Below are 57,334 nucleotides of genomic sequence, written 5' to 3' on the forward strand. Positions count from 1 at the left end.
TCGCGCGCAGTTGTGGCCAGTCCGGGGCGAGCAGCTCCTGCCACGCCTGGTCCATCGACTCGGCGATCCTGGAGACGGCGTCCGGCGAGTCCAGCACCGCGCGTACACGAGGATCACGGGCGGACGGGCCGGTCGCGGTGGCGGCGAATTCGTGGCGGGCGGCTTCCAGCGGTGTGGCCCGGATCGTGGCCAGGTCGTCTGCCCAGGACTGGTTGAGGGCGCGCGGGGGCGGGGCGACGAAGTTCGGTCCGCCTTGCGGGGCCTGCAGGGCGAGGGCGGCGTCCAGTTCGGTCTCGCGGCGAAGCCGTTCAAAGGCCGGCATGAGCCGGGAGGCCCAGGCGCGCGGCAGCGGCCGGTCGTGGCCGGCGAGCGAGCGCAGCAGTAGGCAGAGGTCCAGCGAGGGGGAGAGTGCGAAGCGGCTGCGCAGCAGGTCCTCGACGGAGACTTCGAAACGCAGCACCCTGCCATGCTACCGCGGCCACCCGGCTCCGATTCGTCCAGCGACGAATCATTGGTGAGTGGCGTGGGCGCACGGCGAGGCTGGGCGTCATGACCCCAACCGCCGAAACCGCGCAGGGCAACCAGCGTGCCACCTACGGGGAAGTGCTGGCCGAGCCACGTTTCCGGCTGCTCTTCTCGACCCGCGCCGTCGCGATCACTGCGGGCTCGCTGCGGATCACCACGTACTCGGTGCTGGTCTTCGCAGCCACCGGCTCCGCGCTGCTGAGCGCCCTGGCCTTCGGTATCGGCTTTCTGCCGCAGTTGTTCGGCTCGCTGCTGCTGGGCTCACTGGCCGACCGGCTGCCGCCCCGCGCGCTCATCGCCGGCGGCTACGCCTTGGAGTGCGCCGCCGCCCTGCTGCTCGCCCTGGTGCAGATGCCGGTCGCGGCAAGCCTCGGTGTCATGGCGCTGGTCGCCCTCACCACACCGGTGTTCGGCGGAGCGTCGAGTCGACTGGTCGCGCAGTGGCTCAAGGACGACGCCTATGTACTGGGCCGTTCGCTGAACAACATCGCCTCCTCTGGCGCGCAATTGTTCGGACTGGCGCTGGGAGGTGCGGTCGTCGCGTTACTCGGCCCGCACCGGGCGCTCGCGGTAAGCGCCGCCCTCTACCTAGGCTGCGCGCTCGCCATCCGCCTCCGGCTCCCCCGGCTGGAGCGGGGAGAGCCCGACGGCCCACCCGGCAGCGCTCGGGGCGACGGCGGGGCCGTCCGGGCAAGCCTGTACGGGGCCGGCCTGCTGCTGAAGGTCTGATCGTCGCCTACGCGGGAGGGCACCGCTCCGGGCCCGGCTGGTACGCGGTGCTGATGGGCTGTCTGCCGGTCGGCATGCTTGTCGGCGACCTGCTGGTGGGCCGACTGCTACGGCCGCTCACCCGGGAGCGACTGGTAGTCCCGCTGACTGCGCTGACGGGACTGCCGCTGGTCGGCTTCGCCACCGAGCCCGGAGTGGGCGTCTCCGCCTGCCTGCTGCTGCTCAGCGGCTTCGGATTGGCCTACGGTCTCGGCCTGCAACGGCCGTTCCTGGACGCCCTGCCGCAGGACGGCCAGGGCCAGGCCTTCGGCCTGCTCGGCTCCGGCAGCATGACGCTGCAGGGCGTCGGGCCGGCCTGCTTCGGCTCGGTGGCCGCAGGCATCGGAACCGGCGGCGCAATGGCCCTCGCAGGCGGCGCGGCGGTGCTCACCGCCGGCTGGATCCTCGCCTGGCACGCGCCCGCCTCCCCGCTCCCCGTCCGGAAAGACTCAACGGCACCAGAGAACGGCACCGGACAACATGCGTGCAGTTCTCCTGCACGGTAACCGTCGCAGGCCGGGCCGGCCGCGAGCCGTCCCCCTGGGACAGCATTCATCTCCCGGTAGCTCATCGTGTACGGAGTCCTCAGCCTCGGCTCCGCCAGCCGTTGCGGACCACGTACGGGATCTTGAAACCACGAACAGCCCACGGAAGGTTCAGGCAGCATGATCGACGAATTCGCGAAGGACAACCTGCACGGGAGACTGCGGCGGGACCGCAAGGCGCTGCTGTGGAAACTCGACGGCTTGTCCGAGTACGACGCCCGCCGTCCTCTGACGGCGACCGGCACCAACCTCCTCGGCCTGGTCAAACACGTGGCCACCGTCGAGGCCAGGTACTTCGGCGAGGTCTTCGACCGCCCTTCCCCGGAAGGGCTGCCCCGATGGCAGGACTACGACGGCAGCGATCTGTGGGCGAGCGAGGACGAGACCCGCGACCAGATCATCGGGTTCTACCGGCGCACGTGGGAACACGCGGACGCGACGATCAACGAGCTGCCCCTCGACGCCCCCGGCCATGTGCCCTGGTGGCCGGAGCCCTCTCCCAACACGAACCTGTTCGCCGTCATGGTCCACGTCCTCGGCGAATCCATCCGGCATGCCGGACACGCCGACATCCTGCGCGAGGCCCTCGACGGCCGCACCGGGCTGCGCCCCGAATACGAGCAGCAGATCGACGCGGAAGCCCGTGCGGCCTACTGCGCGAAGATCGAGCAGGCCGCCAGATCGGCCGCAGCAACCAAGCCCTAACCGGTCACACCAGCCAGTCCGAAGCGGCCCCCCTGCGGGCGCATACGACCTCCGAGCACCCGGACACCTGATAGGCCCGCGTCACCCGATGTGGGCGTTCAGTACGCGCCCTTGTCGTTCTCGTCCAGCTTGAGCGCGTCCGGCGTCCGGCGTTCGGCGTCCGGCGTCCGTCAGCGGGGCGGGGCGCCGGTGGCCGGGGTGTCGAGGGGGACACCGCCGCAGAGACCTGCGTTCCTTTGTGCAGGGGAATCGGGGGTGCGATGGGTCGGCGAGCCGGGCAGCATGGCGGGATGACCGACCTGCTGTGGGATGACGTGGAGTGCTTCGTCGACCTGGACGTGATGGGGGCCTTGCCAGACGTACGCGTCCCGGACGCGTCAGTGGAGGAATGGCAGGCGGTTCTCGATCTTGTGGGGGAGAAGGGCTGGAAGCACCAGTACTCCGAAGGAGAGCTGGTGCTTCCAGTGCCGCGGGCGGAGGACGTGCTGTCTCGCCCGCCGGATGCCGAGTGCCCAGCCCTGCGGGTCTGGCCGACGGACGATGTGCTGGCGATCTTCCGCTTTCATACCGATCAGGAAGTCGACTTCGACCTGGATCTGCGGGAGCTGCAAGGCCAGGATCGTCTTGATGTGTTCTGCGGCTTCCTCCGGGAGATCGGGCGGCGGCTGGGCAAGTCGGTGCTGATGGATCCGGAGGGCGACCATGGCCATCCGGTACTCGGCTACGACGCCGAGGCGGATCGAGTCGTTGTCCTCGCGAAGTCGCCGGTCAGGTGACTTCGCGGGCGAGGGCTCGTAGAAGGTTCACGCGCGGTAGACGAATCGGGGCGTCAGCGCGACACCTGGCGAGGCAGGCACGCGGGCGTGGTTCTCCATCGGCAACAAGGGAGCTCTGCAGGTCTCCTGGTCCATGAGCTGGCCCTCTTGCGTTGCATGAGCCTCAACGCCCGCCCTCCGACAAGCGTGGGCTTTCGGCTGCATCCTGCGATGCCCCCGCCAGCCGCGCCGCACCACGGGGCGGCGCGCCGGACCACGCCTGAGCAGGTTAGCTGGGGTGGGTCGGTTCCGGTGCGGGGGCCGGGGGCCGGGTGCCTGGTGATGCGGCGGGCGGGGCTACAGGGGGCAGTTGGGAAGCGGGTTGGTCTCGCTGTAGATGTCGATGTCCCGCATGTAACCCCACTGGCCGTTGTCCGCCTGCGTCCACACCCATCGCCTCGGGTGCGGTCCGCCGATGTAGTCCCCGTTGTCGGACTTGCACTCGAACCAGCTGGTTGTGGTGTACATGTAGCCGACGATCTCGCCGCCGAACTTCGACTGGTACACCGGGGCGCCGTAGACGTTGTTGCAGTACCAGCGGCCGGTGTTCCAACAGTCGGAAGCGAGTTGCCCGGCGGAGGCCGTGGGCGCGGTCAGCGCAAGCGAGGCGCCGGCCACCAGCGCCGCCAGCGCGGTCTTCACCGCCCGTATGCCGTACATGGTCATGTCTCTCCCTCGATAGGTGACGGTTCCGGAGCGGGACGGGCGGCGCACCCGGCAGGCGGCCGCGGGACCCCGCCTGCGGAAGTCTGGCGCGGCATGCGCAGCCCCGACAGCTTTTCGAAAGCCCTCGAAACGAGGGAGGACGGGCGTGAGGCGGTGTACTTGCCTCCTATCGACCCGTGCTTCCGTCCAGGTGGGAGCCGGTAACTTTCCGGAGCCTGGAGCCAACCACGGTCGTCCACCGGGCGTGGACGGTGTCTGGCTACGGTCGCTCGACTCCGGCGCCGCCGGCGCTGGACCGGCGGACGGTGGCGACCAACCTGATACTGCGCCGGCCCGGCAGTTCGTGGGCGCGCCCTGGCGCCAGGGTCAGGCCGCCAATCGCAAGCGCCTCGGCAGCTGCGGAAGCAGACCACCTGCCTTCGACCGTGACGCCTGCACAAAAGCGGCGCAACACGGTCGAGCGCTGTATCAGAGACTCAAGCAGTGGCGCGGCCTGGCCACTCGCTATGACGAGACCGCCACCGTCTACCTGGCGGCACACTCCATCTCGCCGGCATCTTCATCCCGCCTGCGGGCTGACTGGAAGCCGCCTTTGGCACAGAATGATCGCGTGCTTCCTCCTCGACTGCTGTGGTGCGATCCTCGGCCCATCCCCCCGTTCAACCGTCAGGAACCGGTGAAACTGATCGTCCGGGACCCCGGTTTCTACGAGCCGACCGACGAAGACGACTGCACGGTGTTCTCGTACTTCTGCCAGGCGCATGACCGCTTCTACCAGAGCGAGGCCTGCGGGGAGGGACCGCATCTCATGGCTCTGCACTGTGAAGCGCACGGGCCCGAAAACATGTGGCCACAACCACTCACACTCACGTTTCCCGAAGGCTTCGAGCCTCCGCTCAGCGAGGCGCAAATCAGCTGACTGCAGGCAGAGTGGGATGCCGCTTAAGGAGGACCCTTGGGCACGTGCCAACACCCGTGCCTCCCACGGTCCACCGACGGCAGCAGACGATGTCCGTTGAGAAGCGCTCGCAGCCCAGGCAGCGGAACCGCAGCGGGCAGGCGTGGCCGCCCGCCACGACGAGGGAGGGCTCCCGGCACACGCCGTAGCGGGTGGCGACACCTACAGCTACAGCGGTGGTGCCCGCTCGCGCACGCCAGGCTCAGGAGGCTAAAGCCAGCCTCAAGAAGGCAAGAGGCGCAGAGGGCGGGGCTCAAGCGGGCCAGGTGCCCGTGAGGCGGCGCAGCGCGGTGGCCCCGCCGCGGGCGACGGCGGCTTTGACGAGGGCGAAGAGCGCTCCCTGGAGGGCCGCGGCGAGCAGCACCTCGTTCCAACGGCGTTCCTCGTCGGTGGCCTTGGGGGCCTCGTCCTCGTGTCGCAGCAACTGCCACGTCTTCTTGAACGCGGCTCCGGCGAGCAGGCCGCTCGCGGCGCCGAAGGCCAGTGAGGCGGGTCGGTAGGCGAGGGCGGAGACCTTCATCGCTGTCGCTTCCCTCCCGAATCGGGTGCTTCGGAGTCGTGTGCTGCCTTCTCGCGCGTTGTTCCGGGCGGCTGCCGGACCCCGCCCGTGGGCCGGCGTCTGCGGGCGACTCGTTTGCTGCCCCACCAGAACGCACCGAGCAGCACAAGCACCACGACGAGCCCCACCAGGATCATCAGCAGCGACGGCGTCCCGGAGGCGGCGAGCGGCAGGGCCGCGGGAGCGATGGGTGTCATCTCAGGCTTCCTTTCGCTGCGACGATGAGCGGTCGCGTCCCGAGTACCCCGGGCGACGGACCGCATGCGTCTCACTCCCGTGCCCCGCACTCCCGTGCCCCGCACTCCCGTGCCCCGCTCGCCCGATGCGCCCCACGCGCTCACGTGCCCCCTGGTGTCCCGTACGACGAGTCCGCTACGGTACGTGAAGGTCCAGTCACAGGCGTCCTGGCGCACGTGGGCAGATGGTGTCTGATCACGCATGGCCAGCAACATGGCAGGGACGCTCCCGCCGCCGAGCCGCGGTCGGACAACTTCCGAGCTGCCGGCACCTCCGCGAGGCGGGCGACGGCTTCGCCGGCCAGTGACGAACGGTTCCCGGCCTCGCCCTCGCCGCCTTGCCCTCGCGGGAGGAGGCACTCTGCGGCGCCCGCCCGGCGGCCGACCTGACCGGCCGGACCCGAGCGCGCGAGGAACTCCGCGGCGCCCCCCGCCCGCGCGTTTCGCTCAGTACCAGCCGGTGCAGGCCAGATGGTCCTGGGACTCTCCGCACGCCCGCATGTAGTGGCCGTCGTCGTCCCAGGCCGTGGTGTACACGCTGCCGCCGGACCTGATGGAGGTGTAGCCCAGCCAAGGCTGCCACCCGCCGTTCTGTGTTTCTTGCCAGGTCCATGCCCTGTCCACCCAGAGGGTGTCCCCGACACGACCCATCACGATCCGGCCCCAGGCACAGGTCGTGTCCGAGTCGTATCGCAGTTGGCAGACGGAGCCGCTGGGGAACCGCAGCTCCCTCACCGTTGTGCCGGACAGGTTGAACGGACTCTGACCGTCGACGCATGTACCCACCTGCTGTGCCTGGGCGGCCTGCGGCAGCGCAACGGCCAGCCCTGCCAGGCTCGCCGTCAGGGCGAGGAGCACCCTCAGCTTGAAGCGACGCATTCCTGCGATCCCCCTTGTCGTTTCGCTCGTTCACTGTTGAAACGAGATTGGCGCCGACACCACCCGGAGGCGGAGGTTCCATGCGACGATTCGAGGACGTTCGAATCCGTGGCGCATCCGGGGGCGGGGCCATGATGCAACTCACCGTGAACGCAGCGGGGTTGGCGCGATCTCGGTTCGCGGTTTCCCCGCTGCAGCAGGTCACCGGCACCCTCATGCCCTGGGGGCTCAGCCCAAGGGGTGACTTCGGTCCCTGGCTCGCCCAGGCCCGTCGGTCGCTGCGCCGCGCGGGGCTGCCTCTGCTCTCAACATTGGCGCTCGAGGGCGCCGGCTATCTCCCTGACTTCCTCAGCCCGTATCCGACATGTCCCGCTCCGACCATCGAGGATGAGCTGGAACTGGTGGCGGCCACCGATCCCGAACGGGTCATGAGGGAGCTGGAGTTCGCCCGCCGTGGCCGACCTGCGTACGGTCTGCAGGGGATCGAGCCGTCAGAGACGCTACGCCGGGCCATGTCCCGCGGCGGGCGCCATGTCGCGCGCCAGGCCGCCACCGAGTTACGCCGCTACTGGCAACTGGCCTTCGCGCCCCAGTGGAAGACGGCCAAGTCGCTCCTTGACGCCGAGGTGGACCGGCGCGCGAGTACCATCGTCCGCTACGGCGCGGGCGACCTGTTCAACTCCATCCACTCCGGCATCACCTGGAACGACGACACGCTCCGTATCGAGAGCCGCTTCACAGGATGCCTCCAAGCACCCCTGGTGGTACTCATCCCCTCGCTGGTCGCGCAGTTCCCCGCGGTGGCCGTCGATCCTCTGGGACCGATCGGCGACTGGCCGCCGCTCATGGTCTACCCCGTATCGCCCCAGTCGTCGGGCGGGCACACCACGCCCCCCGAACTTGCCCGCCTCGTCGGATCGACCCGGGCCGGCCTGCTCACGGCGCTGGACCGCCCGGCCACCACCGCCGAGCTGGCGACCCGCTACTTCCTCAGCCCCGCGACGGTCTCGTACCACCTGGGAATCCTGCGTCGCTCGGGCCTGGTCAGCCCCACTCGGGACGGGCGGTACGTCCTGTACCGCCGTACCGCGCAGGGAGCCAGGCTCGTCACCGATGAGCAGAACCCCCGCTGAAGGCGCCTGGCCGAGAGACCAGGCCGGACTCCGGCTGATGACGAGGCGACCCTTCAGCGCGGTGCCCGTCTGCACGTCGGGTGCCGCCACCCCACTCGATGAAGGCCGCCACCCCGCGGGGTGGCGGCCCGTTGCCGTCGCTGGGCGTCAAAGAGCGGCGCACTGGCCGCGGCGGCTGCCTGTCACGGTGTTGGGGACACCGCGGTTGGTCGGCGGGGGCACGTTGCCCGCGCAGCTGAGTGATCCGCCGATCGTGTTGTCCACGATGGCGGCCCGGTCGTCGATCGGGAACGGTCCGCTGCCCGTGGTGCCGTTCACCTGGACGGACCCTTGGATGTCGTTGGAGACGAGCTCGGCACCGGCCCTGTTGTCGGTCAGCTGCACGCCTCCGGTGATGCGGTTGGGTGCGCAGCCGTCGTCACCGGGGTCGCCCAGGAGGACGAAGCCGGTGGCCCGCTGGACGGAGACGCTTCCGTCGATGAAGCTGTCGCAGATGGCGAACAGGGTGCCGCGCGACGACAGGACGCTGCCGTCGACGGTCGAGTTGCCGATGAACAGCGCGCCCTGCGAGATGCCGTGGACCGTGCCACCCACGTTCGCGTCGATGATGCAGGTGCTCTCACGGCTGGCGAACACGTCCCGAGGGTAGTCGCCGGTGATGGTGCGGGTGCAGGCCACCGTCTGGGTCAGGCTCGCGGCGTCGCCGGCCAGGTAGTTGCCGTCACCGCTGTACTGGGCCGTGATGGTGTGGCTGCCGGGCAGCAGGTTCGCGTGGGTGAGCTGCGCCCGCGCGCAGTTCGTACCGCCACCGGGGCTGAGTGTTCCGGTGCCCAGCAGGGTGGTGCCGTCCCTGAAGGTGACGGTGCCCGTCGGGGCCGCGGAGGGCGCGGTGCTGGCGCCGCTCGGGCAGACGACCGCAGTGAAGGTCACCGGCCGGCCGAACGAGGACGGATTCGCGCTGGAGGTGAGCGTGGTGACGGTCGGTGCCTTGCTCACTGTCTGGGTGAGGGCGTCGGCCGTGCTGCCCAGGAAGTCCGTGGTACCGCTGTAGGTGGCGTTCACGGTGTGGTCGCCCACGCTCAGCGTGGAGATCGAGGCGGAGGTCGCCCGGCCCGTCGTCGTGTCGACCGGCACCGCACCGCCGAGCGCGCTTCCGTCGACCGTGAAGCTCGCGGTGCCGCCGTCGGGGACGGGCCGGACGGCCGCGGTGAACCTCACCGGCTGCCCGTAGACCGACGGGTTGGCAGAGGACGACAGCGAGGTCTCGGTGACCTGCGGGATGCTGAAGAACATGGCGTGGATCGGCGGCGAGCCGACGGGGTCGCGGCCTCCGGTGTGGCCGGGGAACGCGCCGTAGAAGGTGTTCCCGACGGCCTTCAGCTGCTGGTAGTCGCCGAGGACGCGCTGCCGGGCGCAGGTCAGGTTCGGCGGGTTCGGGTTCGGCGGCTGCGGGCGGGTGTCACAGCCCGTCTGGTCCGTCACGGGGGAGGAGAAGGTCTGCAGCAGGGTGTCGCTGAAGGTGGCGCCCTGGTCGGTGCTGCGGGCCAGGTGGGCGGAGAAGACCGGGAAGCCGGCCGTGTTGGTGCCGTCGAAGGTGTGGTAAAGCACGCCGATGGTGCCGTTGTCGAGGACCGCGACGGACGGCAGTGCCGCGTCGGTCGACGCCGAGATGTTGACGGCCGCGCCGATGTTCAGCCCGCCCGAGCCGTTGTCGGTGAGCCGGCGCATCCGGAGTTGGTTGTTGCCGGTGGCGGTGTCGGCGCCGTACGCGACGTAGACGTCGCCGTTCCTGGGGTCGACGGCCGCGTGGTTGATGCCGCCCAGGAGGGCGTTCACGCCGCCGAACTTGTAGCCCAGGCCCTGGTTGCTGTTCTCCGCGGCGACGACGATGCCGTTGGCGTCGCCGTTGAGGGTCCAGGTCTGGCCGTTGTCCGTCGACCGGTTGAGCCGCCAGTTGACGCTGACGGGCTGGTTGCGCAGCACGCTGTTGGTCTGGTTCGTGCCGGTCGAGGTCTGATACAGCGCGTACATCGTGCCGTTGCGCGGGTCCTTGGCCAGGCGCAGGGCCCCGTTGGTGACCAGCGGACTCATGGCGCCGGCGATGTTGTCCCGGCTGACGCCCGCGGGCTGGGAGGCCGCCGCGCCGTCGTAGACGGCCACCCGGGCGTCCGGGGCGCCGCCGAAGTCCTGCATGCCGATGTAGGCGTTGTCCTGGTTGGCGTTCGCGGTGTCACGGTTGATCAGCAGCCACGGCTGGTCGGTCCCCGTGCGGGCGCCGCTCGTGGCCTGGGTGGGCGGGTTGCCGAACCATCTCCAGTGTGTCGCGTCGGTGGGGTCGTCCGTCGAGCCCGTCACGGTATGGGACGTGGCGCAGAACGCGGCTGTCGCGGTGGCGGAGCTGCAGGTGAGGAACGCGCCGTGGAGGTTGCCGTTGCGGTCGAAGTCGATCGTCTGGTCGTTGGGGCCGTTCGTCGTGTCGGTCAGGCCGTGGAAGGGGATGGTGGCACGGTTCGTCCAGGTGATGCCGCCGTCGTCGGAGTAGAGCAGATCGGCGTTGCCGCCGCCGACCCCCGACCAGCTCCCGTTGAACCGGGTGATCACGATCTCGTTGGTGTTGGCAGGGTTGACCGCGATGGACGGTTCGTTGCCGCCGCCGCTGGAGGCCGACGCCGAGGCGTCGATGACGGCCACCCCGGGGGTGGCCTGCACCGCCTGCTTCAGGGGCAGGCGAGTGCCCTGGGAAAGCGGCCGTTTCGTGAGGTCTGTCGGACTGCTCAGCAGTTCCCGATCGGCCGACGCGGGGACCGGGGGCGACGTGGTGGCCCACGCCTGGAGGGGGGCCGTCAGGCCCAGGGTGAGCGTGGCGGCGAGTGCGCGTCTGAGCACTGATCGTGGCCGTGTGATGCCGGGGCGAGCCGGAGCAGCTTTCACGCGAGGATCTCCTCATCGGGAGGCTACGAGACGATCAGCAGCGTGATCACCGAGCGTGAGGAGCGCCAGAGGTCGATCCGCGCCGACACCCCTTCGCCGGCGAACTGCACCCCTTCGGTCGAGCCCGAGCGGACGGCCCTCACTCACACAGACGGAACGGTCAGCCTCACGGTCACCGTCTCACCCGCCCGTACGCGCACCCGCGCGCTGACGCCGAACATGTCCTCGGTGATCCGGTAGGCGCCAGGCGGCAGCTCGAACCGGAAACCACCATCGGGGGACGCACTGACCGCGCTTGCCACCACCCGGTCGCGCTCGTCCCGCGCCCGCACCGGGTCGCCGTTCACCGGCACCCAAACCGCGTCTCGGCCGTCAGGCCCGCCTGCACCGGAGCGCGGATCCCGGCCCGGCGGCCGTACGACCGTGCCGTGCACGACCCCGGTCGACTGCTCCGCCCCCGGTCCGCAGCCCACGACCGCCGTCGAGGCCACGAGCAGCAGCCCGACCAGCACCAGCATCCCAGCGCCCCCGCCAGCGCGCCTGGCCATCGCGTTCACCTCCGCCATCAGGTATGCCCCGCGCAGGTGGTCCTGTCCAGACGAATGCCTGGCAGCTGCCCCGTCCCTGGGCGCCGGCAAGAACGTGGCGCAGCCGCAACGGAGGGCGGGGCGCTGCCGAGGTGAGCCCACGAACGGCGCCGCCGCCTCGTGATCGAGGGACGGTCGGGTTCAAGCCCACTCGGCCGGCAGCGTGGTCAGTCTTCCCGGCGGGTCATGTGCATGTGCCAGTTGGTGAGCCAGGTCCGCCCCTCGTCCACGGAGAACGCCTGCTCCCAGTGAGCGGTCGTCCCACTGATCTCCGACCAGGTGAAACGGACTTTCACCGGACGGCCGTCATGCTCGTCGTCGCCGTGGAAGACGCCGGTGCCGTCGGGCTGGAATCGCCCGGTGACGGGAGGGAAGAGGATGCCGCTGCGCTTGCTGGCCCAGTACAGCGACCAGGCGTCGGCGGCGGGATCGTACAGCCGGAGCGTCAGCCCGGCGAAGCCCTTGGTCGGGAACTCGATCTCGTCGAAGCTCGCGCGCCCGTCGAAGTGAGCCGACGCGCGGGTGATGCCGGGGAACTCCTCCCATCGGTCTTCTCCCTCGGCGGGGTCGAGGAAGTCCTTGCGCCAGCGGTTGGCAACGTCGTAGGTGCCCATGAAGAACGCGAATGCGGTGCTGTGGTCCATGAACCGCACGCTACGAGTGCTTCACTGACACCTCGTGTCAGTGAAGTCCGACAGGATTCGGCGTAGAGAGCAGTCAGAGTCGTGGGCCGGCTCGCCTCGGCCAGGAGCGGATGACGCCTCGATCGCGCCCAGGGCCGCGGAGGGCCGGCCGAGGACGCGTACCGTCACGCCGAAGGCGTCCTGGCCCCGAAGGCGGCCTGGCCCCGAGGGCGGGACGCTCTGGCGGACAACACCTCGGACGTGCGCTGTCAGTGGTCTGTTCTAGAGTTCCCGGCACTTGATCACTGAAGTGCGGGGAGGCACGTGTGGGGTGGGTGACGGCCGGCGACTACGAGGTCGCGCTGGAGGCCGGGAAAGTGGTCTGCCGCAATGCGGCCGGGCGGAGGCTGAAGTCCGTACCGGCCAAGCTCGCTGACGACGCAGCCGTCACGGGGCTGCGCCAGCTCGCCGAATGGCTGGAGCGCCACGAGCGGCAGTGCCTGACCGACGTGGAACGGTGGATGGTGCGCTCGCTCCCGGTGCCGCTCGCCGTGATCGCCCGCGTGTGGCCCGATCCGGCCTGGCAGAGCGCACTGCGCGATCTCGTGGTCACGGGACCCGACGGCGAGGTCGCCGGCTTCCTCCGGGACGCCGACCTCGACCGCGGGCTCGGTCTCGTCGACCTCGACGGCGACACCGTGCGCATCAGCCCCGACCTCGTCCGCCTCCCGCATCCGGTGCTCCTCGACGAGCTCGAGGACCTGCGGGAGTTCGCCGTCGAACTCGGCGTGGAACAGCGCGCCCAGCAGCTCTTCCGCGAGGTCTGGCACCGCCCCGGCGATCTCGACTCCGAGGCCCGCACGGTCGAGGACTACGCGGGCGGGATGTTCAAGGAACTGCGCTTCCTGCACGGCAGGGCCACACAGCTTGGTTACCGCGTCCGAGGCGGCGACGCCGTCTGCTCCCTGCGGGAGGACGGCCGCACGGTCGAGGCCCGGGTCTGGATCGGCGACTACGAGACCTACATGGAGACCGAGACCGGCCCGCTGACCTTCACGGACGCCTCCGGGCGCGCACTCACACTCGGACAGGTGGGGCCGGTGGCCTGGTCCGAGGGCATGCGCATGGCGGCCGCACTCTACGCCGGGCGCGACATCGAGGACGAGGAGCAGGCCGCATGAGCACGACGTACGACGAGACCACCGCGGCCGCACTGCTGGAGTCGGGCGCCGTCCTGCCGCCGGGCAGCAGCACCCGAGAGGACGCCGACACCCTCACCGTCCGCACCTACACCCACCCCGCCCTCGACGACCGGCGCGTCGTCCGGCTCGTGCCGGGCACCCTCGGCGAGGCCGAGGACCTCGCCCTGGAGTTCCTCGGCCTCGCCCGCGAGCCGGAGGCACCGGAAGTGGGCCAGGTGCGCCGGGAGACCCTCGGCTTTCCCGCCTGGGCCCTGGTCAACGACCCCGGCAACGGCCATCACGCGCTGGCGCTGGTCAAGGACGTCGAAAAGCTCGCCCGGCAGGCCAAGTCCCGCCCCGGCACCGCCAAGGAGGGCTTCGAGGCCCTCGGCGAGCGGCTCGGCCGCGCGGTCCCGCACTTCCTGCCGACCTTCTACGAGCAGGCTGCGCGGATCTTCCTCCAGCACGAGAACACGACGTACGCCTCGGCCTTCTTCGGCAAGGCGCGCGCAGCCGAGCGGGTGCACGCGCTGGCCGTCGACGAGGACCGGCAGCGGGCGGTGTTCCTGGAGTTCGCCTTCGCCGGGGCGCTGACGGTCAAGGCCCTCAAGGAACACGTGAAGGACCTCGCCCGCCGGCTCGACCCGGCCGAGGCGTGGGCGCAGTACCGGCAGCTCACCGTGGAGCGCTGCGCGGCCGGCATGCCGCCGTACGCCTCGCTGCCGCAGGACGCACGCAGCCTGATCAAGGCGGCCGGACTGAACCGGGTCACCGAGGAGTGCTCCCTGGTCCACGACCTCATCGCCTCTCCGGCCGCGGTCCGCGCGCCGGCCTCCTTCTGGAACACCTACCGGGCCACGCTGTCCGTCCTTGCCGAACAGCAGCCGTCCGCGCGGACACGTCTGCTGGAGATCATGCCGAACGGCCTGGGCCGCAGCGTCGAGGACGACGAGTTCTGGCTGGCGCTGCTGGCGGAGACCGGTGCCGACCGCGTGCTGACCGGCGAGGACACCGAGGCGGCCGCGCCGGTCGACGCCGCGGAGTGGCTCGGCCGCTGGGCCGCGCACCGCAAGCACGGCGCCTCGTTCTCCGACCGCTCCCCGGCTACCCTCGCGCTCGTCGAGCGCATGGCTCCGCGCCTGCGCGCGGAAGACCGGGCGGTCGACCTCTTCACCGGCCGCTGGCACGCGGGCGCCGACCTCGACCTGCTCGACCTGTGCGCGGCCCACCGCATCCCGCTGGCCGTCCCCGACGCCCACACGCCCGTCCACCTGCCCCTCGACAACTGGCTGCGCGACAGCGGCCCCGGCCGCCGCGACCTGACGGCCACCGCGGCCGACCCACGGCTGCGGCGCCTGCTGTACGAGGCGATCGGCGCCCTGAGCGGCAACCGCGCCTCGTCCGAGACGCTGGAGAAGCTTGCCGCGCACCCGGTACTGGGCGACGTCCTGCGCGAGTGGATCGCCGACCGGGCCGGCGACTACACCCGGGCGACCGGACTGCCCGGCGCCCGCGCGGCCCTGGACCGACTGCGGCCCTTCCGCCCGGTCGCCACCCGGGTCGACGCCGACGCCGTCGCACGGATCGCCGCCCACGAGACCGCGCCCCTGCTCGGCCGCACCCTGCGCGCCGGCATCATGGACGAGCTGGGCTGGCCCGCCCTCGACGAGGCCCTGCGCAAGCTCGACGCAGAGAGCCGCCCCAAGGCCCCTCACAACGAACTGGCCGTCAGCGAGGCCTGGCCCGCACTCATCGTCTCCCGCGGGCACAAGGCGATCGTCGTCGGCCCGGAGAAGGTGCTGCTCGAACACGACCTGCGGCTGCCCGTGGAGCTGGACCACTGGAGCCGCCCGCAGTTCCGCTACACCGACGGCGAACTGCTGGTGATGTGGCGGCACGGAGGCAAGCAGTACGGCTACTGGTCCAACCGGCCGTCGGAGGTGTTCACCCTCGGCGGCGAACAACTCGGCTACTGGTACGGCGGACACATCGGCCTGCCCTCGATCCCGCTGCCCGGCGGCGGCCGGGCCACCGGCGGCCGCACCCTGCACGCCGGGGACACCGTCCTGCCGCCGAGCCGGGCGATCATCGGCGACGGCACCCATCTGTGGCGCCAGGGCAGGCAGGGCCGACAGCAGGTGTGGCTGGAGTACGACCCGGCGACCGGCCGGCACGGCCGTGCCTCCCTTCCCGCGCTGCTCGCCTCCGGTGTCCGCGAGGACGCCTCGCTGCACCACGCGGTCTGCGAGGTCCTGCCGATGCAACCCGGCCTCGAGCACAGCCCCTTCGGCACCGACGGCATCGTCCTGGGACGCTGGGTGCGCAAGGAGAAGGACGGCGACGAGCAGCGCACCACCACCGGTACTCCCGACGGCCGTACGGTCACCATGACACGCGGCATCCCGCTCGGCACCCTGCGCATGCCCGGCGGTGCCGAGCCGGTCGCCGCACTCCTCGACGGGCACGTGGCCCTGTTCGCAGCCCACGACACCTCCTCCGACGGCCTCCTCGGCCGGGTGACACTCGGCGACCGGGGCAGCGACTTCGCCGCCGGAACCCGGTACATGCCGCACGTCCCCTACTGGCACGCCCTGCGTCCTCGCGACGAGCGCGGCTCGGCCGTGCTGCGAACCCTGGACGACGAGCGGGCGGCCGGACTCCTGCGAGCCGGAGCCGCCGCCCTGGCGGAACGGCAGGCACAGCTCGCCGCGGCGGACGAGACCACGCGCGGCGGCATCGCCACCGCGGACGAGTTCGTCCAGCGGGCCGTGGCCACGGCGTTGCCCGAACTCACCGACGCGCGGCTGCTCGTCGGCGTCTCCTGCCTCGTCCGCACCGCGCTGCGGCTGACCGAGTCGGCCACGGCCCTCGCGGCTCCCCCCGTCCAGCGGGAGGCGCAGGACAAGCGGCGCACCGAGGACATGTTCGCCGACTACAGCCCCGAGCACGGCGACGACCGGACACTGTGCGAGGCCACCGCCGGCATCGTGCATCTGTGGGGCGGGTGGGGCAACCAGGTGTGGACCGTGCTGCGGCAGATCCGGGCGGTCAACCACGTGCTGTCCGGGCAGCCCGCCGAAGGCAAGCCGCTGCCCGTCGGGCACGGGCGTCCCGCCCCGCTCGGCGACGGCTGGAGCAGCGACGAGCTGACGATCCCCGGCATCGGCACGATTTGGCCGCCGCTGCTGGGCGTACTGCGCCCGCTCGCCTACCGTGCGGCCACGCCGACCGTGCCGGAAGCCGAACGAGAGGCGCTCCTGCTGCTGTTCGAGGCCCTGGCCGACGGGCCGCTCACCGCGGCCGGCGACGCGCTGCGCGAGATCGTCCTGGCCGAACCGGCCGAGAAGCAGCAGCGCGTGGGCCAGGTACTGCGCCGGGCCGGCCGTACCGTCGTCATCCTCGGCTGCCAGCGCATCGACACGGCTCGCGGCCAGGTGCACTGGCTCGCCCTGGATCACGACCCCACCGGGACGTTCGGCGCGATCGCGCACTTCACCCTGGAAGAGGAGACCCGGCGCCCGTCGGTCTTCCCCGCCGACGGTCTCGCCACCGTCGCCCGGCTGGTCCGGGACAAGGGGGCCGCGCCGTGGCGGCCCGAGGCGGTCCCCGCGCTGGCCGCCGCGACGCGCGGAGGGCTGGGGCCGCTCCAGGCGACCGTGCTGCTCGGCGCCCAGCCGCACGACCGCCACGCCGACGCGCTCGCCCTGCTGGGCCTGAAGCCGCGGCAGATGGACCGGGCCAACGGCATGCTGGGTTCGCTGTCCGCCGCGGACCGCACGGCGCTGCTCGGCGCCCTGCTGCCCGCCGACCCCGACGACCTGTGGACCACCGGGCCGGACACCGAAGCGGCCGGCCGGGTGTGGACGGAACGGCTGGGTTCCCTCGTGCGCCTGCCCGAGGACGTCACGGCCGACCTCGCCGGTCTGCCCTGCACGGCCGCCGAAGCCGTGCTCAACCCGGGCCGCACGCCCTGGATCAGCCGGACCACGGTCATGCGGCTGGACAAGGACGGCTACCTCTCCGCGGAGGACCCCAAGGCCCTGCCGGCGAGGGGAGACGTGGTGGCGGCCGCCGTGTCCCTGGCTTCTCTCGCCTACGGTCTGCCGTACGGTCACCCCTTGCGCGCTGCTCTGCCGGAGGGCCTCGCCGCTCTGCGCCGCCGGGTCGCCGATCCGCATCTGTTGCTGGACCTGGATGTCGAGTGGACGGAGAAGGGCGGTCCGACCGCTGTCGAGATCCGTAAGGCGTTCGGGCTTCCGGACACCGGGGGCGTGGATGCGGACGGACTGGTCCGGGCCGGCGAGGCGCTGGTGCTGCGCCCGTGGCACCAGCGCGACGGCGAGACCACGCTGGTCCGCCCGGCCGGACTCACCGGTGCGGACGACGCCGTCTTCGGCCTGCTGGACGGGCTGGTCGGTCCTCTGCGCGGCGCCGGACTGCGGGCACTGCGCACCATCCTGTCCGACGACCTGGCCCGGACCCTTGCCGCAGGCACCGACCCCGACGCGCCCGCCGGGTATGCCCAGGACCCCACGGCCAGCGCGCCCGCGCTGGTCACCGAGGTCTCCTCGGCCCACGGACTGAGCGAGGACGCGGCGGCGCTCTACCTGCAGCTGCTCGCCCTGCCCGACCCCACGGACCGCAACTGCGCCCGCTGGACCGGCTGGAGGCCCGCCCGGCTGAAGAAGGCCCGTGCCGAACTGGCCGCGACCGGCCTCGTCGTCGAGGCCAAGCGGGCGCGGGCAGGCCGCACGCTCTTCCTGCCCTGTGGCTGGCGCGACCTCAAGGGCGCCGCGCTGCCGGTGGAGACCTGGAAGGAAGGTCTCTACCCGGTCCACCCGGTCCTGCGCACCGTTCCCGTGCTCCCGGTCCCGGAACTGTTCGCGCGCGCCTGGGAGCGTGTGCGGTCCGGCGACGCGCCCACCTACGAGGAACTCGTCACGCGCGCCACCCGCAAGGGGCGGAGCCGATGACGACCGCCCAGACCCCCTCCACCTCCGACCGACCGGAAGACCCACAGCCGATGACCGCCACTCTCACCCCCGACACGGCCCGTCAGATCGTCCCGCCCGAGGATCTGTACGCCACCGAGCTGGCCTTCCTCGCCGCCTACGACGACGGCCCGCGCCCGCCCGCCTGGCGGCTCACGCCCCGTGCCGTCGTCACGTTCGTCATGGGCAGCGCAGGCCAGGCGCTGCGGCTGCCCGACGCCGCCGACGTACCGGACGGAGTGCCGCGCCGCCTGACCGTATCGGGCAAGTTCGTCGGTGACCGGGCGCTGGTCGAGCGGTGCGTCGTCACCCTCGCCGGTGAGCGCGGGCTGCTGCTCGTCGGCGAGCCCGGCACCGCCAAGTCGATGCTGTCGGAGCTGCTGTCGGCGGCCGTGTGCGGCACCAGCGGACTGGTCGTGCAGGGCACCGCGGGCACCACCGAGGACCAGCTGAAGTACGGCTGGAACTACGCCCTCCTGCTGGCCCAGGGTCCGAGCCGCACGGCCCTCGTGCCCTCACCCGTGCTCACCGCGATGGGCCGGGGCGCCATCGCCCGGGTCGAGGAGGTCACGCGCTGTCTGCCCGAGGTGCAGGACTCCCTGGTCTCGCTGCTGTCGGAGCGGCGCATGGCCGTGCCGGAACTGGCGGGCGGCGGGGACGCGCTGGCGCACGCCGCACCCGGCTTCAACCTCATCGCCACCGCCAACCTGCGCGACAAGGGCGTCTCGGAGATGTCCGCCGCGCTCAAGCGCCGCTTCAACTTCGAGACCGTCGGACCGATCGCCGACCTCGACGCCGAGTGCGCGCTGGTGCGCGGCCAGGCACGGGCATCCGTGGAGCGTGCCGGGGCGCCGTTCCAGGTCGACGACGCCGTCCTGGAAGCCCTGGTGACGGCCTTTCGGGATCTGCGGGAGGGCCGGTCGGCGGAGGGCTGGGAGGTGGAACGACCGTCCACCGTGATGAGCACCGCCGAGGCCGTGTCCGTCGCGGGCGCGCTGGGACTGGCCGCCGCGTACTTCCCCGGCGACCGCGACGTGCTCGGCTTGCTGCCGGGGCATCTGCTCGGTGTGGTCCGCAAGGACGATCCCGCTGACGCGGCCCGGCTGCGCGGCTACTGGGACGGCCCGGTCCGGCGCCGCGCCGAGCAGGGCTCCGCCACCTGGCGCACCCTGTGGGACCTGCGCACGGTTCTGGAGGGCTGAGAACCGTGTCCCTCGACCCCCACGAGGCCGTGGCCGCCCTGACCGACCCGGCGGCGCCCTACCTGATCGGCGTACGGCACCATGCGCCGTCGCTGGCCGCCGCCGTGCCCGCACTGCTGGAGCAGGCGAAGCCGGAAGTGCTGCTCGTCGAGCTCCCCGACGAGATGCAGGAGTGGCTGCCCTGGCTGGGCCACGAGGAAACACGTGCTCCGGTCGCCCTGGCAGCCGCGCCCGCCGCAGGAGGGCCTCCGGCCTTCTATCCCTTCGCCGACTTCTCACCGGAACTCGCCGCCGTGCGCTGGGCCACACGGTGCGGGATACCGGTCGTCGCCTGCGACCTGCCGCTCGCCGACCGGGGGTGGGAGGAAGGGCGCGGTGTGCCGGGGGAGGCTTCCGGCGCACCGGGGCTCTCCCGCGTCCTGCGGGACCGGCTCACCGGCCGTCCGGGGGAGGATCTGTGGGACCGTCTCGTGGAAGCGACCGCCCCGGGTTCCCCGCCCGAGGCGCTGCGCCGGGCGGCGCTGCTCACGGGCTGGGCGCTGCGCGAGGACGCGGCGGCCTCCGGCGGAGTCCCCGAGCTGGACCTGCGCCGCGAGCGGTGGATGCGCGCACGCCTGGCCGAGGCCACCGCGCGAGGCGAGCGGGCCGCCGTGGTCGTCGGGGCCTTCCACGCCCCCGCGCTGCTGTCGCCCGAGACGGCATCCGGTCCGCCCGACGCGCCCGTGGAGGGCGCCGGCTGGGCGACCTCCCTCATCCCGTACACCTACGCGCTGCTGGACGAGCGCTCCGGCTACCCGGCGGGCATCCGGGACCCCGAGTGGCAGCACCTGGTGCTGACCGCTGCCGGAGAGCCGGCCGCACTGGAGGAGGCACTGACAAGGACGGCCGTGCGGGTGTGCGCGGAGCTGCGCTCCCTCGGGCATCCCTCGGGGCCCGCCGACGCCCGGGAGATCAGCCGCCTGGCGGGCGACCTGGCCCGGCTGCGCGGGCTGCCCGCCGCGGGGCGAGGCGAACTGGTGGAGGCGGTGCAGACGGTGCTCGCCCAGGGCGAGCCCTACGGCCGCGGGCGGGCCGTGGCGCGGGCCATGGAGCGGGTGCTCGTCGGTACGCGCGTCGGCCGTCCGGCGCCCGGCGCGCCGCGCAGCGGCCTGGCCCCGGCGGTCGAGTCGGAGGTGGCCGCGCTGGGCCTGCCCGGGCCGGACAGCCGTGGTGCGCGTGATCTGCGGCTGGACCCGCTCCGCTCCGACCTGGACCGCCGCCGCGAGCTGCTCCTGCGCCGGCTGACCGTGTGCGCCGTGCCGTACGCGCAGGCCAAGGAGGTCGTCGGCGCGGGCGGCGCCGAGGCGCTCACCTCGCGCTGGGAGATCCGCTGGACCCCAGCGACGGCGGCCATGCTGACCGCGGCCGGGGTGCGAGGAGTCACGCCCGCGCAGGCGGCCGAAGGGGTACTGCGCGAGCGCCGGCGGGCGGAACAGGACGAGGGCGGGCCGACGGCCGCGCAGGTTCTGCACGGACTGCGGCAGGCCGCGGAGTGCGGCCTGCCGGAGCTCGCGGACGAACGGCTGGGCGAACTCGCCGACACCGCCGCGCAGGCCGGGACGCTGCCCGAACTCCTGGCCGGCCTCGCGCTGGTGGACCAGATGCGCGCCGGGCACATCGCCGGGCTCGACGCCGACGAGGAACGGGCGGGCCGAGCCGCGGCCGTGGCCGAACTGCTGACCGCGGCGGCCGTGCGCCAGGTGGACGGCCTCACCGGTTCCCAGGACCCGGCCGACGCGCACGCGCTGCTCGAACTCGCCCACCGCGCCGACGTCCCGGGCGGTATCCGGCTCACCGACGCGCTCGCCCGGCTGGCCGCCGACGGCTCGCCGCTGATGCGCGGCGCGGCGGGCGCCGTCCGCGTCCTGCTCGGGCACGAGGCGCCCGCGGTGTTCGGCGGCCGGGTCGCGTCCTGGGTGGACTCCGCCACCGGACCTGAGGCACGCTCCGCTCTCACCGACCGGCTCACCGGCGTGCTGACGGCAGCCGGACCGCTCCTGGAGGCGGCACCGTCCGCACTGGAGCCCCTCCTCGACCGCGTCGCGAGCCTGCCCGACCGGGCATTCCTGGACCGGCTGCCGGCACTGCGCGCAGGCTTCAACACCCTCAGCCCGGCCGCCCGCGACCGGCTCCTCACGGTCGTCGAGGAGCGCCTGGGCGCCACGCACCTGGCCGACACCGGAGGCGTCGACCCAGGCGCACTCGCCGCCTGGACCCGAGCGGACCTCGCGGCCCGCGCGACGCTCCAGACCCTCGGGCTGCTGCCCGCGCCGGCCGGTCACACCTCTCCCCAGCCGCACCGGACCCCGGCTGCCGCGCCCCCCGAGGGCAGCCTCCTCGCCCCCGACGACCGCTGGCGACTGGTACTCGGCCGTCGTACGGACCGACTGCCGCCCTCCGCCGCCGGCCTGGCCACCGCGCTGGACGAGCTGTACGGAAGCGGACGCGGCGAGGGCAGCCGAGGCGGACTGCCCGGCGGCGGGACGGGCGGTGGCCGGCAGGCGCCGTACCCGGGCGTGCGGGAGTGGTCGGAGGAACTGGCCGCCCTGTTCGGGCCCGGCATCCGGGAAGAGGTGCTGGCGGCGGCGGCCGCGTCCGGCCGCACCGACGTGTTCGCCGCACTCGACCCGGACAGTGTGCGCCCGTCCGTCGACCTGTTGCGCACGGTGCTGCGGCACGCCGGCGGACTGCCGGAGGCCCGGCTGGCCGCGCTGCGGCCGCTCGTGAGGCGTCTGGTCGACGCGCTGACCCGGGAGCTGGCCACCCGCCTGCGGCCGGCGCTGCACGGCACGGCGCTGCCCCGCCCCAGCCGACGGCCCGGCGGAGCACTGGACCTGCCCCGCACCCTGCGGGCCAACCTGGCGACCGCACGGCGCGCCCCCGACGGCACGGTTCGGGTGATACCCGAACGCCCGGTCTTCCGTACCCGGGCCAAGCGCGCCGCCGACTGGCGGCTGATCCTCGTCACCGACGTGTCGGGCTCGATGGAGGCGTCGACCGTCTGGGCCGCCCTCACGGCCTCGGTCCTGGCCGGGGTGCCCACGCTGTCCACCCACTTCCTGGCCTTCTCCACGGAAGTCATCGACCTCACCGGTCATGTCGAGGACCCGCTGTCCCTGCTGCTGGAGGTCAGTGTCGGCGGCGGTACGCACATCGCGGCGGGGCTGCGGCACGCCCGTGAGCTCGTCACCGTGCCGTCACGCACGCTCGTCGTGGTGGTCAGCGACTTCGAGGAGGGCTATCCGCTCGGCGGGCTGCTCGCCGAGGTCCGCGCCCTGGTCGGGGCCGGCTGCCATGTACTGGGCTGCGCGAGCCTCGACGACGCGGGCCGCCCCCGCTACTCCACCGGCGTCGCGGGGCAGCTGGTCGCCGCGGGCATGCCGGTCGCCGCCCTCAGTCCGCTCGAACTCGCCCGCTGGGTAGGAGAGAAGATCGCATGAACCCGGGTCTCCCCGCGGTCGCCCCGTCCGTGACCGCCGAGCTGGTGGGCGCGCTGTCGCCCCGGCTCCGCAAGCGGCTGGACGCCGGCGTCGCCAAGCTGTCCGGCCGCCCGGTCGCCGTGGACGGCGACACGGTTCGCCTCGCCGTGGACGACGACACCGACCTCCAACTGCACGCACCCGGCGGGGTGGTGACCCGGCCGGACGCGATCCGCTGCGGCTGCCTCCTCGCCCCCGACTGCCTGCACCGCGCGGCCGTGGCTTCGGCGGCGCCGATCGCGGAGACGGGGGAGGGCACACCGGCCGCAGATACCGGGGCCGAGCCGGAGCGTGCATCGGCCGCGGATGCCGGGGCCGCGCCTGATGGCGCATCGGCCGCGGCCGCGACGGTTGGGTCACGCCACGCACCGGCGGCGCAGACAAGGCCGGCCGGGTCGGCACAAGGGAACGCCGGTGACCTCCCGGCCCCCGCTGCCGCCGCGGAGCCCGCATCCGGCTCGGATCCCGGGCCGCAGGCGCAGCCCGACCCGGCCGCCGCAACCACCACCCCGGCCCAGCACACCGCTGCCCATGCCCTGCACACCGCCGCGGCCCACGTGCTCGACGCGGGGACGGACGGCGCCGGGGCCGTGCTTCAGGCGGAGTTGCTGCGGGCCGCGCACACCGCGCGACTGGCCGGGCTGCCCAGGGCCGCCGCCTCGGCGGTGTCCGCGGTGACCGGGCTGCGCGCGGCCCGCGCCGCCGACCCGGCGTACCGGCTCGCCGACCTCGTCGCCACGCTTCGGGAAGTCCTCGGCGCCGCGCACCGCCTCCCGCGTGCCATCGGCCAAGAGCTGACCACGCTGCGCGGCGCCGTGCGCCAGCCCTACCGCCCCGACGGCTCGCTGCGCCTGTACGGCCTCTTCTCCGAGCCGGTCCTCACGACGACCGGCTACGCGGGGGCGGTGACCTGGACCGCCGACGCCCAGGGCCGCCTGTACACGGTCTCCGACGTGGCGCCCGGCGGCGCGAGCCGGGCAGTGGGTGCGGCCGACCGCGCCGTGCGCATCGGCGACACAGCCCTGACCCACCGTGAGCTGTCACGGGCAGGGCTGGCCGTGTCCGGCGCGACCGTCTCCCCGACCGGCCGGCTCGGCGCCGGGGCGGGCGTACGGGCAGTGCGCGCGTCCGGCGTGGCCTGGCACGCCGCGCCCCTGGACCAGCTGTGGGCCGTACCCGCAGCAGACCAGGCCGTACGCGCTCTCGCCGAGGACGCCCACCACGACCTGCTGTTCCTCGACGCAACCCTCGGCGGCACCGTCCGTGAGGCGGCGGGCGACTGTCTGCTCGCGGCATGCGACGGCCTGACCGTCAGGCTCACCGCCGCCCACGACGATCCCTCGCTTCCGCACCGCGACAACCTGCGTCTGCTGGCCGCCGCCAGGGGGAGCCGTTTGCGGATCGTCGCCCGGCTGCTCCCGGCCGCGCACGCCCGCGCCCAGCTCCTCGCCGTCAGCCACCCGACCGACCCCGACGCCCGACTCGACGCCGGCCTCGACCGCCTCCAGCTCGCGGACCTGCCCGCCCCCTCGCAGACCGACCCCGTCGCGGCACCACCCGTGCCCGAAGATCCTCCCCTGCACCTCCTACGCCGCCGCGTCCACCAGGCCGTCTCTGGCGGACGCCGGGTGCTGGCCTTCCCCGGCGACGGAGCCGCCGACAGCGGACGACTGCGGCGCATCGGACTCGGCACGGCGGCAGAACTCCTCGACGAACTGCACGCGGCGGCCGCCGACCGTACCCGTGACGCTTTCGGCCGTCTCCTCCCGGCCGACCTCGACCGCTTCGCCCACGCCTGGCTAGCCGCCGCCCACTACACCGCGGAGGTCGACCGCGCACTGTGCGCCACGGCGTGGGGAGCGGACGCCCATTGAGCCCACGGCGCCGCGGGCCGCGACCAGGCCGCAACCCGGTCCGGGTCGAGGTGTGCTCGACCTGGCCAACACCATGGACCCCAGCTCGTACCGCCGCGTTCGGCATGGCCCCGGGGCCAGGATGATCCATCTGTCCGACCGCATCGATGAGACCCGCTCGGCGGAGTGGGCGGCGGTCAAGAACTGATCTCTGGTCAGAGTCCGTACGGGTAGAGCGCGATCCTCTCGCGCTCGATGAACAGCTCGACCCGTGTGCCGGCAACACCCTCGGGCAGCGGATCAGCGAGGTCCAGCAGAATCTGAGTGCCATCGAGGTCCAGCACGGCGGCGCCGTCCACTGTCAGGTCCAGTCGTCCGCGCAGGACAACGCAGTACCCGCCGGGCCGGACTCCCGGTCCGACGCCGACGGCCGGTTTCGCGTTCCGCCCCCAGACGATGTCCTCGTCGACCGTCCACTCGACGTGATACTTGCCCGGCTTCGCGGCTTGGTCACCGCACCAGCGGACCGCTGTCCCTCCGAACGGGGTCTGGATCTGGGCCAGCCAGGGGCTCCAGGGAAACTGTGAGACCTTCACCAGTTCGACCAGCATCGTTCGATGCAGCATCCGAGTTACTGCCGGATCCAATGAAGTCTCGGCGCTGCCAGGCAAAGGTTCGCCGGAGCATGTGCGTCAAGAAGCCCGCCTGAACAGCGTTAACACAGCCTGACCTGCACGTCACCACAGGTGCAGGAAGCTCCGGACGTCGTCATAGCCGTCGAGGGCCCGACCGTCCACGTCCGTCGAGTCCGCCTCGGCCCGCGCCGCCAGCGATTCCACCAGCGCACTACGCGGACCGCAACCAACCGCTACCTCCCGCCGCCCCGTCTGGCACGTAGGACGGGGCGAACGTTGCGCGACGTGCCATCAGGACCTGTCCGGCGATCACGGCGGCAGTCTGCATAGCCTGAGGTCAGCACCACAGGGGGCGCCCTGCAGGGATTTCGGCCTGGCCTGGCCGCCGCCGTGCGGGATCATGATGCGGTCCGTTGCCGACTTCGAGATCCCGAACGGCGAGGCCAGTTGTCGCATGGTCAGGTTCGTTCGCCAGTACGCTACGCGGTGACCAGCAAGGCCTGGTTTGCCAGCGGAAGGCTCCACGGCTGGCCCTTGCGGGCCGTATCCGCACCCGCGTGACGCAGCACCGTCACCTGCTTCCCGAAGGCACGCGGACTGAGCCCGGAGAACGGCGTTATCAACGACGGCTGTGACGCCGAGATCACACCAGCCACATCGAGATCATTTTCGTCCACGTGACTACTTCTTGGGAGAGCCACCGGGGGCTCTCGTCGGCTGTTCTCACGAAGTGCGACACTCTGCACGTGATCTATCCCGCGACAGACCAGCTGTCCTCCGCCGAACGCGCCTTCATGATCAACGCCACCGAGATCGACATCCTCCCCGGCGTCTGGGGCGACCTCGACGAGCCGCTGGTCTCAGGCCCTGCAGCGGCTCTCGTCCCGATCCTCCTTCCTCTCGTCGACAGAGGATGGATCGAAGTCTGCCGGCTCGTGCCCTGGACGGCTCCGGATGGCGCTCTCGGTGCACAGCCCGGTCCTCCCATCGCGAAGCAGGACCTTCCCGCAGTCCTGGCGAACGCCGAGAACTGGGAGTATCCGCGATCCGGCACGTGGCTGGGCTGTCTCACCCTGACCCTCACCGAAGCAGGACGGAGGATTCCACGCTGACACCCAGTCTCAGCGGCACAAATCCGCTCTCTGCAAGGTCCTCCATGACTGCCGCCTCAAAGACGAAGGCGTTCACCGCAACGTGCTCGGCATGACCCCTTCAACCTCGCCCATGCGGGTAAAGCGCGGCGTTGCTGGTCAAGCGGCACGCCGTAGTTCACATCGAAACAGCTCTGAGAACTCCTAACAGAATGCGGCTCGCCCTCCTCCACCCAGGTGGCAGGGCGGTTGTTTGGCACAGGGTGTGGCTCCCCGCGGTTCCTGTGGGCCTGTCCGGTCAGTGCCGCATGCAAGTGTCCGGATGTGACCTGTGATGTGTGTGGACACCGGATGCGGTGGGTGCCGGTGACGGAGCCCCTGATGGAATGGAGCCTGCCAGTGAAGGAGCGATGGTTCTGTCCCTGGTGCTACGCATGGACCGAGCTGGGATACCGACCCAAGGAGGTCGCACGGCCCCAATACGAGCCCGTGAACCGGCGCTGGGAGCGGGCGGAGTCGCCGGATCTACCCGAGGACGTGGCCCATGGCTACGGATACTTCGGCTCGACCCTGTGCGGCATAGAGCGCGGTAGCCTGTCCGCCTCTCCCTACCGGTGGGTGCCCGAATGGCCCGATGCCTGCCCAGGCTGCAAGAAGGCGGCGGTCGTCATCGACGAGCGCTGGCCGGCGGAGATGCGCGGGGGGAAGCGGATCAATCCCGTTCCTCCACCCGGCTCGGACTGGCCTCCCTTCTAGGTCACTCGACGTGCTGCGGTGAGCTGTCTCCAACAGATCAGTGCGCATCCGAGTCTGAGGAACGCTTCGTGGATGTCATCGCGTATCTCCCAGCGGGTCCGCAGCTGTCGGAACCAGTGCAGATGGGCGAACGCGTGCTCCGCGCCCCAGCGCTGGGTGCCCAGTCCTGAGCCGTGCTGGGTGCCGCGGCGGGCGATCAGATGCTTCACGCCGAGGTCCCAGACCAGGCCGCGGTACTTGTCGTGATCGTAGCCACGGTCGCCCAGCATCACGTCCGGGCGACGCCGGGGCCGGCCGCGCTTGCCCCGCACGGGCGGCACGGCCTGGAGAAGTGGGATCAGCTGGGTGACGTCGTTGCCACGGCCGCCGGTCAAGGTGATGGCGAGCGGGATGCCGGTGGCGTCGGTGATCAGATGATGCTTGCTGCCTGGCCTGGCCCGGTCGACAGGACTTCATCCACTCTTGGATCCCGCTGCAACGCCCGGACGTGGGAGCCGTCGACTGCAGCGAGGGAGAAGCCCAGAGCGTCCGCACCACGGAGTTCGGGAAGCAGCACCGCATGCAGGCGAGGCCAGTTACCGGCCTGGTCCACTCGGTCAGGCGACGCCGGCAGGTCATGCTCGAGACGAAGCCAAGTTCCTACGACAGGTTTTCCCAGACGATCGCGGTATGCAGCGCCAACAGAATTCCCTGAAACCATCTAACGCAGTCGTAGCTTTCGGAGCTGACTGCGTCCAGAGAGTTGACCTCCAGCCGGGCCAGCTGCTACGGAAGGCCACGGGGCGTTCCTCACGAACCTCCCACTGAGAGTCTCTGAAGACAGCGTCCTACTCCGCTGCCCTGACTGTCAGCCGGTGGTGAACTCCGCGCCCCCCTTTCCGAACAGACGCGTCAGCCCTGTCGGGTTCCCGTCAAATTTTCCAGTGAGGAGCTGCAGCAGGAATTTCGTCATGGTGCAGTCGTAAACGGTCCAGCCACCTCCGTGCGTATAGACAGCCACAGGCCACGTGTCAGGTTCGCCGCCGCTTGTGATCCAGCCCAGTACATCCGCTTCGGCTGTCTCACCCCAGACCATGATGTCCGCCGGTCCGTAGCGCTCGGCGTGCAACGGGTCGTTCCACTCGTCGACCTCCGGCAGGTCGAGAACATCCGCCGGGAGCCTTGAGGTGTGACGCGAAGGAAGATGAGGATTGGTGCTCGGAGCGAAGACGGCCAGCATTCCGTCGATTTCACCGCTGCCGTAGACGGACAGGAAGTCCCTGTAATCAGACGGGAATCGGGTTCCGTACGCCGTCGCGATGTCGTCCCAGTCGATGAAGGTCCCCATGCCCGACGGCTGCATGAGGTGTCGAAGTCGCTCAAGGGCGGTCATGGTCTTTCTCATCTTTCGTAGTCCAGCCAGTCTTGCCCTCGTATGGGAACCGGCTCTCCGCCTTCGATGACTCGGCTGAGGTCGTGCCAGTGGCGTGTCCCAGGCCCGTAGGTCAGGTTAGGGACATCATCACACCAGCAGCGAGCGCCCTGCGGACCGGCGGGTTCAACCGCGCACCGACACCATTAGGCGATGACAAAGCCACTCAACGACTCGCGACCACGTCGACGCCGCTTGCCTTAGCGTCACTCAGCTCGCGGCGGCGACGGAAGAGGCGTTCTTCGCACACCCTGATGCGGGCATCATCATGAGCTTTCCGGGGCTGTCTGTATTGTCCGGGGCGCGCGTCCTCGCCGAGATCGGGGACGACCGCGAACGATTCGCAGCCGCCAGAGCCATGAAGGCGTACGCCGGAGCGGCACCTGTGACGCGAGCCTCCGCTCGAAGCCATGTGGTAGCGGGCCCCACCAGTCGGCCGTCAGCCATCGAGATCGGCCCCTCGAAAACAGTCGTGAAAGAAGGATCCGGCCGCAGCCCCTCGTCGAGCGGCTCGGTGAAGAGCCGGACCTTGATGAGTCGAACCTGAGCCTGAACCCGGACCACCACATGGGTGTCGCACCCGACCGCGGCCTCGCCTCCCAGCGCCAACACCGGCAGCCAGTCGGTCGACCCCAACGCCATGACCGGATGATTCACCGGAAACTCGACGCCGGCGACCTGCATATTTGGCCCCCTCCCGTGTCCGCCTCATGACGCGCCGCGATGTTATCGGGTGGCTCCGACAGGCGAAGCACATCACGTCCGACCACTGAGGTCGGACGTGACGCCGCCACCCCCTGATTTGACCTCCAGCGACATGAGATGTCTTGGACTGCTCCGCCACGCTGTGGTCCCGCGTCGGCACCAGGTGCCGTCCACAATCTGCACCGTGTCTCTGAGGAAGCTTCTACGCGGCCGCAGCGCGAGCAAAGGACCGAGCTGGCTCACGATCCGCCCGCTGCCGACTTCGAGATCCCGAAGAGAGGAGCCAGTTGCCGCAAGGTCAGGTTGTTCCGCCAGGACGCGGCAACCAGCAGCACCCTGTCTTCCAGGGGCAGACTCCACGGACGGCCCTGCGCACCAGAGGCGGGCCACCCCGCCGCAGCAGGGTGATCAGCTTCCCGAACTGCTTCGGACTGAGCCGGGAGTACGGCGCTATCCACGACGGCTCCGACGCCGTGATCACAGCCCCCACATGAAGATCATCAGCCGTGGGCAGCCTGGCACCCCCGCAGGCCCGTAAACATACGGCCCCGGCTCTGTCGGGCCGAGGTCAATAGGGCCTGCGGTCCAGGAGCCCGGGCCAGAGAAACCCCTCATAGCCGTTGAAGGCCGCCGGGTCGATCTCCTTCAGCTCCTCGGCCAGCCGGTTCAGCTCGGCGAAAGCCCGCTCTTCCTCCTCTTCGGAGAGGTACTCCTCGGAGCCCTCCGGCTCGCGGAGAAGCTCTGAGGCGGTGACGCGACTACGTAGTGGTGAAGGACGTCGAGCCACACGTCGACACCCGAGTCTGCGAACCATGCCTCCCCGTCCGGCAGGACGAAGCAGACCGTCCCGGTCTCCGGCTCGACGCCGAATGATGACCGCTCGGCCTGATCATAGGGGTCCGCCTGCTCGGTGAGACGGTAGAGCGAGCCGCGGGACGTGAGCAGGACTGGCTCAGCCTCGCTCTGCATCACGACTCGTTCGACGAGGCGCGGAGCTACCGGGATGTGGTGCCCGACCGGAACCGCCCCCTGACCGCGCCGCATGCTCGGCGACCACAAGCAGGCCGTGCCCTGGCCGAGCCGGCCATCGACTTGCTCCTTGGGCAGGGAAGGTAGCCGAGGCGGGGCGGGCGCTGAGTACGCTTGCCAACGCCCCGTACCCTCAGGGCATCCGGACCAGGCCGTACCGGCGGCGCGGCGCGCACGGCTTTGGCCGGGGAAGCGGACGACCAGCAGGGCTGGGGGGCGGCCTTCCTCATCCTCGGCATCGCGCGGCGGGACTCAGGAGGCCAGGAGGAGGCCGCCGGGGTCGGCGTCGAAATCGAAAGCCCTCAGCCGTCCGCCGGCAAGGTCGGAAGCGGTCCTCGCTGGGGCAGGCACTGGAGTCCCGCCCCGGGGCCACGCAGCCTTCGACTCGGGTGGGCGGACAGCCTTCAATGGGGACATGTCTGGCCGGTCATGTGACCACTGCGTGCCTGAGGCACCCCGTGGGGCATGGGGCGGCGTGATTTGAGTGATGCCGAGTGGGAAGCGGCTGCGGCCGTCCCCGCCGGTCAGTAACCGGCGCCGCCGCTGGGTGGCAGGGTTCCCGGCGCGCAGGCGTTCCACGAGCGATCCGGACCGGTCCCCGGCGTGGTCGGGGGGGGGGTGAACCACAGCGGCCAGTCCAGGTATCGGCTTCGCTGACCAGATGAAGATCCGCCGCAGGGCGGGCGCGTGGCCGAAGCGGGGCGGCGTCGGCCGGCCGCGACGACGACGGGCCCGGCCCGGGCGCCCGCAGGCGCTCTGGACCGGGCCCCGGTCTTCGCTCAGAAGCTGAACCGGCCCGTGATCGGGTAGTGGTCCGACTGGCCCGCATCGGTTGTCACCGCGCACGACACGACGGTGCCCGACGGGGGACCGAACAGGTAGTCGATCTTGATGCTGCGGGTCGCCAGCGGCTTCGTCGGCCGGCCGTCACGCGGCCGCGTGCTGGACAGGCCCTCATCGCACTCCTCGTCCGCCGTGTAGGCGGACGTCATGATGTCCTTGGGGGTGTCCGGCGAGGCGGAGTCCGGCGGGACGGAGTTGAAGTCGCCGCCGTAGACGGTCCGGTAGCCGGCCATCGTGTACGAGCGGACCATCCGCTGCATCTCCGCGGCCTGCTCCGCGCGCTTCGTGCCGTCCGCGTCGTCCGTCGGCAGGCCGGCGCTGAAGTGGGCGGTGCAGAACTGCAGGGCCTGCGCCGGGAGGACGGCGCACATGCCGGCCCGCTGCTCCATGCGCACCCACGTGCCGTCGATGGTCTTGTTCTGCGGAGACGGCAGGTCGTACGAGTGGTACCACTCGTTGGCGTCCGGAAGGGCGAGTCCGATGCCGTAGGAGCCGCGGTCCTTCCAGGCGCCCGACGAGCCGGCGTTGTCGCAGGTCCTCGCGGCCTCCAGGGAGGAGCCGTCGACGGTGAACTTGATGGGCGCGAAGCGCACGTCCCACCCGGTGCCCGTCTTTGCCTCGAGGGCGGTCTCGATGGACTTGGCGTGCGACTCGCACATCTCCTGGAGGAAGACGGCGCGGTACGTCCGTGCCTCCGCGTCGGTGCCCATCCGGCTGATGATCTGCGAGGCCAGGGACGGGCCTTCCACGCGATGATTGCCGCAGGCGGAGTTGTGGTTCGCGCAGACGTTCCACGACATCACGCGGAAGTCGGCGGCGGGAGCGGGGGAGGCGGGGGCGGGACGGCCTCCCAGGTCGCTCGCGTTCTCCTCGCCGAGGTAGACGAGCTGGAACTTCTGCCAGGAACCGACGGAGGTGCCGCGGGCGCGCAGCAGCCCCGCGTCCGCGCCGGGATCCTGGACCTCGGCGGTCACGTACCGGTAGCCGTCGTTCGTGGCGGCCTTCAGGGCGTACGTGCCGTCGGACTGCTTCTCCAGCCGGAGCTTCTCCCATTCGCCGGAGGTGGTGCCCCGGGCGCGCAGCAGGTTCTGATAGCTGCCCGTGTAGCTGCGCTCGGTCGTGACGTAGTTCCCGTTCGCCTCCGAACGCAGGGTGGTGGTCACTCCCTTGTCGTCGGTGTGCAGCGTGAACTTCTCCCAGGACCCCAGATCGGCCGGCGAGGCGGCAGAGGTGCGCGCACGCAGCATGGCCTCCCCGCTGCCGGTCTTGGAAATCTCCACCGACACGTAGAGATTCCCGGCGCCCACGGACCTGAGCGCGTACTTGTCGCTCGCCGTGACGGGCACGGACCGGCTCTCCACCGCCTGGGCCTGCGCCGGTGTCATCGCTATCACCGCGAACAGAGCGGAGCACAGCACCGCCAGGCGGCGCACTGTCTGTCTCATTCGTGTACCTCGCTTGGGGCGGAAACGCTCGGAAGATCAAACGAGGCACACTAATGATCCACTGATCCGCCGACAAGGATCATCAGGACAGTCCGTCGAGTCCACTGGTCGCACGGGACGACCCAGCGGCAGCAGTCGTACGGTCCTTCAGGTGAGCCGGAGACGCGGTGCGAACCGTTCGGCATCCGGTAGACCGAGCTTCCGACACGGTTGCCACGGTTCATCGCGGGGGTGATCCGGGCGGGCAGGCGGGCGTCGGCCAGTTCCCGGACCGCCGGCCGCCGCGGCGGTGCGACAAGGCTGGCCTCTGCCGAGCCTGACGGGAGGCAATCCGCAACCCCTATCGCGGCGCCTTCCTTGCCATCCGCGCGGAGCAGCCGCGGGAACAGCAGGAGGAGGACCAGAAGGCACTGAGCTGGGCGGCTGAGCAGACCAGATGACGCACCGCGGCTTCCTCGCCGAATTTGATGGCCGAGTGCGACCGACCGGCCCGGTGCCGTTCGGAAAGACGATCGCCCGCTACGGCCGCCTCGACCTGCTCCGCATCCACGAACCGGGCTGCATGTCACTCGACCGCCGCGGCGCCCGGCGGGCTGCCGGTGAGGGCCTGTCGCCGGAGTGGTGGAAGCGGCAGATGACGCCGGGACCGGGTGCGCGGGACTCACCGGAACGCGGGTCGTAGAAGGCGCGGTCTCCTGGCCACCGGGCAAACTCGGTGGCCAGGGCGACACCCTCGTCGCCTTCCTCGGCACGCCAGCCACGAATGTTCAGCAGCAGGCCATCCAGCGGACCACCTACCGGTTCGGCGTGCGTCGACTGCGGAAGCGGACCGGGGCCGGGGTCTTCATGGTCCCGGGCCGCAGACCCGACTGGTGACAGAGAGGGGGCGACGCGCTCTCGAACTCCTGGCTCGCCACGTGCGCGGCTGCGTAGAGTCTCGGGTCATGGAATCCGCACCCACCCCGATATCTGCCCGCACCCTCTACCGGCCGTGGCAGCGGATAGGGCTCGTCGTGGTGGGGTGCTGGTTCATCCTCATCGGCGTGCTCGTGTCGCTGAACACGCACGACAGCTTCGGCCGGGTGACGAACGCCCTGGTTCTTCTCTGCGGCCTCTTCTTCGTGCTCCGCAGCCGCAACGCCTGGGTGCGCGTCGACGAGAAGGGGGTCACCCACCAGAACCTGGGGCGCGCGCGGACCTACGACTGGTGCTCGATCCGCTCCGTCGTCCCCGCCCACCAGTGGAGCCCCTGGCCGCTTCGACGCGTCGCCATGCCGGAGCTGTCGCTCACCAGCGGCCGCTGGCCGGTGCTGCTCGCCATCGCCACCTACTCGGCCGCCGACGCCCGGGCCGACATGGACATCATCACCACCGCCCACGCCGCCCACCGGGCCTCGTGCCGGACCTGCACCGCCTGACCAGGCCGACGGATGCCCAACATCCCACAGGGGAGCGCGGAAGAGAGCGTCGCTGCGGATCTGGCGCTGAGTCACCCCTGATGCTCTGACCCGCCTGACCCGCCTGATCCGCCTGATCCGCCTGGCCCGACCTCGCCCGCCTGACCCGTCTGACCCGCGTGGGTGCGAATGCGGTGCGCTATCCGACCGCGGCGACTGCCGCCGCCGGGCCTCCGATCCTGGACCAGTCACCGTTGGGTGACCAGCGCCATACCGATGCCCCGTCCGCCGCGATCCGGTACAGCGCGCGGCTGTCCATCGCCAGGGCTGCTCCCGAGTCGCCGATCTCCGCCCAGATGCCGGGCTCTCCTGTGTAGTGCCAGAGCCGTCCCGTCTGCGGGTTGACGGCGAACAGTCCGAGTTCGCCGCCGTAGATCGCCCGCGCGGGCCCGCCGATGACGTCCCACTTGTCGCCGCTGCCCGACCATTGCCAGACCAGGTCGCGGGCGGGGTTCAGTCCGTAGAGGTGGCGGGGGCCGACCACGAAGTGTGCGCCGGGGTTGCCCACGCGGGTCCAGGTCTTCTTGGCGGAGTCGTAGCCGATGAGGTGTCCGTAGGCGGGTTCGGTGGCGAAGAGCCCGGCTCCGCCTGCGTAGATGTGACCGGCGGGCCCGCCGATCGTCGTCCAGCTGCCGGCACGGCCGTTCCAGCGCAGGACTTTGTCGCGCTTCGGGGCGAGGGCGTAGAGGGAGGAGCCGCCGACGGCGAGCTCGGAGGCGGTGCCGATCACGGTCCAGGAGTTCGGGGTGCCGTTGTAGCGGGAGACGCGCCCGGTCTTCTCGTCGAGGGCGAATACGCCGGCCTCGCCGGCGTACGGGGCTCCGACCCCGGCGCCGATGGTGGCCCAGGTGTCGCCGGATCCTGACCAGCGCAGCAGGGTGCGGCCGTCGGACGCGAGGGCGTAAGCGGGCCCGGTGGCCTCGGCGGCGGGGACGGTACGGGGTAGTGCGCCCCGGCCGGGGATGCGGGACGGGCCGGGCGCCGTGCCCGGCGCGGAGGGTGAGGCGGGCGGCTGGCCGGTGGTGCGGGTGGCCGATGGCGAGGGGGTTTCGTCGGGTGCAACCGGGGTGGCGACTCGGGGGCGACGGGCCGCGTCGTGGTCGGCGCTGTGCCGGAGGGCGAGAACGGCGGCTGACGCGAGTACGGCGAGGGCGACGGTGACGGCGACCGCGAATCGGGTGCGGCGGGCCGGGGAAGAGGCTGTAGCGATGGTGAGGTTGGCGGCCCCACCGGGACTGTCCGGGCTGGTCAGGGGATTGTCCGGGGCGGGGGGCGCGGCAGAGCCGCCGGGGCCGTGCCCCGCGCGCGCGGCGGGGCCGTCCGGAGCAGACTCGTCCGGAGCGGACTCGGCAGGACCAGGCTCGGCCGGGCCGGGGGCGGCCGGACCGGGTGCGGCCTGGCCGGGTGCGGCGGACGAGGCCGTGCCTGGTGCTGCCGGGGCGGAGGTGCCCGCGATCGCGGCCCTCTGCGCCGCCTGGTGCAGGCGCCGTGCCTCGTTCAGCATCCCTTGCCGTACGGCGGGGTCCCGCACCTCCCGTTCCACCACCGTCTGGAGTCGTCGCCAGGGGATCACGCGAACCCCTGACCGGTACTCGCCCCACGTCGTCTTGCCGACCTCGCCGTACCTCTGGGCCAGGTCCCGGACGGTCTGCCCGTCCGTCAAGTCGCACAGGAACCGGGCGAGGGCGTTTGCCTGCTCGCTGCGTCCCCTGAGCTCACCCTGCTGACGACCGGCCACGGCCTCGCACCCCCTGACTGTCCGGGTGGACAAAACCTTGTCCACCCGCTTTCACCGCTCTGACCTGCCCGGACGAACGCAACCTGCGGCGTCCAATTCCCCGCCTTGCCATGGTGGTTGGCGTGAAGGCGGCGCCGTTCGCACCACTCCTGGTGCCTCGCCAGATCACACCACGTCTGTGCGTGGCCATGACACCTGGTGTGCATATCGCGCCGCCGCACAGGCACGGGATTCAGCCAGACAGCCAGACAGCCAGACAGGCAGACCGCCGGACGGCCGGACGGCTGGACAGCACACGGCCGGTCAAGCCGGCCCGCCACTTCCAGGAGCTTCCTTGCCCAACACACGCATGCGTAAGACGAGCCTTCGCGTCCTGTACGGGACGCTCGTCGCCGCACTCCTGACCACCGCCGTCCCTTCAGGGCCCGTCCGGGCACAGACCGTCCAGGCCGGCGACCGGAAAGCCACCGAGACCGGGACCATCGGCCGGGGCGCCGCGCCCGGGGGCGAGGTCACCCGCGAACAGATCATCGAGCGCGCCAAGGCATGGGTGGCGCAGGAGGTCCCGTACAGCACGAACGGGCTGACCTCCCCGTACAGCTGGTGGTCCGACGAGGCCACGGGCGGGTACTACCGGCAGGACTGCTCGGGCTTCGTCTCGATGGCCTGGCAGCTGCCGTACAGCCGGTCCACGCACACCCTGCGCGCGGTGTCGAAGAAGATCGGCCTCTCCGAGCTGAAGCCGGGCGACATCCTCAACTCCGACCGGCACGTGCTGATCTTCGGCGGGTGGACGGACCGGGCCGGCCGAGAGTTCACGTACTACCAGCAGAGCAGCCGCAGCCGTCCCACCAACCGGGGCGAGGGCGATCTGGACGACGCCACTCTGTCGGGCCACCCCACGGGCAGCTACGAGGCCCGCCGCTACGACCACGTGGTCGACACCTCCGCGGAGCCGTCGGACGCGGGCCGGCTGCGGGCGACCCCGCCCCCGCCCCCGTCGCCCCGGCCCGCGCCGAAGCCCCAGCCGCTCCCGCCCGCCTCCACCCCGGCTCCTGAGCGTGCGGCGCCCCGGCCGCCCGCCAAGCCCGCCAAGCCCGCCAAGCCCGTCAGGCCCGTCAGTCCAGCCAAGCCCGCCGAGTCCGCGCCTTCGGGGCCCGCCGCCCGCAAGGCCGTCCGGCTGGGTGCGCTGGCGGCGCACAACCGGCGGCTCTACGCCCTCGCGGAGGACCGGAGCGCGGTGTACGAGCGCAGCAGCGGCGTCTGGCGGCGCATCGGGGGCCCGGCGGGACGCCTGTACGCGGGCGGGGCCGGGGTGTTCGCGACGAACCCGAAGGACGGCCGGATCTTCAAGTACAACGGCCGACCGGGCTCCTGGACCTGGATCGGCTCGTCCGGCGCGGAGTTCACGATCGCGGGCAGCACGCTGTACGGGCTCACTCCGAAGCGGGACGCGGTCATGCGGTGGACCGGCAGCGGAAGCCGCTGGACCGCGGTCGGCGGCCCCGCGCGGCACATCTACGGGGGTGGGGCGGGCCTGTTCGCCACCAACCCGGACGACGGTCGCCTCCTGAAGTTCCTGGGCCGCGCGGGCGCGTGGAGGCAGATCGGCGGCATGGGGACGACGTTCGCGGTCGACGGGGGCACGGTCTACGGGATCAGCCCGGACGGCTCGGCCCTGTACCGCTGGACGGGCTACGGCGCGACGTGGGCTCGCGTGGGCGGCCCGGCGGTGCGGCTGTACGCGGGCCGGGCCGGGGTGTTCGCGACCAACCCGAAGAGCGGAGACCTGTACCGGTTCGACGGGAGCGCGGACTCCTGGACGAAGGTGGGCGGCCCCGGAGCCACGTTCGCGGCAGGCGCGGACGGCGAGCTGTACGGGCTCAGCCCCGACGGGCGAACGGTCTTCCGCTGGACGGGTGGCGGTTCGGCCTGGACGCCGGTCGGCGCGCCGACGAGCACCTGAGCCGCCCTCACACCACACCACACCACACCACACCACACCTTCCAACATCCGAGAGGAGACGTGATCAGCCATGTCCAGAATCAACCCCCGCATAGCCGTGCTCATCTCCACGGCAGTGGCGGCGAGCCTGCTGACGGCGGTCCCGGTGAGCGCCGATCATGGAGAGCCGCGCAGGCGGGCAATGGGCAGCTTCCCCGTGGAACAGCCCTTGACCCCGACCGCGACCCCGGCCCCGACCCCGACCCCGGCCCCGGTGGCCGGCTCCGAGTCCGACCCGGAGACCGATCCGGCGACCGACCCCGACCCCGCGCCCAACTCCGACGTGGGCTACGGCGCGGAGCTCGCCGTGACCGGCGAGGGCGCCGTATACGCCCTCGCCGCCGACCACGGCAGTGTGTGGAAGCGGGAGGACGACGGCACCGACTGGACAAGGATCGGTGGCCCTGCCGACTCCATCAGTGCGGGCCGGGCCGGCCTCTTCACGATCAGCCCGCAGACGCGCGAAGTCTTCAAGTACGGAGGGAAGCCCGACTCCTGGACGCGGGTGGGTGACGCGTCGGCGGACGTCGTGGTGCACGGGGACGAGGTCTACCGCGCGGCCGCCGACCACAGCGGAGTCTTCAAGTGGTCGAAGGGGAGCGGCGGTTGGGATCGGATCGGCGGATCGGCGAAACGCCTGTTCCTGGGCGGCGCGGGCCTCTTCGCCACCAGCCCGACGGACGGTGCGATCTACAGGTACGGCGGCGAGCGCGATGAATGGGAGCGCATCGGCGGCCCCGGCTCAACGTTCGCCGTGGACAACCACGACCTGTACGGGGTTTCCCCGGACGGCAGCGCGGTCTTCCGCTGGAAGCAGGACAAGAAGGACCGTACCGCTTGGGAGAAGATCGGCGGCCCGGCCCGTGAGCTCTTCGCGGGCGGCGCCGGCCTCTTCGCCACGAGCCCGACGGACGGCGCGCTCTACAAGTACGACGGCGAGCCCGGGCGGTGGCGCGCTTCGGGATCGGCGGGCGCGATCTTCGCCGTCAACGACAAGCACGCGATCGGCCTCTCGCCTGACCGCAGGGCGTTCTTCCAGAGCGAGAAAAAGGGTGAGGGGCAGGCCTGGAAGTACATCGGCGGCCCCTCGTCCGAGCTCCAGGAGCTGAAGGACGAGCAGACGCTGCTCCAGGAGCGCGGACAGGAGTACCTCGATGAGTTCCGCCGTGCCAGGGACCTGGAGCGGATGTCGCTCAGTGAGTGGCTTCAGAACGAGAGCCTCGGCGTTCTCCTCGACGTCATCGGTGTCAACGATGTCGAGCAGTGCCTCTCCGCGGCCACGTCGTTCGATGTGGACGTGAGCGCCCTCTTCGCGTGCCTGTCCTCCGCGGTGAAGCCGGTTGGCGTGATCCGCGCCGTCACCAAGATGGACAAGTTGGACGGCGCGGTGAAGAACGCCGTCAAGAAGCTGCCCCGCTACTCCAAGAACGCCGCCAAGGCCCGCAAAACCGTCAATGATGCCCGCAAGATCCTGGACAAGGTCAAGGAGAAGCCGGAGGAGCGCGACTACAAGCCGCAGGTTTTCGACTGCCGCAGGGGCGCGGAAGGCTGGCAGGACCTCGGCAGCACCGACCCGACCAACGGTGACCGGCCTACCGGCACGACGGCGTGCCTGGACAAGGCGTACCTGGCGAAGAACCTGGGTTCGCTCACGGACGTCAGGAAGGTGAAGCCCCCGGCGTACGACTGGGCGGCGCGCACCATGGCGTACCACGGCAACAAGGTCAGGTTCTGGCGCAACGCCTGCCATCTGCTGGGCAACCAGCTCAACGGCAGCGGTCTCGATCTCAGGAACCTGTCCACCTGCACCCGGGCGGCCAACGCCTATCCGATCGCCAAGGACGACCCGGGGCTTCCGCAACACATGCTGACCTTCGAGACCCGGGTCAGGAACGCCGTCGATGCCGGCCAGGTGGTGTGGTACCAGGTCATGCCGAAGTACTCGGGAGCGCGCACGGTCCCCGTCGCCTACGAGATGACCGCACGAGGTCTCACCCCGGACGGCCGGACGGGCCTGGTTCTCGACGAGGTGGTCCCCAACTCCGCGTACAGCAACAAGTTCAAGAGCTGGTTCAACCTGGGCCTGGTGACGAACCAGGCGCGCCTGCCCGTCCCGCTGAAGGGTGAACGGTGACCGGCTCCGCACTGAGCCGCCGGTCCGGCCTCGTGGAACCGTCCGAGCAAGCGCCATCGTGGATGGCGTGGGCCTGACGGCGACGCGCGGAGCGAACCGCCAAGATCGGGGGCGGAACCTCGTCCTGGACGACGTCGGCCTCGGGTAACACACGGCGGACCGAGCGCGCACATCGCCTTCATCTGCCGCTCCGGCGATTCGGCAGAACGGCGTTCCTCCGTACCGCCCCGGTCCTTCCCGGCCGGGGCGGTCGCGGTGTTCTCAAGCGGAGGAGGCCCGTCGCATGGCCGAACACCGCGAGGCTGCCGCCCGGACCTGCTGCCCTGGCCGGGGGTGTAGCGCAGGGTGTGGGTGGGGTGTAGTGAGGGCTGGGCTGCATCTGCGGCAGCGTCTTGCACCCTGCCCACCTACTGCCTGCCTGCCGGCCGGTGCCAAGGCCTACGTCCGCACCGGCAGCGGCCGCAACTACCGCGACAGCAGCGCAAACCACCACATCTACCGCGGCTGCAGCCTCTACACCCCCCTGCTGACCACCAGCACCGTGAATGACCCCGACCTGCGCCTGAAGAAGCCGGGCACCCGCGACGACACCGCTGCCACCGGCAGCATCAGCACCTGCAACTGGAACACGGCCGCGGACGGCGTCACCTACGCCTGCTGACCTCGCGCCGCCCGCAGCAGGACCAAGCTCTGGCGCCTTCAGGAAGACCCGCTCGCGGCCTCCGAGCCGTACGGCGAGGACGACGGCATCATCCGCGCCATCGCCGGCGGGCACGTCACCGCCATCATCCTCTGCAGCCGCCAGTCGCGCACTTCATTGAGCACCTCTCGTTCCCAGCGGACGACAGACTGGCCAATTACCTGCACTTTCAGACTCTTGAAAGGGCCGGCTCCCCGCCGCAAGACTCAGGCCCCGGAACCCCTCAGAGGACAACTGCTCTTGCACCTCGCGCAGACAGGGCGCGCTCTGGGCTCGCCTGTGCGCCTGTATCCGTAACTAACCTTCCCACGTAACTAAGGAGTCGTCAGTGAACCTGAAGCGCAAGATGGCGTCGATGGCACTTGCCGGTGGTCTGGCAGTGACAGGGCTGGCGGCGGCCACCACGCCCGCTACGGCAGTGGGAGGGTGTGGCTCCAACCAGCTGTGTCTCTACCGCAGCACCGAGTTCCGAACCATGGCGTTCGAGACCACGAACACCTACAAGTGCTGGAAGCTCATCGACTACGGCCTCACGGATCCCTGGAACGGCATCAGCTCCTACGTGAACAACCTGCCGGTCCAGGCGACACTCTGGGAGTACACAGGATCGCTTTACCTCAGTGCGGCGACGATCAGCCCGGGTCACTATTCCAGCAATTCGACCTCCCACTACGCCTTTCTCCACTCGGAGTTCATCTGCACCGGTGGCGCTGACCCCCGCGACTTCTTCTAGAAGTTCACACGGCTGGTGGGGCGGATGTCCGCCCACCAGCAGCAGTGCGTTGGCGGACCGCGATGCCGCCCGAGTCCACGGCGGCTGTGTGGCGACGGACTTGGGCCGGTGGGGACGCCTCAGATGCGAGGTCGCGGGAGGACCCCAGGAATCTGGAGTTGGCCAGCCGAGGGCCACGCATGGCTCGTCGAGCACAGCGGTACCGTTCACGGGTCGGTGAACCGCTACCAGTGCAAGGGCGGCATTTGCTCCTCCGCCTGGGAAGCGCCCCGGTTGGCGCCCTGTCCGGCGATCACCGCAAGACTTGTCCAAGCGGGTGATCCGGTTCACTGGGGAACGTCCCGCTGTGACACGCTGCGCGCGAGTCATTACGCGACAGACCAGCTGTCCTCTGCCGAACATGCCTTCATGGCGACGTTGGCTGTGACGCGAATGCGCTCGCCGCGATGGCCAGCCTGGTCGAAGCCGCGCAGCAGCGGCGTCAGCTCCTGGGCACAGCCCACAGCGTGCACCGCCGCGTCCCCGGTTCTGCTTGAGCCGGCTGGAGCAGCGTTCGATGATGTCGCGTCGTCGGCGAATACCGTTTCCATCTGCTCGGGGTCCGCACTGCGGGGCGGTGCAGACCCCGAGCTCTGGTCATCCTGCGCCGGTCCGGTCACTTCCGATATTGCTGCGCCACTGCCGCGAAGGCGGCCTTGGGTTCCCATTCCATGTCGGGGTAGGTCTGCCCCTGGCGCCCTTCGAGGAGTTTGACGATGCCCAGGCCGGCCCGGTCCAGGTCGTCCCGGGGGTCACCGTCCGGGCGGTGCGGGTAGCCGGGCAAGGCGAACAGGAACACGAACGCGCTGTCCACGCCCTCGGTCTCGAAGATCTCCAGCAGTTCGCTCAGGTATGCGGCCTGGCCGGCCTCATCACGCTCGTATATGCCTTTCAGCCGAACAGGGGCCTTGGTCTTCGGGTCGTGCTCGACCACTTCCAGCACCCGTCCACCGCGGTCGCCTGCGCCGCGGTAGGCCGCGGTGCCGAACCCGGTGATGGCGAGCGGCTTCGGGCCTTGAGCCAGGGCGCGCACCGCTTCCCGGAACCGGTCGGCGACCTCGGCGGAGCGGATCAGCTCGAACGTCACCATGTCGAAGGGAGTCCAGTCGACCTGCTCGAACTGGATGGATGCGTAGGTGAGTCGGCCCTGGAAGCGCTCGCGGACCGTGGCCGCGGCGTCGCGGAGGAACGCGTTGATGCGCACACCGAGCTCGCGCATCGTTTCGGCCCGCCGCTCGGGCCGGCCCATCAGCTGCTTGACCCGCTCCTCAGGGCTCTCGCCGTGCAGGAACCCGCGGTTCATCACGCTCAGCTCGACTCCTGCGACGAACACGACCGTGGCCCCGTGCTGCCGGAGCCGTTCCGCTCGCTCGGCACAGTCGCGGAAGAGCGTGAGGATCTGCTCCGGATCCAGCTCCAGCGGATAGGGAGAGAACCAGACCTCCAGGCCGAGCTCGGCGGCGGCACCGGCGGCCAGCTCCAGGCGGTCCGCGTCACCGCCGATGATCTGGACGGCGTTGCAGTGCAGGTCGTCGCGGATGATGGCGAGCTCACGCCGGACCACCGCGGGGTCGAAGTGCTCGCGGGATATCCGGCCGTTCACGACGAATCCGGTGTCGTAGGTCATTCCTCTTGCCCGCACGGTGACATCCCCTCTGTCGGTCTCGGTAGGGTCGAGGCTGACAGGAAAAGTGCGCGCACGCAAGTTTGCGGATACGCAACTTTGCGTGCACGCAGCCCTGTGTGGAACGCTGAGACCGTGACGACACCACCAGGGCTACGCGAGCGGAAGAAGCAGGCCACACACAAGGCGCTACGCGAGGCGGCCCTGCGCCTGGCCCTGGAGCGCGGACCTGACCAGGTACGCGTCGAGGACATCGCCGAAGCGGCCGGGGTCTCGCCGCGCACCTACAACAACTACTTCGCCAGCCGCGAGCAGGCGATCGTCTCCGCCGTCACCGCAGACCGGGAGGCGCGCATCGCGGCGGCGGTCACGGCCCGCCCCGCAGGAGCACGCCTGGCCGACGCCATCACCCAAGCAGTGGTCGAGCAGTACACGAACACCGGCGAGCGCGAACAGCGGGCGCTGCTGCTCATCACCACCCGGCCCGCGCTACGCGACGCGTTCCTCGACACCACCGCCGACATCGAGCCCCCGCTCACGGCGGTGATCGCCGAACGCCTCGGTGACACAGGAGCGCACACAGCCCGCGTTCTCGCGGCAAGCGTGGCCGCGGCAGTTCGCATCGCGCTGGAAAGCTGGCTCCGGCCGGCAGGGAACGCAGAGGCCGCCGAGAGTGTCACCGCCGCAGGACTCGTCGTCCCCTCCGGCTCACTGCCCGACCAGCTCCGCGCAGCACTGGCCCCGCTCGCGCCCGCGTTCGACGCCGCCGAGCGAAGCACCCAGCCGTGACGTGAACCAACGCGGACATCCGCCGGACAAACAGCAGATCCGGAACATGCCTGCACCTGCCCATCACCATCCGAATCGGCCGGTTCAGCGTAGATGGCGCCGCGTCAGGTCACGATCTACGACCGGAGCACCAGACCACACCGACGCGCATGAAGAGGGCACCGATCCGGACGGGGAGGCTCCCCGAGCAGACGGGGAGGCTCCCCGAGCAACCGCGCTGGGAAGCTTGCCCTCAGGCTGGTGCGGATCGGCAGTGGAAGAAGGAGGTCTGGCCACGGGTAAGAGCTGTGCGGCGGCGTGTAACGGTTGGGTTGTCTTCGAGGATGAGGCCGGCCAGTCGATGACGCCGCCGCGCTCTCGAACCTGGGGACGGATCGGCCGAACCCCGGTCGTCCGGGTTCGCGGCCGCGGCTCCGGACGGTTGTCGATGGCGGGTACGACCCGCTACAAGTCGGGCGAGCGGGCCCGGCTGATCTACGCCATCCGCGAGTACCGCGGGCGCAAGGGCGAGCCGAAGGGCTTCGGCTGGCGGGACCTCCGCGACCTCTTGGTGCGTGCACGCATCCCGCTCGGCGGACCGATCGTGCTGGTCTGGCACAACGTCCGCCTTCACCTGACCTCCGGGATCCGGGAGTTCATCGCCGCGAATGCCGCCTGGCTCACAGTGCTCCAACTCCCCGCCGACGAGACCTGAGCCCGCGGGAGGGCATCTGGTCGCTGGTCACACGCGACATCGGCAACCTCGCCGCAGCCGACCTGCGCCAGATCACCAGGGCCGTGAAGCGCAGGCTCAAGCAGATCCAGTACGGCCCGGTTACGTCGACAGCTGCTTTGCGGGCACCGGCCTCATCACGGACGACTGACCGGCGTTGCAAATTCGTCAGTCGCCGTAGTACCGGTCGTAGTCGGCGGAGCGCTCCTCCACTGAGAAGCCCTCGAATTCACCGCCTGCCTCGAGCTCGCGCAGTCGATCGAGTGCCGCGGTCGCAGCAGGTGCACGGTGGGCCGAGAGGTGGGCCTTCGTCGCGTCGAGCCCGTGCCCAAGCAGGAATTCGATGTCGATCGAGCACGCTGCGTCGAAGCTGGCTTGCTTCGCACTCCAGATCAGGAGCACGTCGTCGAGGTCGCCGCTGTTGAACAGCTGGAAGCAGCAGAGCCTCATCAGCTCAGTGTCGCCCGCGCCCTGGACGCGTCGCTCACGCGCTGTGTGCTCTCTGAGGAGTGCACGAATCTCGTCGAGGTCCGCGCCGACGGGGCGAAGCCCGTAGCGACGCCAGCATTCCTTGACATCCATCGCTGGTCTCCTTGATCGTCCGGCCCGGCCCGTGGCCTATCAGCCCCACCCATCGCCGTTTGGTCGGACGACGGTCCCTCTGCCGGTCACAGTATGCACACCGACGGCCAGCCCATGTGGGTCGGCGGTCACCGGCGCAGGTGACCGATGGCCCACGCCACCCGACATCACCCAATCAAGTTGAGTAGTTGGGCTTTCACGGCGCTTCGTGGCGTTTCACCTGCAGCGATGCCCCTCCTGGCGGTTTCCGTATCGCGTCCTCGCCACCGTCGGCCGACGCCCCTACGCTCCACGCACGCCCCGATTCCCGGGGTGCCTCCTCCATCGTCACGCCCTCTGGGAAGGGAACTTCGTCATGCCCGCATGGCCGCGTATCACCGGCCCTGTCTGCCACCGCTCCGTCGTCGTGGACCCAGATACCTGGCGGTTCGTCGATCACAAGCATCCGCGGCCCTGCGAGCGCGCACTCGACCTGGTTCTCTGTCATGGGTACGAGTGGGGGAGGCCGAGCCGAGCGGGGTGGTGTTCCTGCCTTTCGAGGAGCCGAAGCCGGTGGAGGAAGAGCTGCTGTTCTGATTCTGCGCGTGGCCGCTTCTCATCCTCTACGAGTTGTCCTCGTGCCGCAGTACACGACGTGCCGGACTTCCGTCCTCGATGACGACGACCGGTTGCTGCTCGTCCCGGAGCCGGTTCCTCGCCGAGGAGCAGCGCGAGCGCCTGGCGGCGGCCGGCGGGGACGTGGCGCCCCAACGGGGCCCGGCAGCCACCCGGCCCGGGCTCGACTTCTTCGCCTGTGGTCCTCAACTGGCCGCGGTGGCCGGGGTGACGACGTCGTTGCAGTGCGGGTGGGAGCGGGGCGGATTCTGGTGGGCGATGGCGTCCTTCCAGTGGGTGCGGACCGTGTCGAGCCGGTCGCCGTCGGCCTGGGTGGAGAGCCATACGTCCGGGGTCGGGCCGGGATGCTGGTAGATCCCGATCACGTACCGGTGGCCGGGCAGCAGGGGCTGCCTGTAGTCGGCGGCCGCGACGAGCGCGCCGGCGCTGCTGCGGTCGACGGTCTGCGTCACCTCCAGGGCGGCGGGCAGCGTGCCCTTCAGGTTCTCGATGAGGCGGATCCGGGACAGGGACTCGTGGTAGCCGTCGCGGGCGGCGACGTTGAGGGTCTGATCGACGGTGACGACCGCGAGGTGGGCGGCGAGGCCGGCGCGGTCGCGGTCGTTCTCCTCCACGGGTACGCAGACGGCGGAGACGTTGACGGTGTCGTCCTGGAGGGCCGTGTAGGCGGCGGTCGCCGATCCGCAGAGCACGGCGGCCCCGGCGAGCACCAGGAGGAGGGTGCGGTTCATCATCCCCACAGCTTCTTGTAGTTACCGTGGTCGACGGCGGTGGGGACGTGCTTGGTGCTGACGTCCTTACGCAGGGCGCTGTCCACGGTGTCGGCCTTGTGGCACAGCCCGAGCGCGTGCCCGAGCTCGTGGACGACGATGTTCTGCCGCATCCGCGGTTCGTCCTTGTAGTGGCCGTCGTGCAGGTACGTGTTCAGGTAGATGTAGTCGGTGGCGGCCGTGGCGCCGTGTGGCTCGCAGTAGCTGCCGCGCCCGTCGTTGGCGCTGTAGTGGCGGAACTCAAGGTCGTTGATCGTGATTGCGGTGTCGGCCGCGATGTTGATGGTGCGGAACCGCTTCCACTCAGTGATGGAGTGCTTGCGCAGGCCGTCGTACTTCGTGGCCTGCGTCCACCGGATTTCGCCCTCGTCGACCGCCGAGTTCCCTAGGGTCTCGCTCTCGCCACGGACGCACGGCGCTGCCGCGGCCGCGACCGTCGCGTACGGCGAGTTCACCACCGCGGTCGCCAGCTCCACCGCTCCAGGGAAAGCCACTGCCACCTGCGGAAACGACACGCGTGCCCCTCCTCTCCCCGAAGGGAGAGCCGACCATAGCGGCCGCCTGCGGCCGCCCGCTGGGCATTACCCGGTAGATCACCCGGACGGGCGGGCGCGCCCCCGCGCCGGAGGATGCCCGGCGCGCGCCCGCGCCGAGCAGGGGGCTTCGGGCGGCGGCGCCCGGCGGAAGGTTGGCTCGCAATGGGTTCTTCACGCGTGATGACCGGCGCGACAAAGATCTGGGCGACACGATCTCGTTGGTCATCTTCGGGATGGTCACCGTGGTCGTCGTCGGCTGGACCCTCCGCTACCTGTACCGGCTTGCCCGCCTCCTGTATCGGCTCGCCAGAGCCAGAGGAACCGAAGGTGGCCCGGTCGCCTGACCTGGTCGGTGCGGCCGCGTCGTTCGATTCCTGCGCCGCCCGCGCGGTCCGGGGCCATATACGGACATCGAGTGCGTCAGGAGCCGGTGGTCTACAGGCCGCCCGTCTTTGCTGGGAGGCTCAGGAGACGCGCGACTAGGATGTCCGGCTTGCCTGTGATCGCGGCCGGGTTCGGCCCGTGGTGCCGCCCCCCGCCTCCTGCCAGCAGCTCCTCGCGGACGCGAACCTCACCCCGCTCTACGAGCCGCCGGCTGTCCTGGATCGCTGGGCGGCCGCTGCGGAGTCGCTCCAGGGCGCGGCCGGCATGATACAGACCGCCCGGGCGAACGCGAAGAACCTCGGTCCGCTCCTGGACGGCGAGGCTCCGGCCGCCGGTACTGCGTGACGCCGAGCCCGCCCGCCCGCAGGACTGCGTCGTGCACGGCAAGGAGCTGGTGGCCGACGTCAGCTGGATCCACGACGCCCTGGCAGCCTCGGCTCCGAACCGGAGCGCCGCATCGCCCTCGACGACAACGTCGACAACGACCCCGACGGTGAGGCGCGGCTGATGGTCGCGATCGACCGGGCCGACGACGCCCTGCCCTGCACCTCGCCCGCTACTGAGTGACCGTCCGGCAGGAGGACGACCCGCAGCGCGGCGGGTTTCGTCGAATCCCGCGACACCGTGCACTTCCCCGGCCCCTTGATGATCCTGGCCACGGGCAACGACCCCAAGCAGACCGTGTTGCAGGACACGCTCGGCGCGCTCCGCGACGAGCTGGACGCCGCCGTCTACGTCAGCACCTACACCGACGGAGAGATCACCATCAGGTAATCCGCATTCAGCACCACCGCGCCCCCCGTCGACGAATGGGCGCGGGCTTCCGCGACACCGCCCACGCCAGTGCCGTGGGCAAGAGCCTGCTGGCTCAGCTCGACTTCAGCGGCCGTATGAACCACCTCGCCCGCTACCCCTCCGTCGCGCTGACTGAGCGGACGATCACCAGCCGCCGCGGCCCTGATCGAGACGCTCGACGCCCCCGGCCCGCACTCGGCCCAGTTCGACCTCCTGGAGTACTCCGAGTCCGCGCTGTGCGTGGCCTACGCCCTCGGACTGCCCGGCCGAGCCTCCAGCATCGCGCTGTCCCGGCCGGCCGCTGAGCACCAGCGCCTTGTCGACGCCGCGCGCACCCTCGGCCACCGCGCCACCGGCATCCTCCTCGCACACCTGCTCGCCGAGGACACGCAGCCTGCTGCTCGTCGCCAGGCTGCTTCCGAGTCCCAGCCGAGCTCACCTCCCGCCACGCCCGCAGCAAGGCCCGCAGTATCCACCCACGAGGCCCCACGCCGTCCGCAGCCGTACCCGGCGCCGTTCGCCCACCAGCGAAGGACAGGAGTGCGACGCTGCCGGAGCTCAGCAGGAGGGCGGGGTGACGCGGCACGCGGCGGCTGTCAGTCCCATGTTCAGACCCTGGGAGCGGACACGCTGGCGTGCAGCTCGCGGACGCCAGGGGTACGCGGGTGCCGCTCGGCGAGTTCGGTGATGATGCTCCGGATGGCGGGGCGGTCGCGGACCTCTCCGGGGCTGGCCCGGTGCGCGTCGAGCAGGGCGCGGGCGGTCTGCTCGGGCCGTCCCCAGGCCCACCAGGCGCGTGCCATGTCGGTCCCGAGGCGCGCCTTGCGCTCGGCTGTGGCGAAGTGCTCCGGCCGCAGGTTTCGGCCCGCTTCGAGGGCCGCGCCGGCGTCGCCGAGGGCCCAGTGGACCCCGACGGAGTAGAGATCGACGGCGGCCGGGCGGCGCGGTGGGAGGCAGTCGGCGCGCGGCCCGGCGGGCTTCTTCCGTCATGGCCATGGCATCGCCCCGCCGTCCTGCTCGGGCGGCGGTGTAGGCCAGGGTGCACAGCATCTGCGCGTACGCGGCCGCGTCGGTGCGCAGCCCGGTCGCCTCCACGCGCGCCGCTGCCGCCTCCATGAGCCGCTGGGCTTCGTCGCCGCGGTCCTGCCTCCCACGCTGCACGACCGGGCGGCCCCACGGTACGAGCGCCAGACATCACGTGTCGAGCCCGCTTGCACACCATGCAAACGCTTGGCAGAACACGGCAGTTGATAACTACAGGCCAGTGTCGCGCGGTGTCCACGGTACATCGCCCCGCACGTCGCGGGGCACCGTCCACCGGAGGCACCTTTGGCAACCGCAGCCGTTATCCCTCCGGCCGCCGACCCGGCGACCGGCCCGGCCCGCTCCGCCCGCGACCTCGTGCCGGCCGACCTGTGGAACAAGCAGGTCGGACTCCTGATGCGGGACTACCCCTACGACTCGATCATGGCCACGCGCGTTCTCGGTCAGGGCTACGCCTACCTGATCACCGCCATGACCCACCGCGGCGAGGCTTTGGGCCTGGCCCCGAGCAAGCTCGTCGACATCGGCGTCCACACGATCATCCTCGACACCGTCGCCTACGCCGAGCTGTGCGACCGGTACAACGCCGGGCAGTTCCTGCACCACGTGCCCCTCGTCGAGATGAAGAACGACGGGTCGGTCATGAAGACGGCCCAGATCATCGCCCGCGACGGCTGGGAGGTCGACCTTCCGCTGTGGCAGGACGCCGCCGACTGCGGCCCCTGCCACCCCGGCAACGACTCGCACTGAACCACCACCCTCAGGGGCCCGGACACTGGTCCGGGCCCCTGAGTCGCGTCCGGGTGACGTTGCCCGGAACGGCCGCACCGCCGGGCCGGGTTCAGCCAGGATGGGCAGGTGACGACAGCCCCCGACCTCTGGCACCACTTCGGCCGCGCCCGCGCCGCCACCGACCGGACCGTCCCCGACGCCTTCCACTGGATCTGGGGCCAGGACACCGGCCCCGGCGCAGAACTCCTCGGCGACATCACCGACAAGACGGTCGCCGACCTCGGCGCCGGAGCCGCCCGCCACGCCGCACACCTGGCCAGCCAGCACGCCCCGGCCAGGATCGACGCGGTCGACTCCTCGGCCGCCCAGCACGCCATGGCCACCGACCTCTACAGCCCGCTCGCCCCACGGCTGCGCCTGGTCCACCGCGATGTCGTCTCCCACCTGCGCGCCGAGCAAGGCACGTATGACGTGGTCTACAGCGTGTTCGGCGCGGTCGACTTCACCGACCCGCGCGAACTGCTGCCGGCCGCAGCGAGCGCGCTGCGGCCCGGCGGGCTCCTGGTCTTCTCGACCCTGGCGCACTACCTCTCCGGAGCGCCCGCGCAGCCGGACGTCACGGCGGCCGACATCCCGGCGAAGACGGCGGACGGTGAGGCGACGACCATGCGCCGGTGGGTGCTGCAAGAGCGGGTGTGGACCAAGGTGCTGGACGAGGCCGGGTTCACCCGGGTCACCGCCGAGGAGCTGCCTGCCGGTGCCGGCCCCCGGGCGGTCGCCACCCTGCTTGTGACCGCCGTCCTGCCCGCTACAACGCCGCGAGCGTGCGCCGGGCACCGCTGATAGCAGGAGGGGTGTGTTAGTTACCCGAAGGACCGCATCCGCAGTGGTGGAATTCCGGTTGGGCGGGTTCGACCATCAGCGGCAGGAGTTTCCGACTGGCGGGTTTCCGGTCGGGGTCGAGGCCCAATGGCATGCCGGGGAACCATTTCTTTCTCCATGGGCATGCGGGATAGTGTTCCTCTGATGTCATGAATGCTTTGACGAAACATCCGCGGCAGTAGTGATAGTAGTCGCAGCCTTGGCATTCGGCTCCGCCGGGTGAGGGAGCGTTACGGAAGAGGAAGTTTGCTTCCTGGTTGAACACCGTATCGTAGGAGTCGTTGAGCAGGTTTCCGAATTTCTTGGAGTCTCTGGAAAAGTTGCAGGCGCGGACGTTTCCATCGTAGTCGATGGCGTAGGACCGTGATCCGGCTCCGCAGTTCAGCGTCGGGGTCTTTGTGGCGAGGGTGGGCGCTGGGGGGCTTTTGGTCAGCAACGGGTCCTGGGCGAAGGCGGCGAGCTGTTCGTTGATCTCCCGAACGAGGTCTTCCGAGCCCATCCCTGGGTCTGACACGTTGCATCCGCGTCCCAGTGCAGCGACAGGAGAGAAGGCGGCTGCTGCAACTCCAAGGCTCCGTACGAGTTCGAACAGGGGCTTGATCTCGTGCAGGTTATTCTCGGTGATTGTGCTGGCGACGCGGACGGGGACGCCAAGCAAGGCCAACTCTCGGGCCGCGGTTGTGGCGGCGGCGAAGGATCCTTTGTGTCGTCGCCACGTGTCGTGGTGCTTCTCCAGCCCGTCGATGCTGATCTGGACGGCGACGTTGTCGAAACTGGCGACGTGCTCGCGCAGTGATGGACGAGTGCCCAGGAGGTAGCCGTTGCTGATGACAGCCACGAGAACGAACCGGTCGGCAGCCCGGGCCAGGATCTCTCGAAAGTCCGGGTGAATGGTGCACTCGCCGCCGGTTAGCTCGATGACGCGCACCCCGCGCTCCGCCATGAGATCCATCAGCTCGGTGGCCTGCTGAAGGTCGAGCCTCCCCTTCTTGAGGGGAGAGGACGAGTAGTAGCAGTGTTCGCAGGTGAAGTTGCAGGTCTCGATGATCTCCAAGGTGGCGTGCATGGGGTGGTAGCCGTCCCGCGACCCTGTGAGCCGGCCGATCCCGGCCCCCTCGGGCAGTGGACGGTCCACGATCGTGCACAGACCTGCCTCTACCGCGGTGTTGAGCGCCTTCAGCGCGAAGGTCGGGCCGAAAAGGGGGCCGAGCTCCTCTGTGAAGGTCTCGGCGATTGTGGCGCTGGGCCTGGTTCCGTCGGCCAGCTCCAGGAACCTCAGGAAGAACTCTTCCACCTCGAACTGTCGGTGTGCACCGACGAGCAGGTATCCGCCGTCCGCGGTCCTGTGGATCTCCATCCCCGCATTAACCAAGGGGAAGCCGGTCACAGTGCTCACGCCCGTCATCGCTCCCCCGGCGCAGTCTTGGGCATCGCCTGCTGCTGCGCGGGGGAGCTGGATGACGGGTGGGCACCGCCCGACTTGCCACGCTGCAGCTCGACGCCAGCTGCTTCGTCGGCGATCTTCAGCAAGGGTGCGAGCGCTTCTTCTAGTTCGGCCGCTCGGGTCAACAGGGGTTTGCGCCCGTCTTGGGGTGGCGCGCCGGGCGCGGGGCGGTCACGATTCTCGGAGTACGTCTTGCGCGCGGCAACCAACTCCTCGGCCACGGACGTCAGAGCAGTCAGTGCGACGGCGGAGACGCCGGCAACCGCGTAATTGATCTCGGCGCAAATGATGCATGTGCCGCACACCCCGCAAGCCCCGCACGCCGGGCCCTTCGATGACTCTGCCATGTGCAACTGGACACCCGTTGCGTCCATGTTAAGGACGGCGAGGCTCGGATTGGGCCGGACAACTCCCGCGAGAGACTGCGCTCCAACCGAGAAGTACACGGTTTGACTGCCGACTGTTCTGCGGTACAGCGTCCCGGCTGCCCGAAAAACAGGCTCCTCGACGGCTAGGTTCAGCCAACCACTGGTCTCGTGATCAGTCACCTCGACCTCTCCGAGCGTGGGGGACTCGGCGACGCTGGTGAGGAACGGAACGTCCCGCACGAGGGCTTCGCCGGCCGCCCGCGCCTCGTCCAGGCTCAGGGTAGGAAATCCTCGCCCGATGAGGAGCGTCAGATCGTCCTCACTGGGAGTTGTTTGCTGATCTCCCGCTTCCGGGAAGAAGATATCCCGCAGCAACAGGATGGCGCCTTGAGTCAGTGCCGTGGCCGGGAAGGTCCCGTCAGTGACACCTCCTGCGGTGAAATGCCGGTCGCTGAAAAACAAAATGTCCCTGTCAACGCCGACATGATGTGGCATTTCATCCTCCTGGTTAGAGACATCGCGGCACACCCTAGAGAGTCGCGCTCAACGTAAAGCATGCCCCCAGAGCGGGGTCTCGGACACTCCGCGTCGTCTCGTGCTTCCACCCCCGTGCCGCATTCTCGGGATCATCTGATCTCCGCTCGATCGACGCCTCCAGCAGGCTGATCTCTGCTCGCATTACGCCCCGGGTGCACGAGCCGGGGGTGCTTGTGGCGATCGGCCAGAACGTAACGACTGGGGAGGCGCGTACTGCCGACCGTGTGCAGGAGTGAAGGCCAGCTGACGATCGGGAGGTACTGCCCGGAGCCGCCCATACGGTCGGTGGCTTCCACGTTTGTGGGGCGCTGGCCTCGCTTCGAGGACCCGGAACCGCGCGAGCCCCAGAGAATGGAGGATCCCGCATTCTGCGGATCAGCCCGAATCGGTATTACCGGCACGTTCGCGGGCCTCGACCGTGACAGGGTGGTCATCGCCAAGGAGTGGAGCGCTGAGTTCGGCGACGTACGCCCACTCGTCGGCGATGGTGCGCTGTGAGATCACCCGGCCGCCCATGTGCTCCGCTCTCTGGTACTGATCGGCGAGCCGAAGGTAGGCATTGGCCGTCTGTCGTAGCTCTTGGACACGGCGGCTGGGCGGCGGACTGTCCTCGGCCCTCGCAGCCGCCTTCCATAGGTTGCTGAACTCAGTGATGGTCAAGTCCAGGTCCATCGAGCCCGTGGGCTCGAACTCCACCAGCACGGCGACAAGCCGCTGCATCTTACGGAAGTTCGGCAGCCGCGGCGTCGACATCACATAGCTGATCGTGCTCCTGCCCAGGTAGCCGTCGCCATCCGTCGGCTTCCCCGACTTCTCTGAGATCTCGGAGACGCTGGGGCGCCCCACGTTCAGGTGCAGGCGGTGAAGGCTCTCGAGGAGGTTCTTCACCGGCCCCGCGTCCATCTGGGGCTTCGTCAGAACGCCGCGCCGACCCATCACTCACTCCCATCCGCCGTCCAAAACTGTCCAGGACTGTACAGAATCAGTGGGCTGGTGTCCGGGGTTGGGCGGCTGCTGTCCGAGTATTGGCAGCGATCACGCAGCGCCGACTTGAGCCCCCAAAGTCGGGTGGAGGGTCGTCTCGAAGCACCCGCCGGGTGCCCGAGTAGGGGAGGTCCTTGTGTAGGACCTGCTGGTTGACGTTGTCCACGGACTTGTGACGGAGCTGCCCGCGAACCTTGCTGCGGCCGCCGTGATCGAGGCAGCCGGGGCCGCTGTACGGGCATGGCGCCGGCGCGCGTCCAAGCCGAAGTGAGCACGATGTGCGGCCCGGCGAGCGGAACCGCCGCTCGCCTGGAGCTCACCGGTGTAGCAAGCCTGCGCTGCGGGGCGCTCGACAGTGGAGGCCCCGTCGGCGCCTACCTGAAGGCCAGCTGACGAACGGGCAGCACTGACCGCCGCTGGCTGTACGGATCGACCCTCGACGGGCGTAGGTGACGGGGCCGTGCCCCTGCGCCCACGCGGTCGTTGGACCGGCCGGTGACAGCGCATTGTCACCGCGCAGGCGACCCGTTCCCCCGTCCGGGCCGTCTTTGCCCCGCCGGCGCCCAACAAGCTCGCCCGGGTGGCCAGCCCTCCAGAACACTCGCTGATTCGGCAGGGAGCGTCAGGTGGGTTCCCAGTCGCGCAACGCGAGGTCGGTATCGCGGACGGCATCGAGCTGCGCAGTGACCCAGAAACGGGAACCGGGGTGCATCGAGATGCCCGTGGCTGCGGTGAGGTCCCGGGTCGCGACCGACGCCAGGATCTGCCCGCGGTACCAGCCGGACAGTGCGACCAGCGTCGTCCGTGGGCCGATGCGTACGACCGTCGCCACGGTTCTGCGGCCTTCACCCATTCCACCGCCCCCTTCCATACATACTCCGTGGGGAGTGGGAGGCGATCATGGCTCACCGCTCCCGCTCCTGGCCAGAGTCGATGCAGCCAGGAGGGGGCAGCTGGCCCCCGCAGTGGCAGCTGCCCTGTCGCACTGAAGGTTGGCGCTGTGGAATAACGAGAAAACCCATGACGCTGCAGCAGATCAGGTCGGGAAGAGCTGTCAGTCCTTTCCCGCGAGGGCCTGCATCTCCCTCACGCACAGTCGCGCGAAATCGGCGGACAGTTCAACCGGGACTTCTCGTTCCTCGGCGACGGTGCACAGATGGTCGAGCACCGCGTCCAGTTCGCTGAAGTCGCCGACCGGGCGCAGCAGCCACAGCCGGCTCGCTCGACGCGGCGGGATCCCGGCGGCGGCCGGGTCCGCAGCGACGTCCCGATCCTGGTCGTCTTTTCCGCCGCCGCCGCCGCCGGGACGGGACGGCACTCGACGCCCAGCAGCTGCCGGCCGCGTCGAAGGTGGTGTCGATCTCCCAGCGGGTTGATCCTCGGGCACCCACGTCCGGGCTTTCCGCGGCCACATGAGGGCAGGAACACCCACATCGGCGTCGCCTCAGGAGCGAGAAACCAACCCCGCTCCGCCAGCTCCCTACCTTCGGGAACCGGTCCAGTTCCAGCTCACTCAGCCCCGAGCCAGGTCGACTACCTGACCGGGCAGGAGCTGCCCCGCGGACGCGGTGGGCTCCGCCCGTGCCGCTGCCCGTCGGCGGCCGTGCTGTTCTATGTGGCCCGCGGGCTGGGCATGGGTGGGCATAGGTGGTGCCCCCGGACCCGCTCGCCGGTGGGGGAGCGGTGGACCGTCGCCTCGCTGGTATTCGTCCCGTCACGTCGGTGTTCGGGGCGAACATCTGGCTTTTCGGTCCGGTCATGGCGGACGATTCATCGGGCAGTTTCGGACCGCGGGGGAGCGGTTCCTATCCAGGCCCCCCAGGAAGGACCGTCCGATGCTGGCCTGGTTCGTCCAGGCTGGCTGCCCCGATTGGTCGTCGATTGCGACCATGCGGTGGCGGAGATCGGTGATCGGGCTTGGCCAATGGGAGGCGGGATGCGAGGGCGCACGATCGGGCTGGGAGCTGCTTGTGGCATGACGGTACTGGAGGTGACCTGTCTGAGTGATCACCGCCGCTTCACCGCGCCGCGCCCCGGCCCGGTGTACGCGCTGTGGTTGCAGCGCGTCGGGGGCTTCCTCCACCGGGTCGAGGGGCGGGAATTCTACGTCGATCGGATGGGCGGGGTGGTGTTGCGCGAGGGCCAAGACCGGCAGGTGGCCCATCCGACGGGCGATATGGACCTGGGGACCGAGCTGCGGCTGCCGGAGGAACTGGCGGTTCGCTTACCGGTAGGCCACTTTATGATGACGAGGGAGTTCGATCGGGTGCATCGGGACGTGCTGGTGGCCTGTCGCCGCGGCATCGACGACTTCGAACTGGCCGACCGGCTATACGCCTTAATCAGGCTCGTCCCAGCCTCGCCCGGCAGCCGGCGCGGTGTGGCCGTCGATAGACAGCGTCGACGTGCTGTCTCTGATGCGGCCCAGGCTCTGGCCGCCGAAAGCCTTACTCTCGGACTCGACGCCCTGGCTGAACGGGTGGACTATTCCCCCCATCACCTCAGCCGTGTGTTCCGATCCGTCACCGGCATGACTCTCACCGCGTACCGCAACGAGCTTCGCGTCCGCGCCGTCCTGGAGGACCTGCACGCGGGCGAGACATCCCTGCTCGTCCTCGCGGCCCGCTACGGGTTCGCCGACCAGGCCCATCTCACCCGGGTGATGCGCCGCCACCGCGATGCCACCCCTGCTGAGATGCGCCGCTTGTCCCGCCCCTGAACACGCCTGAGTCCAGGCACCCGTGCTCGCTACCCATCAACATCACATGCCCTGGCGGGCCAGATCATCGCCGAGCTCGGCGAAACCGCGGGTTGCGGCTTCCACGTCCCACACGCGCGTCACCCTCTGATGACCCACCACCTCCGGATGAGGCCCCGCCCGGCTTCGCGTGCCAACGACGGGCCCCGCAGGGCTATCGGGACACCTGCCCAGGACGGTTCGCCGTTACCTCGACGAGACGGATGGTGTCCCACCGAGTGGTGTAGCAGCGATCTGAAGAGAGCCGAACCTTCGCATGAATGTCCAAGGCGAACCGATGCGTCGGGTTCGAGGATGGTTGGGCAGCCCCCGGTAGGCAGGTCATGGCATCGGCGAGAGGGTGAACGTGTCTGTTCAGCGGCACCCGCCCTGCGGGCAGCGC

The 57,334-nt window shown here is 70.5% G+C and carries 47 protein-coding genes and 7 pseudogenes (1 of these 54 only partly in view); 26 read left to right on the plus strand and 28 right to left on the minus strand.

Annotated elements, in window-relative coordinates:
* Positions 1-460 carry the 5' end (the start) of an ArsR/SmtB family transcription factor gene (locus ACFVGS_RS06270; protein WP_385690887.1) on the minus strand. Its footprint begins 518 nt before the window's first position, so the window shows 460 of its 978 coding nt (coding positions 1-460); its start codon is at positions 458-460; its stop codon lies beyond the left edge, outside the window.
* Between the two features lie 89 nt (positions 461-549).
* Between ACFVGS_RS06270 and ACFVGS_RS06275 the strand changes: the two are divergent.
* The 3 genes and pseudogenes from ACFVGS_RS06275 to ACFVGS_RS06285 all read left to right on the plus strand — a co-directional run bounded on the left by ACFVGS_RS06275 (position 550) and on the right by ACFVGS_RS06285 (position 3,319).
* A pseudogene (locus ACFVGS_RS06275) lies at positions 550-1,799 on the plus strand (MFS transporter).
* A gap of 159 nt (positions 1,800-1,958) precedes the next feature.
* Entirely contained in the window at positions 1,959-2,543 is a 585-nt protein-coding gene (locus tag ACFVGS_RS06280; protein WP_385690890.1) for a DinB family protein, read from the plus strand.
* 290 nt (positions 2,544-2,833) lie between these two features.
* A complete protein-coding gene (locus tag ACFVGS_RS06285) occupies positions 2,834-3,319 on the plus strand; it encodes a hypothetical protein (protein WP_385690893.1) in 486 nt (161 codons plus the stop codon).
* A 336-nt stretch (positions 3,320-3,655) separates the two neighbouring features.
* Here the strand turns inward: ACFVGS_RS06285 and ACFVGS_RS06290 are convergent, their stop codons facing one another.
* Positions 3,656-4,024, minus strand: a complete 369-nt coding sequence (locus ACFVGS_RS06290) for a hypothetical protein (RefSeq protein ID WP_385690896.1) — start codon at positions 4,022-4,024, stop codon at positions 3,656-3,658.
* Positions 4,025-4,268: 244 nt separating this feature from the next.
* Here ACFVGS_RS06290 and ACFVGS_RS06295 point away from each other — a divergent pair, with 244 nt between their 5' ends.
* A complete protein-coding gene (locus tag ACFVGS_RS06295; protein WP_385690899.1) occupies positions 4,269-4,943 on the plus strand; it encodes a hypothetical protein in 675 nt (224 codons plus the stop codon).
* 292 nt (positions 4,944-5,235) lie between these two features.
* Here the strand turns inward: ACFVGS_RS06295 and ACFVGS_RS06300 are convergent, their stop codons facing one another.
* The 3 genes from ACFVGS_RS06300 to ACFVGS_RS06310 all read right to left on the minus strand — a co-directional run bounded on the left by ACFVGS_RS06300 (position 5,236) and on the right by ACFVGS_RS06310 (position 6,656).
* A complete protein-coding gene (locus ACFVGS_RS06300) occupies positions 5,236-5,502 on the minus strand; it encodes a DUF4235 domain-containing protein (protein WP_385690902.1) in 267 nt (88 codons plus the stop codon).
* Positions 5,499-5,738 carry a DUF6479 family protein gene (locus ACFVGS_RS06305; protein WP_385690905.1) on the minus strand — a complete coding sequence of 80 codons (240 nt, stop codon included), beginning with the start codon at positions 5,736-5,738 and terminating at the stop codon, positions 5,499-5,501. The genes ACFVGS_RS06300 and ACFVGS_RS06305 overlap by 4 nt, the downstream gene beginning before the upstream one ends.
* 486 nt (positions 5,739-6,224) lie before the next feature.
* Positions 6,225-6,656, minus strand: a complete 432-nt coding sequence (locus ACFVGS_RS06310) for a DUF2690 domain-containing protein (RefSeq protein WP_385690908.1) — start codon at positions 6,654-6,656, stop codon at positions 6,225-6,227.
* Positions 6,657-6,736: 80 nt separating this feature from the next.
* On the opposite strand from ACFVGS_RS06310, the gene ACFVGS_RS06315 reads away from it, so the two are divergent.
* Positions 6,737-7,789, plus strand: a complete 1,053-nt coding sequence (locus ACFVGS_RS06315) for a helix-turn-helix domain-containing protein (protein WP_385690911.1) — start codon at positions 6,737-6,739, stop codon at positions 7,787-7,789.
* Positions 7,790-7,936: 147 nt separating this feature from the next.
* Here ACFVGS_RS06315 and ACFVGS_RS06320 read toward each other — a convergent pair whose 3' ends face one another.
* The 3 genes from ACFVGS_RS06320 to ACFVGS_RS06330 all read right to left on the minus strand — a co-directional run bounded on the left by ACFVGS_RS06320 (position 7,937) and on the right by ACFVGS_RS06330 (position 11,951).
* Positions 7,937-10,498, minus strand: a complete 2,562-nt coding sequence (locus tag ACFVGS_RS06320) for an Ig-like domain-containing protein (RefSeq protein WP_385690913.1) — start codon at positions 10,496-10,498, stop codon at positions 7,937-7,939.
* A 365-nt stretch (positions 10,499-10,863) separates the two neighbouring features.
* On the minus strand, positions 10,864-11,268 hold the full coding sequence (locus ACFVGS_RS06325; RefSeq protein ID WP_385690916.1) for a hypothetical protein: 405 nt from the start codon (positions 11,266-11,268) through the stop codon (positions 10,864-10,866).
* A gap of 206 nt (positions 11,269-11,474) precedes the next feature.
* Entirely contained in the window at positions 11,475-11,951 is a 477-nt protein-coding gene (locus ACFVGS_RS06330; RefSeq protein WP_385690918.1) for a hypothetical protein, read from the minus strand.
* Positions 11,952-12,256: 305 nt separating this feature from the next.
* Between ACFVGS_RS06330 and ACFVGS_RS06335 the strand changes: the two genes are divergently transcribed.
* The 5 genes from ACFVGS_RS06335 to ACFVGS_RS06355 are packed head-to-tail and all read left to right on the plus strand — an operon-like array spanning position 12,257 to position 24,696.
* The gene (locus tag ACFVGS_RS06335) at positions 12,257-13,111 is read left to right on the plus strand and encodes a DUF4132 domain-containing protein (protein ID WP_384414111.1); all 855 of its coding nucleotides are present in this window, start codon (positions 12,257-12,259) and stop codon (positions 13,109-13,111) included.
* On the plus strand, positions 13,108-18,084 hold the full coding sequence (locus ACFVGS_RS06340) for a hypothetical protein (protein WP_385690920.1): 4,977 nt from the start codon (positions 13,108-13,110) through the stop codon (positions 18,082-18,084). Before ACFVGS_RS06335 ends, ACFVGS_RS06340 begins: the two co-directional genes overlap by 4 nt.
* A 50-nt stretch (positions 18,085-18,134) precedes the next feature.
* Positions 18,135-19,304, plus strand: a complete 1,170-nt coding sequence (locus ACFVGS_RS06345; protein ID WP_385690923.1) for an AAA family ATPase — start codon at positions 18,135-18,137, stop codon at positions 19,302-19,304.
* 5 nt (positions 19,305-19,309) lie between these two features.
* Positions 19,310-22,783: a DUF5682 family protein gene (locus ACFVGS_RS06350; RefSeq protein WP_385690926.1), complete on the plus strand. Its 3,474-nt coding sequence runs from the start codon at positions 19,310-19,312 to the stop codon at positions 22,781-22,783.
* Entirely contained in the window at positions 22,780-24,696 is a 1,917-nt protein-coding gene (locus ACFVGS_RS06355; RefSeq protein WP_385690929.1) for a hypothetical protein, read from the plus strand. Before ACFVGS_RS06350 ends, ACFVGS_RS06355 begins: the two co-directional genes overlap by 4 nt.
* A 194-nt stretch (positions 24,697-24,890) precedes the next feature.
* On the opposite strand, the gene ACFVGS_RS06360 is transcribed toward ACFVGS_RS06355, so the two are convergent.
* Both ACFVGS_RS06360 and ACFVGS_RS06365 read right to left on the minus strand, forming a co-directional pair.
* Entirely contained in the window at positions 24,891-25,286 is a 396-nt protein-coding gene (locus ACFVGS_RS06360) for a hypothetical protein (RefSeq protein ID WP_385690931.1), read from the minus strand.
* A gap of 423 nt (positions 25,287-25,709) precedes the next feature.
* Positions 25,710-25,966, minus strand: a pseudogene (locus ACFVGS_RS06365) (transposase family protein); the annotation flags it as partial.
* Between the two features lie 90 nt (positions 25,967-26,056).
* Here ACFVGS_RS06365 and ACFVGS_RS06370 point away from each other — a divergent pair.
* Positions 26,057-26,422 carry a hypothetical protein gene (locus ACFVGS_RS06370; protein WP_385690934.1) on the plus strand — a complete coding sequence of 122 codons (366 nt, stop codon included), beginning with the start codon at positions 26,057-26,059 and terminating at the stop codon, positions 26,420-26,422.
* A 360-nt stretch (positions 26,423-26,782) separates the two neighbouring features.
* Entirely contained in the window at positions 26,783-27,157 is a 375-nt protein-coding gene (locus ACFVGS_RS06375; RefSeq protein WP_385690937.1) for a hypothetical protein, read from the plus strand.
* On the opposite strand, the pseudogene ACFVGS_RS06380 reads toward ACFVGS_RS06375, so the two are convergent.
* Positions 27,154-27,847 (minus strand): annotated as a pseudogene (locus ACFVGS_RS06380) (IS5 family transposase); the annotation flags it as partial. The gene ACFVGS_RS06375 and the pseudogene ACFVGS_RS06380 sit on opposite strands and share 4 nt — an antisense overlap.
* 157 nt (positions 27,848-28,004) lie before the next feature.
* The gene (locus ACFVGS_RS06385; RefSeq protein WP_385690939.1) at positions 28,005-28,529 is read right to left on the minus strand and encodes a hypothetical protein; all 525 of its coding nucleotides are present in this window, start codon (positions 28,527-28,529) and stop codon (positions 28,005-28,007) included.
* Between the two features lie 223 nt (positions 28,530-28,752).
* On the opposite strand from ACFVGS_RS06385, the pseudogene ACFVGS_RS06390 reads away from it, so the two are divergent.
* Positions 28,753-28,986 (plus strand): annotated as a pseudogene (locus tag ACFVGS_RS06390) (transposase); the annotation flags it as partial.
* Between the two features lie 408 nt (positions 28,987-29,394).
* Here ACFVGS_RS06390 and ACFVGS_RS06395 read toward each other — a convergent pair.
* From ACFVGS_RS06395 to ACFVGS_RS06405, 3 genes and pseudogenes are all read right to left on the minus strand, one after another.
* Positions 29,395-29,763 (minus strand): annotated as a pseudogene (locus ACFVGS_RS06395) (transposase family protein); the annotation flags it as partial.
* A 176-nt stretch (positions 29,764-29,939) separates the two neighbouring features.
* Positions 29,940-30,245: a hypothetical protein gene (locus ACFVGS_RS06400; protein WP_385690942.1), complete on the minus strand. Its 306-nt coding sequence runs from the start codon at positions 30,243-30,245 to the stop codon at positions 29,940-29,942.
* Positions 30,246-31,081: 836 nt separating this feature from the next.
* Complete coding sequence (locus ACFVGS_RS06405) at positions 31,082-32,590, minus strand: endonuclease/exonuclease/phosphatase family protein (protein WP_385690945.1); 1,509 nt, start codon at positions 32,588-32,590, stop codon at positions 31,082-31,084.
* Between the two features lie 475 nt (positions 32,591-33,065).
* Between ACFVGS_RS06405 and ACFVGS_RS06410 the strand changes: the two genes are divergently transcribed.
* Complete coding sequence (locus ACFVGS_RS06410; RefSeq protein ID WP_385690947.1) at positions 33,066-33,272, plus strand: hypothetical protein; 207 nt, start codon at positions 33,066-33,068, stop codon at positions 33,270-33,272.
* Here ACFVGS_RS06410 and ACFVGS_RS06415 read toward each other — a convergent pair.
* A pseudogene (locus ACFVGS_RS06415) lies at positions 33,194-33,469 on the minus strand (hypothetical protein); the annotation flags it as partial. The gene ACFVGS_RS06410 and the pseudogene ACFVGS_RS06415 sit on opposite strands and share 79 nt — an antisense overlap.
* Before the next feature lie 65 nt (positions 33,470-33,534).
* On the opposite strand from ACFVGS_RS06415, the gene ACFVGS_RS06420 reads away from it, so the two are divergent.
* Entirely contained in the window at positions 33,535-34,008 is a 474-nt protein-coding gene (locus ACFVGS_RS06420; RefSeq protein ID WP_385690950.1) for a hypothetical protein, read from the plus strand.
* Between the two features lie 178 nt (positions 34,009-34,186).
* Here the strand turns inward: ACFVGS_RS06420 and ACFVGS_RS06425 are convergent, their stop codons facing one another.
* A complete protein-coding gene (locus tag ACFVGS_RS06425) occupies positions 34,187-35,785 on the minus strand; it encodes a hypothetical protein (RefSeq protein ID WP_385690953.1) in 1,599 nt (532 codons plus the stop codon).
* Positions 35,786-36,119: 334 nt separating this feature from the next.
* Between ACFVGS_RS06425 and ACFVGS_RS06430 the strand changes: the two genes are divergently transcribed.
* The 3 genes from ACFVGS_RS06430 (at position 36,120) to ACFVGS_RS06440 (ending at position 41,357) form a co-directional block, all read left to right on the plus strand.
* Positions 36,120-37,751 (plus strand): hypothetical protein, encoded by a 1,632-nt coding sequence (locus ACFVGS_RS06430; RefSeq protein ID WP_385690955.1) that lies wholly within the window; start codon positions 36,120-36,122, stop codon positions 37,749-37,751.
* A 70-nt stretch (positions 37,752-37,821) separates the two neighbouring features.
* Positions 37,822-39,924, plus strand: a complete 2,103-nt coding sequence (locus ACFVGS_RS06435; RefSeq protein WP_385690958.1) for a hypothetical protein — start codon at positions 37,822-37,824, stop codon at positions 39,922-39,924.
* Positions 39,925-40,952: 1,028 nt separating this feature from the next.
* The gene (locus ACFVGS_RS06440; protein WP_385690961.1) at positions 40,953-41,357 is read left to right on the plus strand and encodes a peptidase inhibitor; all 405 of its coding nucleotides are present in this window, start codon (positions 40,953-40,955) and stop codon (positions 41,355-41,357) included.
* A gap of 368 nt (positions 41,358-41,725) precedes the next feature.
* On the opposite strand, the gene ACFVGS_RS06445 is transcribed toward ACFVGS_RS06440, so the two are convergent.
* A complete protein-coding gene (locus tag ACFVGS_RS06445) occupies positions 41,726-41,947 on the minus strand; it encodes a hypothetical protein (protein ID WP_385690963.1) in 222 nt (73 codons plus the stop codon).
* A gap of 65 nt (positions 41,948-42,012) precedes the next feature.
* Positions 42,013-43,023 carry a hypothetical protein gene (locus ACFVGS_RS06450; protein WP_385690966.1) on the minus strand — a complete coding sequence of 337 codons (1,011 nt, stop codon included), beginning with the start codon at positions 43,021-43,023 and terminating at the stop codon, positions 42,013-42,015.
* A 132-nt stretch (positions 43,024-43,155) separates the two neighbouring features.
* Here ACFVGS_RS06450 and ACFVGS_RS06455 point away from each other — a divergent pair, with 132 nt between their 5' ends.
* Positions 43,156-43,809 carry a TetR/AcrR family transcriptional regulator gene (locus ACFVGS_RS06455; protein WP_385690968.1) on the plus strand — a complete coding sequence of 218 codons (654 nt, stop codon included), beginning with the start codon at positions 43,156-43,158 and terminating at the stop codon, positions 43,807-43,809.
* A gap of 427 nt (positions 43,810-44,236) precedes the next feature.
* Positions 44,237-44,503 carry a hypothetical protein gene (locus ACFVGS_RS06460; protein ID WP_385690970.1) on the plus strand — a complete coding sequence of 89 codons (267 nt, stop codon included), beginning with the start codon at positions 44,237-44,239 and terminating at the stop codon, positions 44,501-44,503.
* A gap of 186 nt (positions 44,504-44,689) precedes the next feature.
* Here ACFVGS_RS06460 and ACFVGS_RS06465 read toward each other — a convergent pair whose 3' ends face one another.
* The 3 genes from ACFVGS_RS06465 to ACFVGS_RS06475 all read right to left on the minus strand — a co-directional run bounded on the left by ACFVGS_RS06465 (position 44,690) and on the right by ACFVGS_RS06475 (position 46,964).
* Positions 44,690-45,103 (minus strand): hypothetical protein, encoded by a 414-nt coding sequence (locus ACFVGS_RS06465; RefSeq protein ID WP_385690973.1) that lies wholly within the window; start codon positions 45,101-45,103, stop codon positions 44,690-44,692.
* An 800-nt stretch (positions 45,104-45,903) separates the two neighbouring features.
* Positions 45,904-46,452, minus strand: a complete 549-nt coding sequence (locus ACFVGS_RS06470) for a hypothetical protein (protein WP_385690975.1) — start codon at positions 46,450-46,452, stop codon at positions 45,904-45,906.
* Positions 46,449-46,964, minus strand: coding sequence for a hypothetical protein (locus ACFVGS_RS06475; protein ID WP_385690977.1), 516 nt, complete (start codon positions 46,962-46,964; stop codon positions 46,449-46,451). Before ACFVGS_RS06475 ends, ACFVGS_RS06470 begins: the two co-directional genes overlap by 4 nt.
* Positions 46,965-47,546: 582 nt before the next feature.
* Here ACFVGS_RS06475 and ACFVGS_RS06480 point away from each other — a divergent pair.
* The 3 genes from ACFVGS_RS06480 (at position 47,547) to ACFVGS_RS06490 (ending at position 48,508) form a co-directional block, all read left to right on the plus strand.
* Positions 47,547-47,753, plus strand: a complete 207-nt coding sequence (locus ACFVGS_RS06480) for a hypothetical protein (RefSeq protein WP_385690979.1) — start codon at positions 47,547-47,549, stop codon at positions 47,751-47,753.
* A 300-nt stretch (positions 47,754-48,053) separates the two neighbouring features.
* Entirely contained in the window at positions 48,054-48,182 is a 129-nt protein-coding gene (locus tag ACFVGS_RS06485; RefSeq protein WP_385690981.1) for a hypothetical protein, read from the plus strand.
* A 35-nt stretch (positions 48,183-48,217) separates the two neighbouring features.
* Positions 48,218-48,508: an IclR family transcriptional regulator C-terminal domain-containing protein gene (locus ACFVGS_RS06490; RefSeq protein ID WP_385690984.1), complete on the plus strand. Its 291-nt coding sequence runs from the start codon at positions 48,218-48,220 to the stop codon at positions 48,506-48,508.
* Between the two features lie 303 nt (positions 48,509-48,811).
* On the opposite strand, the pseudogene ACFVGS_RS06495 reads toward ACFVGS_RS06490, so the two are convergent.
* Positions 48,812-49,349 (minus strand): annotated as a pseudogene (locus tag ACFVGS_RS06495) (transcriptional regulator); the annotation flags it as partial.
* Between the two features lie 183 nt (positions 49,350-49,532).
* Between ACFVGS_RS06495 and ACFVGS_RS06500 the strand changes: the two are divergent.
* Both ACFVGS_RS06500 and ACFVGS_RS06505 read left to right on the plus strand, forming a co-directional pair.
* The gene (locus ACFVGS_RS06500; protein WP_385690987.1) at positions 49,533-49,997 is read left to right on the plus strand and encodes a glycine-rich domain-containing protein; all 465 of its coding nucleotides are present in this window, start codon (positions 49,533-49,535) and stop codon (positions 49,995-49,997) included.
* 108 nt (positions 49,998-50,105) lie between these two features.
* On the plus strand, positions 50,106-50,822 hold the full coding sequence (locus ACFVGS_RS06505; protein ID WP_385690989.1) for a class I SAM-dependent methyltransferase: 717 nt from the start codon (positions 50,106-50,108) through the stop codon (positions 50,820-50,822).
* Between the two features lie 16 nt (positions 50,823-50,838).
* On the opposite strand, the gene ACFVGS_RS06510 is transcribed toward ACFVGS_RS06505, so the two are convergent.
* The 5 genes from ACFVGS_RS06510 to ACFVGS_RS06530 all read right to left on the minus strand — a co-directional run bounded on the left by ACFVGS_RS06510 (position 50,839) and on the right by ACFVGS_RS06530 (position 55,512).
* Positions 50,839-52,257, minus strand: coding sequence for a radical SAM protein (locus ACFVGS_RS06510; protein WP_385690992.1), 1,419 nt, complete (start codon positions 52,255-52,257; stop codon positions 50,839-50,841).
* 5 nt (positions 52,258-52,262) lie between these two features.
* Positions 52,263-53,168: a hypothetical protein gene (locus ACFVGS_RS06515; protein WP_385690994.1), complete on the minus strand. Its 906-nt coding sequence runs from the start codon at positions 53,166-53,168 to the stop codon at positions 52,263-52,265.
* Positions 53,169-53,585: 417 nt separating this feature from the next.
* Complete coding sequence (locus ACFVGS_RS06520) at positions 53,586-54,098, minus strand: hypothetical protein (protein ID WP_385690996.1); 513 nt, start codon at positions 54,096-54,098, stop codon at positions 53,586-53,588.
* Between the two features lie 718 nt (positions 54,099-54,816).
* A complete protein-coding gene (locus ACFVGS_RS06525; protein ID WP_385690999.1) occupies positions 54,817-55,047 on the minus strand; it encodes a hypothetical protein in 231 nt (76 codons plus the stop codon).
* A 201-nt stretch (positions 55,048-55,248) separates the two neighbouring features.
* A complete protein-coding gene (locus ACFVGS_RS06530; protein WP_385691001.1) occupies positions 55,249-55,512 on the minus strand; it encodes a hypothetical protein in 264 nt (87 codons plus the stop codon).
* Between the two features lie 657 nt (positions 55,513-56,169).
* Between ACFVGS_RS06530 and ACFVGS_RS06535 the strand changes: the two genes are divergently transcribed.
* Positions 56,170-56,913: a helix-turn-helix domain-containing protein gene (locus tag ACFVGS_RS06535; protein WP_385691003.1), complete on the plus strand. Its 744-nt coding sequence runs from the start codon at positions 56,170-56,172 to the stop codon at positions 56,911-56,913.
* Positions 56,914-57,334 lie beyond the last annotated feature (421 nt).

The organism is Streptomyces sp. NPDC127114 (assembly GCF_042677525.1).
In the GTDB taxonomy this organism is placed as follows: Bacteria; Actinomycetota; Actinomycetes; order Streptomycetales; family Streptomycetaceae; genus Streptomyces.

Coding starts and splice junctions, on each gene's coding strand:
- ACFVGS_RS06485 (WP_385690981.1), top strand. CDS start 48,054: ATGATCCTGGCCACGGGCAACGACCCCAAGCAGACCGTGTTGCAGGAC.
- ACFVGS_RS06445 (WP_385690963.1), bottom strand. CDS start 41,947: ATGGAAACGGTATTCGCCGACGACGCGACATCATCGAACGCTGCTCCA.
- ACFVGS_RS06385 (WP_385690939.1), bottom strand. CDS start 28,529: ATGACCGCCCTTGAGCGACTTCGACACCTCATGCAGCCGTCGGGCATG.
- ACFVGS_RS06515 (WP_385690994.1), bottom strand. CDS start 53,168: ATGCCACATCATGTCGGCGTTGACAGGGACATTTTGTTTTTCAGCGAC.
- ACFVGS_RS06375 (WP_385690937.1), top strand. CDS start 26,783: ATGGAATGGAGCCTGCCAGTGAAGGAGCGATGGTTCTGTCCCTGGTGC.
- ACFVGS_RS06435 (WP_385690958.1), top strand. CDS start 37,822: ATGTCCAGAATCAACCCCCGCATAGCCGTGCTCATCTCCACGGCAGTG.
- ACFVGS_RS06310 (WP_385690908.1), bottom strand. CDS start 6,656: ATGCGTCGCTTCAAGCTGAGGGTGCTCCTCGCCCTGACGGCGAGCCTG.
- ACFVGS_RS06340 (WP_385690920.1), top strand. CDS start 13,108: ATGAGCACGACGTACGACGAGACCACCGCGGCCGCACTGCTGGAGTCG.
- ACFVGS_RS06345 (WP_385690923.1), top strand. CDS start 18,135: ATGACCGCCACTCTCACCCCCGACACGGCCCGTCAGATCGTCCCGCCC.
- ACFVGS_RS06450 (WP_385690966.1), bottom strand. CDS start 43,023: ATGACCTACGACACCGGATTCGTCGTGAACGGCCGGATATCCCGCGAG.
- ACFVGS_RS06325 (WP_385690916.1), bottom strand. CDS start 11,268: ATGGCCAGGCGCGCTGGCGGGGGCGCTGGGATGCTGGTGCTGGTCGGG.
- ACFVGS_RS06470 (WP_385690975.1), bottom strand. CDS start 46,452: ATGATGAACCGCACCCTCCTCCTGGTGCTCGCCGGGGCCGCCGTGCTC.
- ACFVGS_RS06490 (WP_385690984.1), top strand. CDS start 48,218: ATGGGCGCGGGCTTCCGCGACACCGCCCACGCCAGTGCCGTGGGCAAG.
- ACFVGS_RS06525 (WP_385690999.1), bottom strand. CDS start 55,047: ATGGGTGAAGGCCGCAGAACCGTGGCGACGGTCGTACGCATCGGCCCA.
- ACFVGS_RS06420 (WP_385690950.1), top strand. CDS start 33,535: ATGGAATCCGCACCCACCCCGATATCTGCCCGCACCCTCTACCGGCCG.
- ACFVGS_RS06315 (WP_385690911.1), top strand. CDS start 6,737: ATGCGACGATTCGAGGACGTTCGAATCCGTGGCGCATCCGGGGGCGGG.
- ACFVGS_RS06465 (WP_385690973.1), bottom strand. CDS start 45,103: ATGGATGTCAAGGAATGCTGGCGTCGCTACGGGCTTCGCCCCGTCGGC.
- ACFVGS_RS06290 (WP_385690896.1), bottom strand. CDS start 4,024: ATGACCATGTACGGCATACGGGCGGTGAAGACCGCGCTGGCGGCGCTG.
- ACFVGS_RS06330 (WP_385690918.1), bottom strand. CDS start 11,951: ATGGACCACAGCACCGCATTCGCGTTCTTCATGGGCACCTACGACGTT.
- ACFVGS_RS06280 (WP_385690890.1), top strand. CDS start 1,959: ATGATCGACGAATTCGCGAAGGACAACCTGCACGGGAGACTGCGGCGG.
- ACFVGS_RS06305 (WP_385690905.1), bottom strand. CDS start 5,738: ATGACACCCATCGCTCCCGCGGCCCTGCCGCTCGCCGCCTCCGGGACG.
- ACFVGS_RS06285 (WP_385690893.1), top strand. CDS start 2,834: ATGACCGACCTGCTGTGGGATGACGTGGAGTGCTTCGTCGACCTGGAC.
- ACFVGS_RS06355 (WP_385690929.1), top strand. CDS start 22,780: ATGAACCCGGGTCTCCCCGCGGTCGCCCCGTCCGTGACCGCCGAGCTG.
- ACFVGS_RS06300 (WP_385690902.1), bottom strand. CDS start 5,502: ATGAAGGTCTCCGCCCTCGCCTACCGACCCGCCTCACTGGCCTTCGGC.
- ACFVGS_RS06405 (WP_385690945.1), bottom strand. CDS start 32,590: ATGAGACAGACAGTGCGCCGCCTGGCGGTGCTGTGCTCCGCTCTGTTC.
- ACFVGS_RS06360 (WP_385690931.1), bottom strand. CDS start 25,286: ATGCTGGTCGAACTGGTGAAGGTCTCACAGTTTCCCTGGAGCCCCTGG.
- ACFVGS_RS06535 (WP_385691003.1), top strand. CDS start 56,170: ATGACGGTACTGGAGGTGACCTGTCTGAGTGATCACCGCCGCTTCACC.
- ACFVGS_RS06460 (WP_385690970.1), top strand. CDS start 44,237: ATGGCGGGTACGACCCGCTACAAGTCGGGCGAGCGGGCCCGGCTGATC.